Source organism: Nocardia sp. NBC_01503 (assembly GCF_036327755.1).
Lineage (GTDB): Bacteria > Actinomycetota > Actinomycetes > Mycobacteriales > Mycobacteriaceae > Nocardia.
This window is the reverse complement of the sequence record NZ_CP109597.1, coordinates 1-56,041: the sequence shown is the minus strand read 5'-3', so window position 1 is coordinate 56,041 and position 56,041 is coordinate 1. Positions and strand designations below refer to the sequence as shown.

Here is a 56,041-nt window from a genome sequence, read left to right as displayed (position 1 = left end):
CAGCGCCCCGGGCAACCGATGTTCCATACGAGAAATTACAGGCGCACCAGCTGTGAACCACCGAGCCACGTGTAGGACGCCAGATCGCCTGCGAACTGGGCATATTCGTGTCCCATGACACTCAGAGACGACGACAAATACTGCGGACGCGCTGGGGTTCATCCGCCACACCACCCCAAACAACAATAGGTTCATCGCCGTGGAGCTAGATGGGCGAGATCTCTGTTCGAGGTCTCCCTGGTTGGCATGCAGTCGAGCTTCAGGCGCGAGGTACTCCGTTGGCGTCGGACCCTCACATACGAGAGAAGAGCCCCGATCACTCCGAAGATCGGGGCTCTTCTCTCGTGCGCGTGTGATGCACCGTCGAGAGTTCATGCCCGACCCTTCATTACGAGTGAAAAGGTCGGCTCGACGCCCAGCGAAGCTATGAATCTGCTTGGGAAGCAGGAGTTCTACCATTGAACTACATCGGCGCAAGGTGGTTCGAGGGTGCGTAAGGTCCAGGACGTGCATGATCACCCGCTTGCCCGCATGGCCACCGTGGCCTGGCAGTGGGTTGTGGGATTGGCGGCGGCAGGCATCGGGCTTTTCCTGGCCGCGGGCATAGGTGCCCTGCTGGTCGCGCCCTCCAGTGCGGGCGCGTACGCGTTGGTCGCGGTGACCGTGGTGATGGCCACCGCATTCGCGGGCTGGGGCTGGGACAGGGTCACTGGATCGCGGTCGGGCCGTCGGCATCCGGCTCCTTCGGATCGCCCTCGGCGGTAGGGATTTCGCGGGCACTGCGGCCGGAGATCCTTCCCCTGACCCAGCTGGTTCCCACGACGCTGCCACCAGTGGCGACTACGCTCCACGCCGGCGATACGCCCAACACCCGCATGGCCACCGTGGCCCCGGCACCGATCAGGGCCACCGCGACGATCACGGCGAACAGCAATGCGATCGTCCGGAGCAGGACCACGGTGTTGCCGGTGATCCAGACCATCTGCCGCTCGAACAGATCCCACCCGTCCTGGGGTGCGTTGCCTGCCCGCAGGCTCTTCGGCACCGGGCGGGCGCGGTTGCGTCCTCGCCCGGATCCCACTGGATCCGATCGCGATGCCGCAGGGATAGGCCGCGTCCCGGAATCGCCGGGGCCGGTACCGGTGTGGGATTCGGGACCCGGCACTGGTTGCGGGGGTTCGGTCAGGCTCATCGGTGGCTCTTCGAGACGCGGGCGGTCTGCTTGGTCTTGCGCTTGCGCCCGTGGCCGACGGGCGCGGCGCCGAGGTCTTCCCAGACGCTCTGGCGCAGCCGGTATAGGCGCGCTTCGATAGCGCGTGTGCCGATGCCGAGTTCGTCGGCGATCTCGGCGTGGGTCTTGTCCGCGAGCAGCCCGGCGATGATGACCCGTTCCTCGAGGGTGGCGACCTTCAGGATCAGGCGCAGCCGAAAGCGGTCTACGACAACGGCATCGACCCCAGGCACGCGTACCTTGATGATCGCCTCCTGATAACCCGGCTCATGCAGCACGTCCTTGATCTGCTTGAGTCGCGTGCTGTGCCATGCGCGGTAGGCGTCGCGGAACTTCATCGCGCATGCGGTGATGAAGTAGGTGCCGAGCTTGGGGTCGGTGCTGCGGGACTTGCTCGGCTGCCACTTGCCCTTGCGCAGCTGGTCGATCATGAAAGGCACTGCCAGAGCGAGGGTGTCGACGACCAGATCGTTGCGGTGGTCGGCGCCGTCGTGCAGCGCGCGCGAGTCATCGAGACCGATATACATCTGGGGGAGCGCGGTGTGCACCCGCAGGATGCTGCGATCGCGCACCATGCCGCGCAGAACCCGCCACCCGTAGAGCCAGAGCTGGCGCTCGAACGCCTCGCACAACGGACCCGCGAAGCCCCGCATCCTCAGCTCGACGACGAGCTCAGCGTCGGTAGCGAACCCCAGGGCCGGCCCGAAAGTGACCGGCTCATCCCCATTTTGCATAAAAATCTCCAAGTCACGCGCGAGGATCCACGTCCCGCCCTGCGCGCCGCGTGCGGGCGTGGCCAGGTGAGGTTCCAACCCTCATCCCGGGTCTTACGCGACTTTCTATGGCAGTGCCCGGCAGAGACCCCACGAACTTTTTTCGAGCGAATCCGCGTCCGGTCTCCGCGGCGACTCCGGATCCATGGCAATCCGGTTTGCTACCGACCCGAGTGGTGGGTAGCTATCGGATTGCCTGCGTTGCTGAAAATGCCCTAGCCACCTTGCTGAACGCCATCGCCGAGATCTTTTCCCTACCTGCGTATTTCGGGTATTGACGGCGGATACCTGGATGATTAAGCTCTCACCCCAACGGGCACACCTATATCCCGAGATCTACCCCAGCTGATTCAGCTGGGGTTTTTTTGTGTCTGCACCCTGTTTGTAAGCCTCCCGCCACTGGCGGGGGGTTTTTGTCGTTGAAGGAGAACAACGAGCATGGAAATGCTGATCGCGCACGCTATCGAGGCGGGCGGGCCGTGGGTGATGCTGCTGGTACAGCTGCCGATCCTGGCGCTCATCGTCGGTGCGTTCGTGGTGACCATCTACGCGCTGAACAAGGCGCGCCAGCACGATCCTTAACGGCACCGAACTCCCTCGGCAGTACGTGAACGGCACTGCCGAGGCCAGAACTGTAAGCGGCTGAATCCCGTTGCCCCGCAATACTGGGCGCAAGCGGTGCGCTGGGAGGTTGGGCCGATCAGTAGTCGAAGTCCGGATCGGTGAGCAGCCGGACTGCGAACAGGACACCGGCACGGAAGTCCAGGGTGACCCCGTCCCCATCGTCGGTGTCGAAACGTGCGAGTGCAGCTTGGAGCTCGGGCACCTTCGCCAGTGCGGGATTGTTCGTGAGCTCTTCGAATAGGCAGTCCTCCGGAAGCCGCCCGCCGTAGACGGAGCGGTCCAAGCCTGGGCGTCCGAGGAAGCGGTCCGCGATCTCGCGGGCGAATTCGGTGCGGACTTCCTCGGCGGCGCGGCGGCGGATCTAATGGGCGAGATCGGACAGCTCATCAGCGAGTTCGGTAGCGCTCTTCCTACTCATCGCGGGGTATCTCTCCTCGACTTCCTGAAGTTCCGGTCGCGGTAGTGCCTTACGGACGACCGGCCGCGACATCAGATCATGTCCGGGTATTGCCGTAAACCGTGTGAAATCCTCTGGTACCCAATGGAATACATCCCGCCCAGGTGGCGGTGCGGGATGCCATCCTGGATCGATGGGCAGCGAGCAGGTGGTGTCGGCCAAGCAATCGGTACAGGTGGCCGAACAGTACGTGAAGGACACGATCGAGACCATGAACATCGGGCGCAGCAACCCCGAGGTCGCGCTGTTCATCGATCGACTGCGTGAGGGGTTCCTCGGTCGCGGTGCGCAGGATTCCCTGCGCAGCAGGACCTTCATCGCGCAGCTGGAAGCGATGGTCGGCGCTCAGCAGGCGACCCTGTTCGGGGTGACCGCGCAGACCGCCGAGGCTGCGCGGCTGTGGCGGCGCCATCGCGTGGTCTACCGGGTGCATCCTGGATTGGCAGACAGCCTGCTGAGCACCGAAACCACTGCGAAGGTGCCGTGCGAGGTCCTGGCGCGGCTGCCGCATCCAGATCCGTTCCTCGTCTTCCCCGAGCCGATCCCGGCCGACGCAGGGCCGATGGTCGAGCCAGAATTGGATCAGCTGGCCGAACCTCCGGTGTTCGTCGGCATGCTCGTCACCGGTATGACCGAGCACGAGCAGATCTGTTCCACCGCGGACCCCGATGTCCGGAATCTGCAAGTGGCGCTGGCCAGCCGGGTGCACTACGTCGGACGCCACCCCACCCACGAAGAAACAGTGGTCTTTCTGCCGCTATCGGGCACCTACAGCATCGACGAACTGGTCACCCGATTGCATGGTTTCGGCTCGCTCGGGCAGATTCCTCGCGAGAACATGCAGCGGGCCAGCAATCTGGCCATCAGTCTGCTGCTGTATCTATGCAGCGACCACCGTGACGCCCACGACCACCGGCCCGAGCCGGGCAAGCACGGCAAGAAGACCCGCCGCGGTGAGGACCCCACCATCATCGATCTGGGCTTCGACGTCGGTCCTGCGCTACACGCCGTCGGCCGCACCTCGGATGCCGAGTCCGCCGACACGGGTACCGGCGCAGGTGTGCGCGCACACCTGCGCCGCGCGCATTGGCATACCTATTGGACCGGTCCTCGGCAGTCGCAGACTCCGGTGGTGCGTTGGCTCCATCCGATCCTGGTCCACAAGGACGACCACCAGGGACGCCCGCTGGTGGTCGGTCTTCCCGAAACTGCGGAGCGAACCTAGTCCGTTCCCACCCGTTGTTTCGAAATCGTCGAACCACCCGCTTGGAATCGGTCGATTCCCCCGGCACCCAATCCGATGGCCGGAACTGTCGGAGGCGTTTGGAATTACAAGTGCAACAACAGTTTTCGAGTCCATGGCGATCGTCTGATTGTGTCGGGGGCCGGTGCGATGCTGGCGGAACAGCGCGCCGCAGGGGGCGCGGAAAGTTGGCGAGCAGGGAGGAACATCGTGACGGATATCGACGACGGAAACCCGTGGTCACGGCAGGGGGCGCGGTGGACGGCGTACCACTACCGGACCTTGATCACAGGGCTTGTGCAGGGCAGACCGTGGCGGGACATCGCCCGGAGTCTGGGCCGCACCGAGAAGGCCACCCGGGACCGGGCGAGCATGCTGATCGAGAACGGGGGCCGCGGCAAAGCATGTGATCGGCTGCGCGAGGCGATCGAAGCGGATCCGGGCTACGACTGGGACACCATCGCGCGCGGCAAGCATGCGGCGGCGGAGCTGCCCTACTGGGACGAAGAAGCCGAAGAGCTGCTGCGCACCATCTGGGAAGCCTCCACGCCGCCCCGGAACTGGTTGCGGCGCAACCGGACCGAACCCACCGGCATGGCCGAGCTGGTGGCCAGGCTGCCCGCGCCGGAGTTCGAGATCTGCGACCGCCTGGTCGAGCTCGGCTTGTCCCGCTCCTACGCCGAAATAGCCGACCGGCTCGGCTGCATCCCAGGCGGCGCGCTCGACCAACGTGCCCGCAAAGCCCGCGTGGACGCCCCGGTCGCCGAGTACATCCTGGTCGCCGCGGACGAACTCGGGAACATTGTGCACACCTCGCTGCACCCTCATCGCGACGACGCCGAGCACGCCCGCGGCATCGTCGAGGCCCGTGAAGCCCAGAAGGGGCCGGTCGGCAGCCGCATCACCCGCCGCGTGAACGGACGCATCTTCGACACCGACCTCGACGACGACTCACACACCCACGCCGCGGACCGACCCAGGAGGGACCTCGATCTCGCCGACGCTGACAGTGATGTCGAGGTGCCGGGGTTGGTGGATCTGGACGAGGCGATGCCCGAGCCACCGCGGCCCGACCCGGTCGTCGCCTCCCGTACCGAGATTCCGCGGATGCCAGAATCTCTACAACGCAGACTCCTGGGTTCCGGCGATGTGCCGCCCAAACTCCCGGACGAGGTGTAGCGCCGCCGACATACCAAATGCTGTGTCCGCCCGGTCGACTCCTCGGCCGGGCGGACTGCTGTCACGACCCCGGTGTGCCTCGCCAGCCGGGGCCGGGGCGACACGAAAGCGCGAAATGTTCGACACGCCCTATTTCTCCCAAGAGGTTTCGCGACTGCGTCACACAAGGGGGCAGGGCCGTCTCGGTGATGTCGGCGGACTAACCCTGCGGTGGTCCGATTCGCGGTGCCCTGATAGAGCTGCCAGTCCGCCTCCGCGCCTGGGCTTTTCGACCGATTTGCCTGTTCCCAGGCTTGGGGGTGATAACACGAGACCGGGCAGTTTGGTGGTAGGCGCGTCGGTGTGTCAGGTCGAAACGCCGGAAAAGTTTTGATCCAATAGTCCTGCCCTATCGGTGCCCGTATTGGTGCTGCCGAGAAGGGATTTCGATTCGGCAGGGTTCCGCGCCCGCGCAAATCGGAGACGGAGCGGCAATGGGAACCCTCGTGGCGGATCGGTAGTTATCCGTCGGGGAGTCGGGTCTAGACTGTCGCCTTGGATTCGACTCGCGCGTGCGTTCGATTTTTTGCCGAGTCCCTGACCTACACAGCCTCTTTCACGAGGGGCCCCAGGCCTGGCCGCCGCACCCGGCGGTGGCCATCGTAGGAAAGGGGCCCAGGTGGATTCCGATCCGTCTGAGCAGTCGGATCCCGAGACTCGGGACAGGCCTTCGGGTTTGGAACGAGTCAGGGCGGCAGTTGACCACTGGTGTCCGGTTATCGCTTCGGGATTCGATCTCGTGGCAGGGGTTCTCTACCTGTCCAACAGCGACAGCCTGGCCGAAGTGGCCAGGCTGTCGGCGGTGGCACTTCGCGCGATCAATGGTTTCGTAGGCCGTTCGCGCGGGTGACCAGCAGGCGCTCGGATCGTTGGGAATCCCGACGATCCGGGCGCTTTTCCTTTGTAGGACGCACATACGGTAACGCCGAGACTTCGGCGCAACTTCCGGCGGGACACCCATGTTGTGACCCGGGTTACAACGACTAATCGTGTAATCGTGTGCGCATCGCCCCGCGACAATACCCCCGTGATGGGGGTTAAGTTGACAGATAACGGGTCACAAGCTGGTGACATCTGCGATGCCATCCCGATGGGATCTGGTTGGCATCGCGATCCCATTCCGATGCCATCGCTGGCAGATCCCCAGCTCGGGGGCGGTGCGGGATGGGGCTCGCATCAGCCGAACCCCGGGCCTCGCACTGCTGCAAAGGATCCCGAAGGCAAGTCCGTAGGCCTTAACTGCGCCCCCAGATGTGGCTCGATCGCCCGGCGTGCCTGTCTCTCTGCGGACCTAGTGGGAACCCCGGACTCCTACACGCTGACCTTCGGTACCGGGCGCTCATCCCCCGCGGCGCCCGAAGCGATTACAACGCCATCGCTGCTGGTCCAGCCATATGTGTTGTGGCGATGCGGTTCGAGCTTTAGCGTGGATCCTGGCACCCGGTTTTTGACCCGGATGAGCTCGAATCACTGGCCGGAACGGTATTTCCGGTCGATCCCGGTGAGCAGCGCAATGACTTCGTCGGCGCCCGGCGCGGCGGACTCGTCCAGCTCGGCTTCGCCGGTCGGCATCACGAGGGCGAGTTCGGCGTTCTTCACTTCGGCGTGCACCACGGGGTCCCGGTAGTAATCGCCGAAAATCCAAATGATCCTGGTCTGCGTGGTGCTCGGGTGTCGGTGGTGGGCTATGGCGTGCGGCGGCTACGCACCATATGGGGGTCGATCAGTACTCGAACTGAGTAGGTGGACAAAGTTTGTCCACCTCACCTTGTCGATCGGGCGGCAGTCTTCATGCGCGGCCCGAAGTCGCCAACAATTCACATGTATGTATGTATGCATGTATGTGGTGTTGACCTGCAGTGAAGGCCAAAGTGATTACTCGGTCCGCTGTGTCCGCCACAGCAGGATGGACGCGGCGGCGCACAACACCGCCAACCCGATGAGCGCGGTGCCGGAGAAGAACTGCATCGGCATGGAGTCGGTGCTGATGACGGGGGAGGCGACCGCCAGAAGTACCGAGCCGATCGCGCACACCGGAAACGCAAAGCGCAAGACCGACGAGGAGCGGCGGAACCAGCGCGACACGAGCACCGCGATCACGCTGGGGAACCACAGAACCGCTCTCGCCCAAAACAGAATGACCATGAAGTCCGCCCTCGGCTACTTCGCCGCCGCGGTCGTCGGCGCGGACGATTTGACCGCCGCGCTGACGGTGACCTCGGGCGCGGGGGCATCCGGCGCGGGCGGCGTTTGGAGCTTGTCCACGACGGGAGCGACCGCGTCGTAGACGCTGCCCGCGAGGGACGGGTCGTGGGCGCTCATGCCGCCGTGCGCGTTGTAGTCCAGGATCTGGAGGTAGTCCACCATCTGCGGCCCGGTCAGCTCAATGGTCGCCATGCCTGTCGCCGGATCGTCGGTCAGGCTCTTCGGTTTGTCGACCTTCCTGCCGGAGTCACCAACGTGGTCGCTGTTCGTCCGAGACCAGAGGTCGTGCTCCATGTGTAGCTTGAACACCGGCACGCTGGCCGCCTTGTGTTCGCGATCGATCTGCTCCTTCGGCGAATCGGTCGCGCATCCCGCTACGGAGAGCATCGAAGCGCCGACCATGCCAATGGCGGCCAGCGTTCGGATGAGACCTGCACGGCGTGTGGTCATTCCTGGAATCCCCTTCCATCAGCGCATTTCGCGCACTTGCGCATCCAGGGTAGGGAGGGAGACCGACAGTCGTCTGCCGACGCGAGACTCGAAATACCCTGCAGCACAGTATTTTTCGCGCGAATGTGCAGATGTATCACCGAAATGCACATGCACTCCGCGCCGGAACGGTCTTACATGTAAAGAGCATGTAGTTCTACATGTGTGCCCTGAACTGGGGATATTCGTTTGTTTACCGCCGATGCGCTCCTGGTTATCGAAAGCCGCTCATGGGCGCAGCGTCGCGCCGGGGTCCAGCGGAAACGAGGACCGGACGGCGGATCTACCTGGATAGACGCGCTTTTCGTCGTCATCGCGGTGTCCTTCGCGGCGAAACCGATGACGGGCGACATGAGGGCTCGGTCGCGCACCTGTTTCCTGACGCGAAATCGCGCATTCGAGGGCGGCACGGGCGACGTGCAGTCCTTGTTCAGGACTGGGGAATTTTGGGGACCCAACACCAAGGTGTGACCGCGTATGGTGCTGAGGATGCGGAGTTCAGACGCGCACCTGGTGCTTCATCCGATGGCGTGGCGCGTCGTCGCGAGTGTCGCGAGCGCGGGGATCGGGATGCTGCTGGGTGCGGTGATCGGGGCACTCGCCTTCGGGCGCGGTACTGTCGGCGCCGAGTTCTCCGTCGTCGCAACGGTTTTGGCTACGACCGTGCTGTCCGGTGTAGCCATGAGGCAGAGCAATGCCTTTACGGCGCAGGGGTTTCCTCGGGTGCCGGACTCGGCGGATCATCGGGGAAGCTCTTCTCGTTGCGATCGGTGACGGATTTGAAGTGGCGCAGTGCCTTCAGTGCCCAACGGCCGACCGTGATCGACCCGAACACGGTGCTTGCGCTGCCACCCAAAACCCCCACGCCCACCGCTACATGCAACGGCATACCGGCGAGGTAGACGGCGGCGGCGATGCCCGCGGCGAAGATGACGAAGGCCGCCGCGCCCGCGATGATCAGCAGGATCAAGGTCGACTGCACGACCTTGAGCGTGTTCATGACGTAGTCGAGCAGTCCCTTGTAGTAGTTGTGGGTACCACGATTGGTTGCGCGCGTCAGCTGGCGATCGACCAGATCGATCACACTGTCCGGCGTCTGGCTGATCCGCGGCGTTATCGCGGACATGTCACCCTGCGGTTCGGGGGCATTCCGCAGGACGACATGGCGCTGGCGCGCTGCTCGCGGCGGTATGGCATGCCTGACGATCCGGGCAGGTGGAGGTGTCTCCCGAGTGGGAGGTGTACCGGACGCGGCAGGCGGAGGAACTGCTCCATGGCCACGGCGTCCACGACGTCGCCATCTGCGGGGCGACGGCGTCCCGGTATTGGAATCAGACATAAAAACCAGAAAGCCCTGATGCAGCAGCACCAGGGCTAGGACCCAATTTCCTGGAGGCTAGCACCTGGCATCGAATCGCACGTAATAGAAGAGCGGCGTTATGCATTACTTGATCCGGCGTCTCCGCAGTTCAGAGGGGTAGGAGTGTGACGACCTGGCAAAACGCCGTGACGTGTGATTTGTGTCACGCAATCAGGAGATGGGCTCTTCATAGCTCTGACCTGCATGTTTCTTGAGAGTGAGTTGACTCTGACTCTCGCTGAGTTCGGGTACATATTTGTAGATGGTGGATCGGGAAACTCCCAGCAGTCGGGCGACCGAGGACACGGTCTCCTCGGGGCGGGTGAGGATGGCACGGGCTTGGCGGATCTGCTCCTCGGTCATGGTGGGCGGGCGTCCGAGGCGCTGCCCGCGGGCGCGTGCGGCGGCCAGGCCCTCGTTGGTGCCCTGCACGATCAATTCGCGGATGAACTCGGCCAGCGCGGCGAAGACATGGAACACCAGGCGTCCGCCGGGGGTGGTGGTATCGATGGCCTCGTATAGGGAGCGGAATCCGATGCCGCGCTTGCGGAGTCCGGCCACGATCGAGATCAGGTCCTGCAGTGAGCGCCCGAGTCGATCGAGTGAAGGCACCACCAAGGTGTCACCGGCGCGCACGTACTCCAGGCACTTCCAGAGCTCTTCGCGTTCGGTGTCCTTGCCGGACTTCATGTCGGTGAAGATCTTCGCGCAGCCCGCCTGTTCGAGTGCGTGAATCAGGGCCGACGCGAATTGTTGGACACTCCGACTTTGCAACACGTTTTTCGACACCTTCCGGATTCGCCTCATTTTCGTGCGCGAAACCGGAATCCTTGCTGGTCACGAGACCGCGCCAGACGGTACGGCTCTCGCCGCCCATATGGCTTCGGCGTGCCTACTGCATCAGTGTTGAGAACCGATCGTTTTCCGAACATCTCGGATGGGCGTCATACCCCGAGCGCAACAGCGCCCGCCGACTTCTGTCGGCGAGCGCTGAGGATGATGCCGTAGGGCTATCAGGTCGTGAACGGTTGGGTCATGCCGGGGATGTAGATCTGGACCGGCTTGAACTCGTCGTCGCCGGGGAGTTTCACTCCGATGACGCCGCCCTTGGCGAGCACCGTCCACACGAAATGCAGGATGTCGATGCCGATGTTGAACAAGTCGCTCTTGGTGATGTGCGTCTTCTCGGCCATGTCTTCGACCAGCTTCTCGACCGTGGGCTTGGTCGTGATCGATGTCCTGCCCGCTGTTGCTCCCTTCACACCCATGTCGAACCTCCTTACTATGGGAAATAGGTCCGAGCCGGGGGTTGTAAAGGAACCCCCGGCTCGGTGGCCTATTCATTGAGTTGTCTATCTCCCGTCCGGACTCGCCCCGATTAGGGTTGATCCCGGCTGGAGTTACCGAGCAACTTCACAATCATGACCGTGACTCCGACGACCCCAATCAAGACCAGGACTGCCAGCAACACGATCAACAACACTGGCAAACCGGCGTACGTGCCGACGACAATCACTGCTACGGGCCCGAAGGCGATGAGCAGAAGCGCCAATCCAATTCCATGACCACCGATGGTGAGCTCGGTGCCCTTGAAGATCTTGAAGGTCGCGCCGCCGCCGCCGAGGAGTTCGTTGATCCTGATGTAGGCGCGCCCCGGGGGGAAGTGCATTCCCTCGATGCTGCCCGTGATCGGATCCGGCGGTACCGGCGGCGGGGTGGAATTCTCCACCGAGGTGTCCGGCACCGTGGCCGGCAAATTCTCCTCGTGTGCAGAGGTTCCTTCGACCTGCTCGATCTGGATATGTGTCCAGTCGTTGAGAAGCTCGGGTTCGCGTCTCGATGTCTGCTCCGGCGGGGCCGGTGCTTCGTCGGAAGAGTTCCCCGATGGTTCCGGGGTGTGGCCGGACGCTGCGGCCTGCTCGTCGGAGTCCGGACTCTCGGCCGGATCGGGCTCTGATGCCCAGGATGACGGGTTGGTCGACATTGCTGTCTTCCTTCCTCGCCCGGGGGAAGATCCACGTCACAGGGAGTCCGATACTCCTTGCTTCAGAAACGTGGCCCCGGAGTTTCTCCACCGATGTCCACTGGATCGGACTCGGTGTCCGATCGGCGGCGGGGGTAGAAGCCCCGCCATCGATCGAGGGACTCTGCACCGCGCGCATGGTGCGCACCGACAACATGCGCCGAAGCGCATGGGGCAGGTGCTGAAATTCCGGCACCGGGCGGGTGTGGTCCCAATTGAGAACGGAGAGGTCCGCCATCAAGGCGGCCTCTTTCGTGGATCGCGGGGTGTTCGGATGCACTCCGCGGAGATCCACCCGGTCGAGCAGCTGCCCATGTGTGCGCCGTCCGCTGGTAGTCAGCGGAGGGCGCACGGTGGACGATGCGGACCGGTGCGATGTCATTGGCGGTCTCGTCCTCCCTTCTCTTGGCGGTACGTCATATCCTACACGATACTGTGCGCGTCTGATTCTGTAGATGTTCAATCTGTGCACCAGAAATACTCACCGTAGTTCAAATACACCCTTTGAACTGCAGTTACTCGGGATTCACCCGGCATCTGATCCTGGGATCGATCAGCCACGCGTCTGCCAGGCAAGCGGCAACAACATCCCGGAAACCAAGTCGGCTCCGCCGCCGAGGTGGTGATGCCCGGCATGGTGACCGAAGTGGTCATGGTGCCGAGGTGGTGATGCCCGGCATGGTGACCGTGCGCAACCGCACCGCCTGAAGATGACCAGATTCTGCGCGAGAACATCCGGCGGTACGACCTGAATTCACCTGCAGGAGCATCGTATTCCGAACACCGTGGAGGTCGCCGCACAGCCGATACGTGATCAGTGCGGCGGCGACCTCCTGAGCCGAGTGGGTGCTACAAGGAATCCCACCAGTCCTGCACTTGCTCAGCGATCTCCTTCGCGGCGTCGGCGGCAATTCGGCCGAGAGCTGACCGGGCCACACCGGCACCGACAAACAGGGTCCGGTGAGCCAACACATTGCGGGAGAAAAGATGTGGGAAGTTCGAAGCCGTCCTCACCGCAGCAAATGGACATGTCCAAGAAGACCGAGGCGCTGTTCCGGGAGGCCATGCTCCGCGAGACCGACGCGGGGGATTGGATCGACGAAAATGCCATGGGTGGTATGGGTTTCCGGCAGCTGACGGCTGATGAGCGTGCCGTCACGGTCGCGAAAGCGGCTGCGGCACAGACAGATGCGGTCCTTCTGGAATTGCCCGACTTCTAAGTTCCATCATCGGGCAGTCGAGCTGTTCTGGCAGTTCGGCGACGGCGCTTGCTGTCAGCGAGAAGTGCGGTGAAACCAGAGTTTCAGGATCACTGCGACGAATCCTCCCGCTGCGGTGAGAACGGTCGCTGCGGAGGAACCGACTATCACTACCAGCGTCACTGCCGCGGACAGGATCACCGTCAGTGCGACGAAGTCGATCACTGTGGGCTTCATGATCTATCTCCCTTGTGCGCCGAAAGATCAAATACCTCACGAGCCTGGTGGTCGCGATGGTGTGGATCTCAATCTCGCCATGTTCTAGGCGAATCAGCGCGATAGTTGCCCAGGCGGAGGCCAGATGTTTTGGCGCACACCCGATCACGGTGTGGCGATCGGTGCCCCGGGCGCCTATAACGCCGTATCCGGACACGCGATGGGGCCGGGGAGCGGGGAGGACGAAGCCATCATGGTCAGTGAGGGAAGCGGAAGCAATGGCTGCGGCCCGGGGTGAGCAACTGCCGCCGGGCGCCGTCCCCATACTGCGGGTCGCCACCGACACCAGTGCCGTTGAGGGCCAACCGGCCGACCTGGAATACGCAGTGGGCCAAGAACTCGAACCCGATGCACCCGAACGCTTAGCGGCGGACCTCGCGCTGATCGCGACATTGCGCAGAGCGGAGTTCTCTGGGCCGCTGTGGGACACATACGCGTGTGAGCTCGCTCGGTATGCGTTCGGAGTGCTCTCGGCCTGGATGAGTACAGGACACATCTTCGCGATCGCACGCAGCAAAAGGATTCCGTGCACCCCATCGCCCGGTGAGCTCGAGCGGTTCATGTCCGACCCCGACCTCCGCACTGATATCGCCGATGTAGCGATCGTGGAGGCCCTGCAGAGCTTTCGGCGAAAGATGCTGTTGGGAACCGGGTGGCGGGCAGATGGGGGCGCCAGTGTGACAACGTATTTCATCGGCGCCTGCGTGATCGCGTTCGTCAACGAACTCAACCGCCATCGTCGAGCGCAGGCTCGCAACGCCAAAGCGGCGGAAGCAGCACTTCGGCACCAGGCCGGCCTGCCCATGCAGGACTGGTGGGCCGCAGACGAGCCGTCCCAGCGCACCGTTGAGCAGGACGTACTGCGTCATTACTTGGGTGCTCTGTCCCAGCGTGACCGCAACATCGTGTGGGGCAAGGCATCTGGGCTGACGAACAAACAGATCACGCACCTATTCCAGGAGCGCTCTACCCGCGCTGTCGAGCAACGCTGGTCAGCGCTGATGAAACAAGAGAATTGGATCCGACGCCTGGGGGACAGGGGCTCGCAATGAACAACCAAGACCGACGCAACACCGGTGAACCCGACCCGGAAACCGCCGCACAGTTCAAGGCATTGATCGAACAGTCCTCGCTGGGTGGCGAACTCGCGCAGGCGATGCGCAAGCGCATTTCGGCCGAAGACGGCCAGCGTCTCGCAGCCAGGGCCGAGGAAACGATCAACACCGACACTCCCGAACCCCCGATACCCGCAGATGGCGGAGGGCCTGCACAGTGGCGCCGGCGGAATCTGGTTTTCATTCAGTCCGCCGCGGCGGCGGTCGTGCTGATCCTCACGCTGGCGGTGGTGCTGTTGGGCGGCCATCAGCCCACTCACCCCGCAGACTTCGCCGGACCTGAGGGGCCGACGGTCGTGGTCTGGATCCCACCCGCCGCCAGTCGGCATACGATCGCCGATATCTTGCGGCAGCAAGGCGTCGTGGCCAGCAGCGCCGCCTTCGATCTGGCCGTGCAACATGACCCCGCCTTCGGCCCGCTCCCGGCAGGCTACTACGCGGTCCCCAGCCACAGTTCGGCCGATGCCGCAGCCGCGACGCTGGTAGGCGGGCACGCCCGTGTCGGCAACGTGGTGATCGATGAGGGCAGGGCATTACTGGATGAGATCGACGAGAACACCGATGACCTCAAGGAAGGCATCTACCACAAGATCGCTGAAGCCAGTTGCATCAGACTCGGTGCCCGCGCCAGTTGCCTTACCTACGAACAACTCATGGCGGCAGGCGCCACGGACCCGGAGGCGCTGGGTGTACCGGCCTGGGCTCTCGCGCAAGTGCGTGCCGCACCCGATCGCGGCCGTGCGCTCGAAGGCCTGATCGCTGCGGGCAGTTGGGATTTCGACCCCACAGCCAGTCCACAACAGGTCATCAAGGAGTTGGTCACCAAGAGCATCGCCAGCTATGAGGCGTCCGGGTTGCTGCGCGCCGGTGCCTCGAACGGTTTGACGCCCTACGAGACCTTGATCGCCGCATCCTTGGTTGAGCGCGAGTCGCTACCGCTGGACATGTCCAAGGTGGCACGGGTGATCCTGAACCGGATCAAGGTCGATCAGCCGCTGAATTTCGATTCCACCGTCAACTACGGCCTTGCCAGAACCGAGGTAGCCACGACCGGCGACGAGCGCACACACCGAACCCCGTGGAACACCTACGCAATGACCGGACTGCCGGTGACCCCTATCGCCGCCTTCTCTCCACAAGCGTTGCATGCCATGGAGAATCCCACCCCTGGCGACTGGCTGTACTTCGTGACCATCGACAAGCAGGGCACCACGCTGTTCACCGATACCTACGCCGAGTATCTGCACGATGTGGACATCGCGCGCCAGAGCGGCATGCTTCCGAGTAACTGATGCGGAAAGTCCGGCGAATTCCGTAAGCCCCTAGAACGGACCCGGCGGGGATTCTTCTCGATAAGCCCCGCAGATCCGCCCCTCCCGCAGACCGCGGATCCGACCGCCGAATAGGGTCCGCGTTCCAACGCGATCAGCTGGATTTCAGCCATATCCCGAAGCACGTCAACAGCTCGTGGATTCGTCGTTGCTGCTCCCACACTTCGGGGTCGTCGGGATCGAGACCGGCATCGATCAACGCTTGACGGTCAATGGAGTCACCCATAACTGCTCTGACGCAGGCGGCGCGGCCGTGGTTCCCTCGATGCCGAATTCGATTGGCACGCAGGTTTTCACGCGTTTTCGGCGAAGATCACGAAGATGACGAACAGCAACACCCCCACGCCGATCCACCACCACACGTTCACGGTCACGGTCACGGCGAGCACACCGCACACGACCGCCAGGACCAACAAGAACGCAGCCAGCCCGCAACCGGGCGGGAATTGTTCGCGCGCCGGTGCTGGTCGTGGACGTGCTGGAGCGGGATGTCGAGGTGAGTTCGTAATGCTGGACGGATACGCCGGGACCGGTTCCGCGGGGATCGGGTCGGCCACCGGGTTGCTGGGCGCAGGTTCTGGAAGTGGTGGTGGGGCAGCGGGTTCGGGTTCCGGGCCGACCGTTTCGAGAATCGGTTCGCGGCGGTGCACGATCAGATAGGTCACGTGGGTCGGCCCCTTCGAGATCAGGGTATGAGCGCCGGAGCGAACCCACTCACGTCGCTCACCGCGGCCGCCGTGATATTCGCCCAGGCACGAGCACACGCACTCGCTGACGTCATTGACCGCGTTCTGGCAGCTGCGGTTGCATCGCTCGGTCTTGTTGAACTCCAGCGTGAGCTCCACTTCGCCGAACTTCTCGGCCATCGCCTCGGCCAGAGTCCACAGGTGCGTGCGCGCGATCTCCCAGCGCTGCTCGGGCTTGTTCCAGTGCGGCCGGATGTGGCCCAGTTCGCTCTTGAGCCACGCGCGGTTCTTGCCGTTCTCGAAGGGCATGTAGGCCCACAACCGGGTGCGATTGGCCTTGCGCACGATCCGGGGTCGTTGCGGCGCCATACGGGTTACCTGCCCGCCGGGGAGTCGAGCAGCACGGCGCGTTCATCGGTGGTGAGGTTGCGCCACCACATCACCTGCCAGGGGTTATCGCGGTTGTCGAGCCATGCGCCCGCGCTGATCTCGCGCAGCGGCACCTCCCGATATCGGGTGCGGGCGTCGGGGTCGGGCACGTCGGCCGCCTCGAACTCCCGCATCTTCGTGTCGCGGACGGTGCGCGCCCAGCCCAGCTGCGCGTCGGTCCCGGTCAGCTCCGGCCAGCCGGCGGCGCGGGCGCGCTGGATGCTGGCGGCATTGATGGCGTCGAACTCACCCATAACCCGATGGTGCGCCCGTGCACCGACACACTGGCGCACCACCGAACGCCGCGGGCTTCCATGAAATACGTTGCGAGTCTTCAAGATTGAAGGCTCGACAAGGAATATGCGAGGAGAAGCTTGCGGCTATCGGTGATGTCGTTCATTCCGTGGCGGCCGGATCTTGCTGTGCATGTCGCTCACACAGGGTTACTCGAACCACATGCGGGTCATCGGGTCCATGCCGTCACGGAAATCGTCTGTGCCGGAATCGGGTTCGGGGTCCGTGGCGGCCGCGGCACCAGCGGCGGCGCGGCGGGCCTGCTCCTGGCGCTCGGAGGCGATCACCGCGCGACGCTCACTCATGGCCCGCGCGGGCGAGTCGCCTGCGGCCAGGGCCTTGGTCAGCGCGAGCGCGTCCTCGATGGCCTCGCGGGCACCCCGCACCGCGGCGGGGGTGATGGCGTGGTCGGCGTCGCCGCACAGGATGAGCGGGGTGGCGGGCGGGCGGGCGTTGTTCAGGGGCACGATGCGGGTGTTGGAGACATGGATGGTGTCGGTGGCCGCCAGAATGGTCTCGATCAGCGTGGTGGCGGTGGGATCGGCAGCACCGATGGCGTTGGCCCATTCGCTGGTGGGGTGAAATCCGATGTCGTCCACGGGAACCGGCGTGCGGGTCAGACGCGTGAACCAGAACAGCGCGGTTTCGGTCCACAGATATCCGAAGGTGCTCACCGGCAGCGGGCCTTCGCCGAGTTGGCCGTGGAAATGCATCACCGCAGGGTCGACGGGCAGGTCCATCGCGCGGGTGGTCTGACCGTAGATGACCACCTGCCTGGCGTAGAGGGCGGTGCGGTCGGGCTCGAGACGGGCACGGGCGAGGGAATCGATACCGTCCGCGGCGATGACCACCCCGGGGCCGGTGAGCTCCTCGTCCGCAGCACGCAGCGCCCCGGTCGCGGGATCGATATCGCTCACGCCGACCCCGTACCGGATGTCGGTGCCCGCGCTGTGCGCGAAGTCGGTGAGCACCCGCATCAACGCGCTGCGTTCGTACAGGCGCTGTCCGCGTGCGGGTCCGGTGTCCGAACCTTCGGGGCGGTAGTGGAAGCGGAAGCTGGCCAAGGGATGTGACGCGGCGTGCAAGGCAGCCAAGGGCACCCCGAGTTCGGTGAGCGAGCGGTGCGCGTGCGCGTCCAGGACAAGGAAGGCACCGGTGCCGGGGGCGGGCTGGCGTTCGTAGACGGTGACCGGGTATCGGCGCAGCGCGAGTGCGCCACCCAGAACGGTTCCGGCGATACCGCCGCCGAGGATGGAAACCACGAAGAACTTCCCTTCCGATCAGTGAGCGAGCTGGGCGTAAGCGCGGGCGAGTTCGATCAGTTCATCGGTGCCGGTGCCGCCGGTGGTGAGGATGGCCACCGGTTTGACCGGGCGCGCACTCTGGGCGGTGCCGCGCCGGTGCAGGTGCGCGAGAACCTGGGCCACCCTGTCCGGGCGCTGGCAGTCCGCGGGATCGAGTTCGTCGCTGATCGCGGGGCTGATGGTGACCAGGCGGTCGCGGCATTCGATGCGGGTTCGCAACAGCCCCGCGTGCGGGCGCAGCATGAGCGGGGTGCGTCCGGTACGGGGGTAGGTCAGTGCCGGTGGTGACATGGCCTCGAGATCGCGTAGCAGCCGGTGCAGCAGCTGGTTCTCCCGCACCGCGCGCCACATCGCAGTCAACTGCCGTGAGCGATGCGCGGCGGCCACCGCGGCGAAGCTGGCCACCCAGCCGAGGGTGCCGAGCAGGTACACCAGCCGCTCCCCGGTGGCCAGGACCGCCGGTGGTTGCTGACCCGCGTGCTGGATCCACATATCGGCGATGAACATGATTCCGGCGGCCGCCAGCGCCCACAGGCTCACCGACGCCAGCGTCATGGCCGCGCGCAGCGATCCGGAGGCGCGGCGCGCGGTGCGCATCGCCAGATAGGCGCAGATCGCTTGCGCGAGTGGGAAGAACGCGAACACCACCGAGTAGTAGATCGCAACCCTGGAGATCTCGAAGTCGGTCAGCCGGGCCGAGGCGGGCACCTGCGCGGCGGCGGTGACCAACCCGACGGCGGTGAGCGCGGCGAAGCCGATCAGCGCCACCGAGATCCGCCAGGCCCGAGTGGAGCCATCGCAGTGGGCGTAATAGGCGCCTGTGGCACACCAGGCGATCAACAGGGCCAGGGCCTGGATCGCGGCCAGGACGAATGGGCGCCCGTCGTCCTGATTGTTGGCGGTGTGCGCCATGGATTCGAGCACCAGATTGGCCGCGGTACCCAGGAGCGCGGTGGTGATCAGCGCGGACGCCAGCGAGGGCCGGCGTCCGGTCTGATAGATCCGCCATACCGCGACGGCAACGAAAATTGTTGTGCGAGTCCACCATTGGGCGTTCGTGAGACCGTTCACCGTAGGCTCCTCTCGGGCGTCATGACCATGAAATCCGGTCTTCGAGGCTGCGCGCGATCGCGGCCGCGCGGTCGTCGGGCTGCGCCGGCAGGCGCGCGTCCAGGTCCGAGCGCACCCAGGTGGTGATGGTGCGCGCCACGAATTCGGCGTCCCGTTCCTCTGGGTTGGAGTAGTCCCCGGTGCGGTGGGTGCCGTCGTACATCGCTTGCGCGGCGGAATCGGTTGTCCCCAGCAGGATGTGGGCGATCTCGTGCATGGCGATATGGGTTTGATGCTCACCGCTGGTCTCGGACTGGACCAGGATCTGATATCCGTCGCTGGTGCAGATGGTGCCGCCGAAGAACCCGGGCACTTTGAACGGGTGCGAGTCCACATCGATGGCGCAGCCCAGGCGCTGCGCCAGGGCGCTGATGAGAGTGTCGGCGCTGTCGCTGGGCTGCACCCCCAACTCCCGCAATACCCGCGCGGTGCGGTGACGCAGCAATAGATATCGCGCGGGCAGGCGGGCGGGCGGGGCGAGCACCAAGGGATGAGGTTGCACGATCTTCTCCTCTCGCGCGGGCACGCCCCAGCCGAGGGTCAGGAGGTGAGGCCTTGTCCGGCAGGGGGTTTGCGCCGCTGGGCCATCTTGGTGAAAATCTCGGCCAGCTCACTCAGGTCCACCGAGTCACCGCGCAGCGCCAGCCCGGAGACTCCGGCATCACGCGCGGCGGCGATCAGCCGCAGATTCGTGTCGATCGCCGCGACACGTTCACCGTCGGGATCGGTGAGGTAGGCGGGCGGGACACCGAAATGGTGGGCAATCGCCTCGAGCAGGCCGGTGTCGACCACCGCGGAGCCGTCGAAGTCTCCAGCGCGCATACGGTCGATATCGGTGGCGGACACCGTTTTTCCCAATGTGGCGGTCACCGAGTCCGCGACCGAGTCAGTGCTCTGGGCGGATGTGTCGCGGAGGTGGAAGGCGGCGAACAGCCGGTGCAGGCGTGCAGACAGAGTCAGTGTCTCTGATGTCTGGTCGGTCATCCCTTTCGCCTCCTTCGTCTGTCCGCAAACAATATCCCCAACTGGTATATCAAGGTCGTTTCACGTCGAAAGCTGGCACGCTGGAGCGGTCATTGTGGCGCCCCGCGTGATTGGTGGCGGTGCTCGAACCGCGCCACGGTCTGCTCATCGAGCCCTTCCTCGCGCCCGGTGAGCCAGCGTCGATACAGCCGTTCCTCGCGGTGCGGGTCATCGGGGGCCACCGGTGCGGAAAGCGCTTCCCCGAAAGCGATTTCGATCAGGGGGACCTTGCGGCCCCGGTGCCGCTCGAGCAGATCGGTCACGAACGGGCCGACCAAGGCCGACACGGCGGCATCGAGGCGGGTCATCGCCTCGGGCAGATCGGTCACCGAGGCGGTGTGCAGAGCGCGCTGGGCTTCCAGCAGGGGGAGCAGTTCGTCCAGGCTCAGCGTGATAGCGGTTGTGCCGGGCTCGAATTCGCCGTTGTCCGAGAGCGGGATCGGGGTGCGGCCCTCGCGGTACGCGGCCGCCGCCGAGCCGGGCACCCACCGCATCGCGACGTCGAACTTCTCGAACGTGCTCACGCGGACGTTCGCGCGCAGCCGCTCGAGTTCGGCGTCGATCTGCGTCGGTGCTGCCGGTCCGCCTTGCGCGTGTACCTGCTGCATCGACAGATTCAGTTGCTGGCGGCGGTCCTGTACCACACGCGCGAAGAACTCGCTGTGTGCTCCCATGCGACAACCTTACGACAGAAACGGTCAGAAACCCGCAACTATCCAGGCGTTTTTTATCATTACGACCGTGCATCACTCAGAATTCGCGAGTTTTCTTATTGAAATTTGACCATCATGGTCATAATCTTCGTGTGAAAGGGATCACGGCGAGCGGGCGGGAGGTGCGGGAGATGGCAATACGGGGCCGCGGCGAACACGCCCCCCGTATCTCTTCAACCGCTGCCCGGCGCTTGCCTTCGATCTTCGAATGTTGGTATCCGACAACGAATTTCGTGAGAACGGTGATCATGTCCCGCCTGTTGCCCGGAAAGGATGGCATCCCCATGGCCGCTACCCGCAAGGCCGCTCTGTCTCTGACCGCGCTGCCGCTGGCTTTCGCGCTCGGCGCCGGGGTCGCTCATGCCGCACCCGCAGGTCAGCCTGGCCTGGCCGCGCCGCAACCCGGAAGCCCCGGCCTGAGCGTGGCGCCCGCGCCCGTGGTTCCGGCCGCTCCGGCGGCCACCGATCCGGTGCAATGGATACCCGACTCCGAACAGGTGATCCCCGCCCCGTCGCGTCCCCGACCGCAGCACCAGCAGCCCCAGACCCAAGCACCTCAGATCCAGACCGTCATCTCCCCGCAGTCTTCCCCGGAGGCGGAAACCACCGAGCCGGAACCCGCCGCTCCGGTGGTGCCCGCGCTGTGGCAGCAGAACCGTTTCCAGTTCGGGGACACCATCGTGGATGTGCCCGAAGGCACCGACCCGCAGCTGGTGCGCAAAGCCCAGGACTGGATCTACATGGCCGAATGGCAGACGGCCGCCGCCTACGACGGAATGGGATTCTCCCGCGAGGAATCGGACCGCCGCGCGGCCTCGGCCATCGCCGGAGTGGTCACCGGCGCGGCCGTCGGCGCCGCCGGTGCCGGAATCCCCGCCACCGTGGTCGGGGGGATCGGTGGCGCGCTGATCGGTGGCACCGTCGGCGGTATCGCCGGTGCGGTGATCGGCACCGTGATCCCGGTTCCGGTTCTGGGCACGATCACCTCCGGGGTGGTGGGCACCGCCATCGGCGCGGTGGCCGGTGCGGCGGTCGGCGCGGCCGTGGTCGGCATTCCCGCCACCGTGGTGGGCGGCGCGGCCGCCGGCACCGCCGGAGGCCTGATCGGTGACGCGGTCGGCTCCGGCCCCCACTCTGCCCAGGCGCCCGCGGTCGAACCGTTGATCGATCCCGTCGCCGCGCCCGCTCCGATGCCTGCCCCGGTCATCGATGAGGTGGCCGCCCCGGTGATCCCCGCGCCGATCGTGACCCAGGTCGCCGCGACCGTGGACCAGGTGGCCGCCACCAGTGACGAAGCCGCACAAGCTATTTCCTCGCTCAGCGACGCGGTGGACGCCATGCCGCCGATGCCGTCCGGTCCCTTGTCCGACCTGCTGGGCGCCGCGCAGGCCGCACTCGACGGGCACTGACCGCCAGGGCCTCAGAACCATCGGGAGGAGGTGGAGCACATGACCACAACGACCACCAGTCAGGACGACCCGCACGCCGAGCGGCCCGAATCGCCCGAGACGGGCGCAGCCCCTGGATGGCGGAACTGGCTCGGTGCCCCACCACCGGACACCGAACCGCTTCCGGATTCCGATCCGGGTACCGAAACCACCACGGCTGCCACGGTGTTCGTCGATGACGACCCCATGGCACCGATCACTGCCACGATGCGTGAGCGCTCCCAGGCGGCACGGCGACGCCGCCTGATCAAGCGCAGCGCATTGGCCGCATGCTCGGCAGCTGCGTGCGGCGCGGTGGTGGTCGGGGGATGGCTGGCGCTTTCCGACGGCGCCAGCAGCGCGGGCGTGGCCCCGGCCGCACGACCGTCAACGGTGACGGTGGCCGGGACCACGCCCGCCGCTCCCTGGTGCGCGCCCACCATTTCCCCCAGCCTGGTCATCGGCAACGGGCCGGGCGACGTCACCAGCGCCACCGGGGTGATCCTGCTCCAGCAACACGCCATGTACACCCTGCGCGATCCGGCTCTGGTGCGCAGCGTCCTGGCCCCCGATGCGATGGCCGCCTCCCCGGAGGCCACCCGCGCGGCCGTCGACGCCATCCCTGCCGGCACCGAATACTGCGTCACCATCACCCCGGTGGGACCTGACCACTGGAATGTGCAAGTCGCGCAACGTGATCCGGCTGCGCAGTGGCAGCAGACGGTGGTCACCGCGCGGGGGAGCGATGGCCGCTACCTCATCACGTCCATTACGGCTGGAGGTTCGTAATGCTGCACACCATCGACCCCGACACCGCCGGTATGGATCCGGCCGTACTCACCGCCCCGGCCCCACCCGGCGCGCCCACCGATCTGGTGCCGGTGCGCGGGATGGCCGCCAAGACGCTGATGCGCGCCGAAACCCCGGCCGTGCTGGTGCTCGGTGTCTGCGGGGGCGCGGGAACCACCGTCACCACCCTGGGCCTGGCCGCCGCGGCGGCCACCCGCACCGACGCCGAGCAGGATCCGGTGTGCGTGGACGCCACCGCGTTCGGTGGTGACCTGGCCCTCCGCGGCGCCGACGCGCACACCCCCATCTCCACCCTGCAATCGTGGCTGACCAGCCCGAACCCCGAATTGCCCTCGGCGGTCGCCGAATGCAGTGGGATGAGCTCCACCGGTGCCCGGGTGATGCCCCGTACCGCCGATCCGCTGCCGCGCCGCGAAACCATGTCCTCGGTGCACCTGCACCTCACCCAGGCCGGGGCGTTGCCGCTCTACGACGCCGGCGCCCCGGTCGCCAATCGTGGGATCGCGCCCCTGCTGGCCGATCCGCGTGTCGCCCTGCTGCTGGTCACCACCGCCCGCCCCGACGCCATCAACAAACTGAAACCGGCGCTGAGCTGGCTCGATGACCACTACGGCGAATTCCTGGTCTCCCGGGTGGTGCTCGCGATCACCGAACAAATCCCCGGCACCGGCGCCGCCGCGCGCACCCACGTGCAGACCTGGGTCGGGTCCTGGGTGCGCACCGTCTCCGCCATCCCGTTCGACCCGCACCTGGCCGCCGGGCAGCTCGTCGCCTGGGACAAGCTCGCCGGCGCGACCCGCCAGGCGTTCCGCCTCTTGTTGGGAGACCTGCAATGAGCACCCTGCGCCGCCAGCTGCGCGCCGGTGCCGTCGCGACCATCGCGGCCGCCACCATCGCGGTGCTGCTCACCATGCCCGCCACCACCGCCGGCGCCCAATCCTCGGACTGCCCGGCGCTGTTCACCCTCGGCGTGCAGGGCACCGGCCAGTCCTCACCGAACGCCAGCCCCACCGACGACACCGGGTTTCTCTCCAATGTCTTCACTCCGCTGCTGGCCAAGGCCGACGCCGAAGGCGCGAAGGTGCAGCGCGAATACCTGCCCTATGACGCATCATTCGGTGGTTTCGTGGCCGGGGGCACGAACGCCACCTACGCCCAGTCGGTCACCAAGGCCGTGGACAAGGCCCGTACCCGGCTGTCGGAGCTCGTCTCCAGCTGCAAGGACTCGGCCGTGGCGCTGGTCGGCTACAGCCAAGGCGCGCACGTGATTTCGCTGCTGGCCCAGGACATCGGCGCGGGCAACGGACCGGTACCGGTCGACAAGATCGCCGGAGTGGCCCTGTTCGGTGATCCCACCCGCACCGCGGGCGCCACCACCTTCCCCGGCGACACCAACGCCACCCGCCCCAACGCGATGCCCGGCACCTCCGGTCAGGTCCTGGGCGAGATCGCCCAAGTGAACCCCCTCCCGCCCAGCGGCGCCGGCATCGGCGAATCCACCGAGAAGCCCGCGGATTTCGGCAAGCTGGTCGGGCGCGTGGTGTCGTTCTGCACCGGCGGGGACCTGTCCTGCGATGCCCCGGACAACGCGCCGTTGCTGCGCGCGGTCGCGCAGGTCGCGGCCAGCGTCCAGAATCCAGGCGACCCGATCCAGGCCCTGGCCAACATCGCCACATCCCTGGCGCAGACCGGCATCAAGACCGTCACATCGGTGGCGAACAACGACCTGAGCGGCACCAGCTTGTCCGCGCTGAGCTATTCGCCGAAGAAGTCGATCAGCCAGCGCATCGCCGAGGCGTCGGACCCGAACACTCCCGTGGACATCTCCGGTGCGCTCAAAGCCGTCATGAAAATCGGCACCATCGCGCTCAATGCCGTTGGCACCGTGGCCAAGTCGATGCTGACCGCGACCAATATCGCCGAGATCGGCACCGCCGGACTGGCCAATCCCATCGCGGGCCTGGCCCTGTTCGGTGCCAAGCTGGCCGGCGCCCTGAGCGAGCTGGTGCCGATATCGACCGGAATCCGTTGGGTCACCGAGGCTTTCCAGGCCTTCATCACCAACATCTCCGATAACCAGGATCTGCTCTCGGCCACCACCTGGGTCAAATACAGCGACGTGATCACCCGCCACGGGTCGTATCAAACCGACCCGATCACCCCCACCGGCCAGACCGCCACCACCTGGGTGGCGGACTGGTTCGCCGCGGCCGCCGCCGATATCGCCGGAGTCCAGGCCGCACCCGCCAGCAGCACCTCGGCACCCTCCACCACCCCCGAGGCCGCCGTCCCACTGCCCGCCACCAGTGCGGCCCCCGCCACCACAGTCCCGGTGACCACCGCCCCAATGACCTCGGCGCCCAGCGCGGCCCCGTCCAGCGCGGCCCCGGTCACCACCACCCCCAAGCCCTACTGACGGCCCGGCCCCCGGACCCCTGACCCCGAGGAGGTGACAACCCAATGTTGGTAACCCCCAGCAACACCGAACCCGAAACCGTGACCCCGGACCCGACATCCCCGGTTGTCCGCCCCGCCCACCGCTTCGGCCGCCGCCGGCGCACACTCGACGCCGCGCGGGCACAGGCAGTGAAATTCACCGCCGTCCCACCGGACCCCGAGCGCCGCGCCCAGCTGTGGGCACGCGCGGTCACCCACACCCAGACGGTGCCGCCGCTGGTGTGGCTGCTCGGCGCCCACGGCGGCGCCGGAGTCTCGACACTGGCCCACGCCCTGGCCCCCGCAGGGGACTGCGCGCGGTTCTGGCCCGCCGTGCTGGAGGACGAATCCCCGTTCGTGGTCGTGGTCGCCAAAGAAACCATCGAAGGCCTCACCCGCGCCCACGATCTGCTGCGGCAATGGCACTGCGGGATGGCCGGCACACGCGCGCATCTGCTCGGCCTGATCACCGTGGCCCACGCACCCGGCGACGCGCCCTCGGCGGTGCGCCGCTACCTCGATGTCATCGACGTGGCCGCCCCCGCCCGCTGGCGCGTGGACTGGCAAAAAGACTGGCCCACCACCCGCATCGCCGACCTGCCCGTCTGGACCCCCGACGACGAACCCCCGGCCAAGGGCAAAGACCCGCACGCGGCGGTCCGAGAACTCGGCGAGGCCCTGATCGTCGCCGCCCGTACCGCCGTGTTCGGTCCGGACTCCGCCGAGGACAAGTCATGACGCCCGCGTCGGTCACTGTGGTGGCCATCGGCTGCATCTGCCCGGAATCGCCGCCACAGGAATCCTTCGGCTGGCTCCTCGGCCCCGCCGGAGTCCTGCTCCTGCTCATCACCACTGCGCTCTCGGTCGGCTACGCCTACTACGCGATGACCCGGCCCGGAATGGACGAAAACCGTTCCGACATCACCGATTCCGATACCCGCGAAAGGTCAGAGCAATGATTGCCTTGATGCTGCACGACCACGTCAGCGCATGGCTGGCCGTCGACACCCTCAACCCGGAAAACCCGCCCTTCGCCGAGCGGCTCTACCGCATCGGCCGCTACTGCATGTGGGCCTTCCTGGGCAGCGCCGCGCTGTGCGTGGCCTATGCCGGTGGCCGGTTCGGGTGGGAGAAATGGAACGGCGGCGCCATGGAATCGCCCAAGCAGATCGTGGGCGCCATGATCGGCGCGGTGTTCTGCGTCTCGGCCAGCCAGATCATCAACGCCGTCACGCAATAGTGGTGGCGGCCATGCTCGTGCTCGCGCAGAAGCAGCTGCCCGACGACGTGAAACAGCCCATCGAACAGATCCTGAGCTGGTTCCTCGGTGGCGCGCTGATCGTGTGCCTGATCTGGTTCCTGATCGCTGCGTCCCGGTTCTTCCTGTACTGGCGTGGCGGGGAGGACCGGCTCCTTGAGGCCACCGGCTCGATCACCCTCAACGTCCTGGGCGCGGCCATCGCCTCGAGTTGCATGGGCATCGCCTACGCGATTCTCGGCTGACTGCACCGACCCGATCCACGAACAACCAGAAAGGGGTCCGCGGTGACACGACACCTCACCCGCGGCGGCCGCGTCCTCGCGGTGGCGGCCACGCTGCTGATCGCCGTCGGCTGCGGCGGCCACGACGACCACACCAGCACCGCTACCACCTCGGCCCCACCACCGGATCCGGCCCGCCCGCCCGCCTTGGTGCGCTGGGAGCCCTGGCAAGGCGTACGGCTGCCGATCTCCTCGGTCGACGGCCCGGCCAGGACCAGCACCGACGCCGCCGCCGGCTACAGCCACACCCCGCAAGGCGCCGCGTTGGCCGCCATCCAGAACACCGTGCGGATCTCCATCGCCCCGGACAACTCCTGGGCGCTGGTCGCGCACACGCTGCTGGGCGACGGCCCCGGCAAGGACGACTTCGTGCTCAACCGCGTGCAGTACTCGATCACCGGCCCCGCCGCACCCGACTACACGCCCACCCTGCGCGGCTACACGATCACCCGCTACGGCGCCGACCGCAGCGAAATCACCGTCTACAGCAGCTATCCCGACAACTCGCTGATGGCCAATGCGACCGTCATGGCCTGGCAGTACGGCGATTGGCGCCTGATCCTGCCCGACCCGGCCGGCAAAACCACCGTGGTGAGCGCGATCGCGGACCTTCCGGCCGATCTCGTGCGATTGGAGCCACCGCGATGAGCGAGAACCCCACCCCCACAAGCGAACCCGAATCCGAATCCTCCCGCCGAGGTCAGGTGTCGCTGATCCTGGCGGTCATGATGGTGGCCCTGGTGCTCATCACCGGCGCCATCGTGGTGTTCACCCGCCACAAGTCCGACACCTCCACCGCCGGCGGGACGCCGACCTCCCAGCCCAGCACGGCGCCCTCGGCCGATCCGCAGGCCTCCGGCTTCGACACCCCCGCCGTGGACGACTTCGGGCGCCGCGTAGACATCCCGAAAAACGGTGTCGGGCAAGCACTTCCGCAGACCTCCGGGCACCGCACCCCGGCCGACGGGGATTGGCTGACCGCCGCCCCGGCCGGTACCCAGGGCAAAGGCGGCTGGCAGCGGGTCTACGGCGCCTCGGTGCCCTTCTCCACCTCCGACGGCCCCACCCGGATCGTGGACGGGCTGGCCACCGGCTGGTCACACACCCCACAGGGGTGCGCCCTCGCAGCGGTGTACGTGATGTATCAAGAGCTCGCGCGCCCGGACAACCGGCAGCTGCGCGAACGGCTCATGGCGCTGACCCCGGCGCAATGGGCCGCCTACGACCAGGCGAAGGCCTCCGGGAAACTGCCCGCCACCGCGCCGGAGACCGTCACCCGCTGGATGGTCGCCTTCGATGCCTTCAAGATCTCCGGATATGCCGATGACCTGTGCACCGTGCGCCTGGCCACCCGCGCCCGCGCGGACAAGGTCGGCGGATCCCAGTGGCTGTCCTCGGAGGTGGCGATGGTGTGGGACGGCACCTGGCGCCGCCGCCCGCCGCCCGGTGAGGGCGATCTGCCACAAGAGAAAGTGCCGTCGCTGACCGGGTGGACACCATGGTGAACACGACCGCCGGTGCCCGCACCTGGCACGGCGGCCGCGGCGCGGCACTGCTGGCGCTGCTGCTCGCGCTGGTGCTCATCGCCGCCCCCTCGGCCGTCGCGCAGAACCCCGACAACAACGGCGGCAACTACGGATTCGGCAACGCCTGCGACGAACTCCAGTCCGGTCTGGACGGCATCGGACTGCCGTTCGCGCCGAGCCTGGGCGACGTCCTGGGCACCGGCTGCGATCTCGCCAACGCCGGCACCCATCCCGGGGACGCGGTCCAGGCCGTGAAAGACAAGATGTGGGACAGCACATTCGGCAAGGCGGTGGACTCGATCCTGTCGGGCCTGGGCCAAGTGCTGGTGCTGTCGATGACGTTCTGGATGAAGATCCCCAACTCCAAAATCGCCGACAGCCCAACACTGTTCGCCAAGATCCGGGACTACACGTTCTATATCCAGATCTATCTGCTGATGGCCAGCGTCATCTACTGCGCCACCAAACTGGCCATCGCCCGCCGCAGCGCGACCGCCCAGCACGCGGAAGAGTCGTTCTGGGTGCTGTTTCGCACCGTGGTAGCCGCCGGTGGATTCTCGGCGGTGATCGTCGCCGCCACCAAGGCCTCGGATGGATTCTCGTCCTGGGTGGTATCGGAAGCCACCGACGGTAGCAAGAAGAACATCGGCCAACTGATGGTGAATACCTCTGCGATGCAAGCATTTTCACCCGGCCTGGTGCTGATCATCGCCATTCTGGGCATCCTCGGCGCCTTCGCCCAGGTGGTGTTCGCGATCATCCGCCAGGGCTTTCTGATCATCGTGGTGGGCATCATGCCCATGGCCGCCGCCGGATCCGGTTTCGAGATGGGCAAAGCGTTCTACCGCAGGTTTATGGCCTGGACCATCGCATTCGTGCTCTGGAAGCCAGTGGCCGCGATCGTGTACCTGATCGCCTTCACCGTCGCCGACGACGCCGGCGCGTCCACCGACATCGGAACGCTGCCCGATTCCGACACCGCCCAGCGCGCCCTGGTCGGACTGGTGCTGCTGTGCAGCGTCGCGGCGGTGCTGCCAGCGGTGATGCGTCTGGCCTCCCCGGTCGCGCTGGCCGCCTCCAATGCCGGCGGCGGCATGGCCGGGGTGATGACCGGTGCGATGATGGCCCGCGGCCGCCGACCCTCCGGCGCGACGGATTCCCGTGGCGGTGGCCGGGTGAGAAACCCTGCGGCACAGGGTGGTTCGGGTGGTGGCGCCAACCCGCCCACCGGCGCCAGCTCCGCGCCCCGGCAAGGCCCGACCGGTCCCCGCGGTCCCGCCGGAACTCCCGGACGGCCCGGAGCCGCCGGTGCCCCCGGCCGTGCCGGAGCAGCCGGACGCAATGGCGGGCGCACGGTCGGTCCGGCCGGTGTCACCCTCGGTGCGGGCATGGTCGCCGCTCAGACCATCGGCAAAGGGGTGCGCGCCGCCCACTCGCAGGTCGACGCGGCCGCCTCCCCGCAAGGCAATGCCCGTACTCCGGCCCCGCGCCCCACCGGTGCCCGCCGAGGGGTGGTCCCGCGATGACCGCGCCGGCGCCCATCGAAGACCGCACCTACGGGATGTGGGTGCGGCCGCGCCGTGAAGGCATGTTCGGCATGACCTGGTGGTCCACCATCGCCGTGTTCACCGCCGTGGTGCTGGCGCTGGTGGTGATCGTGGTCGCGGGCACCACGGCCGGTCTGGTCGTGGCCGGGCTCGCGGGACTGATGTTGATACCGGCGGTCTGGCAGACCGGCGGCCAGAGCGGATACGAGAGAGGACTCATCGTGGCGCAATGGTGGCGCGCTGTCTGGAAGCGCGAAAACGTCTACAAGGCAGGGGTGTACAGCTACCTCGGGTCGTGCCGCCTGCCGGGCCTCATGGCCGCCGCCAAACTGGAGGAGTTCATCTCCGCCGACGGCCAGCCCTTCGGCATGGTCCACTTCAAGGACTTCGACCTCTACACCGTGGTGCTGCGGGCCTGGCCCCAGGGCGCCCGCGCCGTCGACCAGGACATGATCAACATGTGGGTCGGCTCGTGGGGCCAGCTGCTCGCGAGCCTGGGCGGGCAACCCGATATCGAGGCCATCTGGGCGGTCAACGATTCGATGCCCGAAACCGGCAACAGCCTGGCCGCCGAGGTGGCCTACCTGACACATCCGGACGCGCCGGAGATGGCGCGCACCGTGATGGCCGAGCTGGTGGAGGAACTGCCCAGCGACACCGTGCGCCAAGAATCCTGGTGCAGCATCACTTTCCGGGCCTCCACCCCGGCTCGCCGTAAGGACCCACAGGAGCAGGCGGTGGAGATCGGGCGCCGACTGCCCGGCATCATCACCGCACTGAGTGAGGCCGGGGTCAAGTCCCGCCCGATGACCGGCGACGAAGTGATCGCGTTGGTGCGCCGCGCCTGGGATCCGGCCGCGGAGTCCGATCTGGAGGAGGCCGCCGAATCCGGTGCGCCGCACGGAGTTCCGTGGGCCGACGCGGGCCCGGTGTCCTATGAGGAACATCGCGGGGACCTGTGGCACGACGGGGTCACCAGCGTGACCTGGGAAATGGATCTTGCCCCCGAGGGCAACGTGCGCGAACGGGTGTTGCAGCGTCTGCTGGAACCGTCACTGGACCTGCCGCGCAAGCGCGTGGCGCTGGTGTACCGGCCGCACTCGGCCGGGGACGCTACCGCCATCGTCAACGACGACTATCGCGACGCGCTGACCGCCCAGAACGCCTCACGCGGCAACCTCGGTAGCGCCCACACCACCGTGCGCATCGAATCCGCCGAGCAAGCGCGTGAGGAGCAGGCCCGCGGGCACGGCGTGACCCGCTTCCATCTGCTGATCACCGTCACCGAACCCGACAACGGCAAGGACGTACCCAGCCTGGAAGCGATCACCAAGGATCTGGGTCTGCAATCGCGGCTGAAGATCCGCCGCTGCTACCGATTCCAGGCCGCCGCGTTCGCCTCGGCCCTCGGGCTGGGGGTGCTGCTGCCGGAGATGGCCACCATTCCCCGGGCAGTGTCGGCATGACCACCACGCCCACCCGCCGCCGGCCCCTGAGCAGCGGCGGGAAACCACAGCCGAAACCAACTCGCCAGGACCGCAAGCACAAGCGCGACAAGTTCGGCACCGCGCTGCTGAGCGAAACCGAGCGCGAACGGCTCGAAGCCCGCGCCGCGCACGGCCACCCGATCGCCGCCATGCTGGCGCGTTTCCAACTCCAAACCGACGACAACCGCCGTCGCGCCCAACACCGCCGCACCGGCACCGCTCCCGCCGCTGCTACCAAAACCGGTGCGGCACAGAAGAAGACGCACACGCCCGCGCTGACCGCCGCCGGATATACCGGCCCCGGCGGCGGCCGCGGAGTCGCGGCCCGCCCCGTCGAATACCGAGGCACCACCGCTCAGGTCGCGGGATTGTGGCCCTGGGCGGTCGGCGCCGGCGCCCCCGTGCTCGGCACCCCGCTGGGCTGGCATCTCGACACCGGTGAACCGGTGTGCTTCGACCCCATGAACTGGTTCAAGCGCGGCACGTTCATCACCGCTCCGAGCCTGTTCGTGCTGGGGCTCAACGGATTCGGTAAATCCACATTCGTGCGGCGGCTGGTCCTGGGCGGTATCGCCCAGGGCATCAAGCCGTTGGTGCTCGCGGACGTGAAACCGGACTACCGGGGTGTGATCGAACGCTGCGGCGGGCAGGTCATCGACCTGGGATACGGGCACGGCAAGCTCAACCCGCTGGACTCCGGGGTCATGGGTCGTTCCCTGGCGCGCCTGGAAGCCGACGGATTCGCCACCGAGGCCGAGATTCTGCGCACCGAGATCCGGGCACGGCAAACCAATCTGATCGGCGGTCTGATCGAACTCTCACGGGGGGAACGGATCCGGGACTTCGAGAACACGCTGATCTCCACCGCGCTGCGCATCCTGTATCAGCCGGTGCCCGAGGGTGGGCGCGGGTTCACCATCACCGCGCCGCCGATCTTCGATGACCTGGCCGAGGTCATCGCCGGCGGTGGGGAAGCCCTGCGCTTGGACGCGGCCGCGCACGATGACACCAAGTACCAGGCCGCGATCGTGGATCTGCTGCGCAGCCTGCGCGCCCTGACCCAGGGCAATTTCGGCACCGTGTTCAACGGGCAGACCACCCACCAGTTCGACCTGGACCGCATCGGGGTGTGCGTGGATGTCTCGCACATCGCCAATTCCGACAAGAAGCTGAAGGCCGCGGTGATGTTGGCCAGCTGGTCGCAGGGATTCGGCGCCATCGATGCGCTGAACCTGCTCGCCGATGTGGGCCTGGCGCGTCAGCAGTATTTCCAGGTGGTCATGGACGAACTGTGGCAAGTCCTGGCCTTGGGAGACTTCATGATCGACCGGGTCGATGAACTGACTCGGCTCCAGCGAGGCATCGCCACATCGCTGATCATGATCAGTCACACCATCAAGGACCTGCAATCGCTCGGCTCGGAGGCCACCATCTCCAAGGCCCTGGGCTTCCTCGAACGCGCCCGCGCCAAGGTCTTCGGCGCCCTGCCCGCCGAGGAGCTGCGCCGCCTGGACTCCATCTGCCCGTTCACCGCCGCCGAACAGGCGATGGTCACCGGCTGGTCCGCACCCCAATCGCTCACCGGCGAACCCGTGCGCCGCCGCATCCTCGATGCCGAAGCCGAAGCCGATGCGGCGCAGGAGGACTCACACGACAAGGCGATAGCGCCGGGCACCGGCAAATTCCTGCTGAAGATCGGCGAAGATCGCCAGCCCGGCCTGCCCTTCTACCTGAAGCAAACACCGACCGAGGAATCCAGCGGCATCAACGCCACTTCGGCCAGGTTCGACACATTCGGTGTCCGGACCACCGCAGACAGGAGGACATCGTGACATCGCAGCGCCGCTACCGCGTGGTCAATGCCGAGGTGCGCAAAGACGCGGTGGGGCGAGTTCTGAAGTTGTGCAGCGGCGGGATGTCACGGTCGAAAGCTGCCCGCGCCGTCGCCGATGACATTGGGGTACATCCGAATTCGGTGATGAACTGGGTCACCGACGCGGCCGGACCGGTCACCGGCAGCGCGGCCGCCGACCTGCATCGCCAGATCGCCGAACTACAGCAGCAACTCACCGACTCGCGCAGCTACAACCGCACGCTGGTGGAACGGCTGCACGAGACCGACCCCGGTCTGGAGGCCAGCGGGTGATCACCACCGCCCGCACCGGCGCGCTGGCTGCGGTCATCGCGCTGGTGCTGGCGGTGCCGCTGCTGCTGGTCATGATGCTCGACGACGACCAAAGCAGCTGCGCGCCAACCACATCAGCGCCCCACAGCGGCGGGGAATCGCCCGCCGGATCGAGTACCACCAAGGTCTGGCCGGTCCGCAGCGGCGAATACACCCTCAGCGACACCTTCGACGCCAGCGGCGGAGATGGGCACCGCCGCCATCTCGGCGTGGACCTGGCCGCCCCCGAAGGCACCGCGATCTACGCCGCCGCCGACGGGACCGTGGTCGACGCCGGCCCCGCGACCGGCTTCGGGCAATGGATAGTCATCGACCACAACCTGGACGGCCAGACCCTCAGCACCGTCTACGGACACATGTACGAATCCGGGGTGCTCGTGCACACCGGCGACCAAGTCCGTGCCGGACAGCAGATCGCCAAGGTCGGCAGCAACGGCGAATCCTCCGGCGCGCACCTGCATTTCGAAGTAGTGCCCGGTGGACGCCTCAGCGGCGGCTCCCAGGTAGACCCACTGCCGTGGCTGGCCGACGCCGGCCAACCCGGCGCCGATCCCGCCGCCCCCACCCAGACCCCGGCCACCACCACACCCGGCCCGGCCCAGCAAGCCGGTGCCACCGGCACCACGACCACCACCGGCTCGGCGCAGGCCACCGAAACCACCACGCCCACAACGACTACCGGCGCGTGCGGCGCCTCGACCCCCTCCGGCGGTGGGGTGGACAACTTGGCCGACGGCGCGGTGCCCGAGGAGTACGCGCCCTGGTACCGCAAGGCCGGAACGCTCTGTCCGCAAATCAGTTCCGCGCTGCTGGCCGCGCAAGGCCAGTCCGAATCCGGATTCAACCCCTCGGCGCTCTCACCCGACGGCGCCATGGGTATCGCGCAATTCATGCCCGGCACCTGGCCCGGCTACGCCGCCGACGACGACGGCACCGGCAATGTCAACGCCTGGAATCCCGCCGACGCGATCATGGCCCAGGGCCGCTACATGTGCCACATCGCCGCCGCCGTGGACGGATGGATCACCGCGGGCAGTGTCAGCGACGTCCCCGACCGGCGCGAACTCTATCTGGCCGCGTACAACGCGGGGGAGGGGGCAGTGTTGTCCTCGGGCGGATTCCCCACCGGCAGCCCACGCTACGAAACCGAGACCCGGCCCTACGCCGAGAGAATCATCGCCAACATTCCGGCATTCACCCGGACGCTGAGCTGAACGACAGGAAGGGATCCGATGGCTACGACCCCGCGCCAGCGCATCGCCCTGGCCGCCGTTGCCGCAGTGGTGATCGCAGCCGGACTGGCACTGGTGCTGACCAACAGCCACCACGGCGAGAGCGGCGACACCCGTGGTGGCGACGCGGCCGCCACCAGCCTGGGACCACAGCCCGACGGCGCGGACCCCGCCACCGCCGCGAAATACGCACTGGCCGCGATGTTCTCCTGGCAACCAGCACACGACAGCGACCCCGGGCAAGGTCTGACACGGGCCACACCGTGGCTGACCGGGGAACTGGCCGCCGAGGCCACCGCCACCGCCCCGGCCACCGGCGTACGGCCCCTGCGGGACTGGGCGGGCTGGGCCACCGCCGCCGATGTGGTGACCGCGCTGGTCACCATCACCGGCACCGGCGCCCCCGAACATGGCCAATGCCTGGTCACCGCCCAGGTGCAACAGATCGTGCTGCACCGCAACGGCACCCGCGACCCGACACCGTGGCGCCTGATGACCATCGCCGCCTCGGTCAGCGATACCCCCGCGGGCTGGAGGCTGGCCAACTACCGGGTGACCGGCTGACAGGAGGAAAACATGGCACTCGACGTAGGACCGCTCTGGCTCTGGATCGCGGCCCCGATCGTGGTCACCCTGCTGTGGCAGATCCACCAGTTCGGATACGGGCCGGGCTACTGGCGCACCCGAGACCCACAGCAGCGCACCGCCTTGCGCGCGGCTGCCCGCATCCGCCGCACCTGGCCCCGCACCGCACGCAAACTGCGCATGGTCGAACACGACCCGCAGAACCCCAACCGCAAACGCATTCCCCCCATCGTCGCGACCACCATCGGCCCGGAGGGCATCGTGCTGGAGTTCGGGACCGTAGTCGGCATCGGCCTCGCCGAATTCGAGAAGCACGCCAGCCACCTGATCAACGCCTGGCGCACCCCGAAAGTCGATGTGTGGCAAGCCGAAGCGGGCCGGATCCAGGTCCGCATCCCGCACGGCCGCGCCACCAAGCCCACCGTTTACCGCCCGGCCAGCGATCTAGGCCGTTGATTCGCCTGGTGCCGATCATGTTGACCGGGCGTGCCAATCACTGCGGCGCCCAACCGATTTCGATCACTACCGCGTAGCCTCGCCTGCGAGTCGCACACCCCTTCGACTCGTTTGCACCCCTCCACTACGCCGACCGGACCCCACGTCCGGTCGGCGCAGTCGTGATACCGGTGGACCTCCGCCGCTAGGAGTTTGCGCGAGAGGTGGAGATTCGATATCTGGCCGACGTTCTTTAACGTGACGGTCGATTTCGAAAGGTTTGGGATGCTGTTCTGGTTCTTCATCGGTTATGTCGTATTCGTTGCGGTGCTTGTGGCGTATTCCGCCCACGTCGCCATTTCGTGCAACGATGCCGGAAAGCGCGCTGATGCCTACAAAGTGCTGCGGCTGATCTGGGCCACTGGGACCGGGGCAGGCGGACTCACCCTGCTGATAATCAATACGGTGATCAAGCTCCGGGAAATCGGTGCCATCTAGATATTGGAAAAGGCGGGCACCGTCCCGACGGTGCCCGCCTTTTCTTATCCATCCGCGTCGGTGGGTAATGCGCGAAACTGTTGCGCATTACCCACCGACAATCACCCTAAGCGATCAGCTCCGCAGTGCTCCTTCCCATGTCAACCCTGCCAACCCTGTGATGACCAACAACAGCAGTAGAAACCTGTCTACCTTGCTGGCGTACAACTCCATACGGCTGCCGCGTCGACGGCCTCGGCCTTTACGATCTTTCGTCATATTCCGGATACCCTCCAGTAGTGAATTTCAAATTCGGGAAGCGTGGGCTACGCTCCCGATCCCCTTGTTCCGGTTCCGTCTGAGTCGGATAGATATTTGTAATCCATTGGGTGAATGTATGCGTCCATTCATCCGCTAGGATTCTTCTCCTCCTGGTTACCCCGGCTTACGAAGCCGCTCTTTCTCACTCGATTCGCCTCCGGGCTGGGGAGCTCAAACACTCACCAGCCCCAGGAGGCGGGTGCGGCCGGTATTACCTACCCGGCCGCGCCCGATCCTGGTTGGAGGTCGGGTCATTGGAGTTGTCGAGGGCATCAGCGGCTGCCATGATTCGGGCGTACAGATGATCGAAATTCACCTTCGACATCTGTGCGTCGACAACACGGGCAGCCGTTGCGAGGCGCTTTTCAACGTCCACGGTTCCCTTCCTACCCAAACTAGAGCGCGGGGCCTTCATTGCCATCCGCAGCCTCACGATTTATCTCGTTCAGCCGGTGGCGCAACTTCGACTTTGCGCGATGGAGATATCTGCTGACCTGATCCGGGCGAAGATCCATTTCCTTGGCGATCTCCGCCGGTTTCATGTCCTGGTCATGACGCAGGAACAGAATCGTCTGCATATCATCCGGGAGTTCGCCGAACGCGGCGAGCAGTTGCTCATGCCGTTCGGCTTCCTCCGGACTCAGCTCGCTGGTCGGCCGGTCGATATCGAACTCATCTACCAGATTTTCCAGCGGACGACACTTCGTCCTCCTCAGGTAGTCGTACCACGACGACCTGAGCGCGCTGTACATGTAGGGCATAGTCAGCGGCCCCTGGCTTTTCAGCACCCTTTCGAATGCGTCCTGCACCAGATCCTGGGCCAGATCGGAGTTGTTGCAAAGATAGAGTGCGCGCCGGGTGAGCACTTGCATGCTGTCCCGAACGAATTCGCTCACTTCATCATCGCGGCTCATCAGGGGCGGCCCTTACGCATCTGGGTCGCCCAATTACTGGTTGCACACCGGAAATGGTTGAAAACCATCATCGCGATGTCTACCTCCCAACTCACTACGGTTTCCGGACGACCCGCAGCCACGCCCACAGACGAGGTGCGGCACGTCACGGGCCGCGAGACCGAGGGGACGGCCTCAACAGAGAAGAACGTCCGACGCGCCCAGAATCTCCACCCTTCACCGCGAACTTTTTCCACCTCGGTCGCGATGGTCGCCGAGCTGCCCGGAGTCCTCGCTGATCGTGCTGGGTGGCGTGCGGTGCCGAGAAGGCGCTCACACCGCAGTTCGTACGCCTCTGATCTCCGAGCAGTGTCATAGTGCCGTAGTACTATGAAATCTGACGGACGCGGAAGGAGCGAACCAATGACCCAGGTCATCCCGGGCACTATGCCCGAAGGCATCGCGCTGGTTCGGCGTGCGCACAACCTCGAAGGCTCGGGTATTCCTTGAGCGGGCCGCCGAGCTGTACGGGCAGGCGGTCGACGCGCTGCCCTGCGGCCCGCTGGGCTGGGCTGCCTACAAGAGGGAGCGCGCGCTGCGCGCGCGGCTCGGGGAGGAGTGAACACCATGGCGGATTCGCCGTCGATCGTGCTGGTGGCGTGCGGTGCCGACAAGGCCCCCGCACCCCGCCCAGCTCTACACCGGCCAGTACTTCCAGCTGTGCCTGGCGGCCGCGCGCACACTCACCGGCGGCGATGACACCCGCATTCACATCGTGTCCGCCCTGCACGGACTGCTCTCCCTCACCGAACAGGTGGAGCCCTACGACGTGCAGCTGCCCCGCGCCAGCGCAGCCGCCATCGAGCGCTTGGCCGCCGTAGTGCGCGCGCAGGCGCATGATGCCGGCCTGCTGGAGCGCCCCGTGGCGGTGCTCGGGGGCCGCGCTTACGTCCAGGTGGTGCGGGAGGTCTGGCCGCACGCGACGGCGCCCCTGGCGGGACTGGAGGCATGGGATTTCACCGCCGGGAGCTCACGCGCATCATCGGCACACGCCGGGGCGCCGCGGCACCCCGCACCTCCGAACTTGCACCGTATCTCGATGGCCAGGGAGATATGGCAATGGCGGACAACGCATTCGGCGCCGCGCACGGTCTCGTGACTGCGGCCCATCGCCGCAGTGTCGCAGTACTATGGCCCGGTCAGGATAAAACCGGGAGCGCGGAGGAGGCCTCGATGGCGAAGGACGACGCCGCAGGGTCGGGCAAGGTCGGCAACAAGGGCCGGATCGGCGCCTACTTCGACCAGGAGACCGCCGACCGGGTGCGCGGCGCCTATGCCTACGGCTGGCTCGGGCAGGGCAACAAAGGCTCCCTGAGCGACATGGTGAAAGCTGCCGTGATGGGCCTGGTGGAGCAGTTGGAGCAGGAGCGCAACGACGGCCGGCCATGGCCGGGGCTGAACCCCGGGGCGGTGCGGGTCTGGTCGCATCAGGAGATCGCGGACAAGAAGGCCGAGCGCGCCGAGCAGGCCGAACAACCCGAGTAGTCATTTCCCCCACGAACCCGATGGGGGAAATTGTCGAATCCCCCACCGTTGTCGTAGTGTCGTAGTACTATGATATTAAGTGGGATCGGAAGTCTGGACATCTCATCCATGCCCGGCCCCGGCCCCCTCCGTCAACGGGAAAGGATGAAAATGTCCACTCAGAGCAAGGATCTCAGCCAGCTCATCGCCACCGCCACCACCGATCTGACCACAGCGGTGCTCTCGATGGCGCTCGGCGCCACCGCCTCCGGTATGGCCGACTTCTGGACGATGTTCGACACCGCGGACCTGGTCAGGCATCGCGCCGACGCACTGTTCGAGCTGCTCGAGATCCAGACCCAGGGCGGGGAAGGCCCGGCCGCCGAGGGATACCAGGCCGCCGACCCCCTGGCGGTCGGCAAAGCGGTCCGGGAGGCCGTGCTGCGAAACCTGATGGAGCGCCTGGCCTTCCGTGACACCGTCACCGGAACGCTGCATGTCCTCGGTGAGCAGTACGTGGACGCCGCCTGAACTCGGAGGGCGTCCCGGAATCCCTGAGGGCTCCGGGGCGCTGCCCGAAATTTCGCAGCAGCGCGGGCTGCGACCAGCAGCCCTGACGGGGCGCGGACAGGCACAACGACGTGCCCAGTGGCGAACAGCGGAGTTCCCGCGACCCGCGCCCCACCTACCAAGGCCCCGAAGGACACGTGCTCCGCCATCCTGGGTGGATGTGAATGCTAGACCTGCCATGTAAGCCAGCGAAAATCGTTGTGGCCGAGTTTATTTGGCGGGACCGACCGATCGGATGGCGTCGATTCATGATTTATTGTCGTTGATGACAAATAAAACATGCTACCGTCGTGACAATAATACGTTCGTTCGGCTCTTGAATAAGAGTCGGGATGATGGGATGCGGATGACTGCGACCGAAGCGAACACCGACGGGTTGAATCTCATTCACGCGCGGTGTGTCGAGGAGGGCGGGCTCACCATCGCCACGCTGAAAGAGCTGCGTGAAGCACTGGGGTACGGCCGTCTCGGGAAATGGGTACTGGGAGAGATCGCCGAGGCTCTGGACCAGGAGCAGCTCGGCTATTTCCCGATCGGGATGCTCATGCCTGAGACCAATCCGGAACCGCGCCAGTGGGATGAGGTGTGGGTGTACCGCAAGGATTCCAGTCCGCTGGCGCGGGTCCTTGAGGCAGCGCTGAATCCTGGCCGCGCGGAGGATGTTCGAGCCACGCTGACCGCTGTGCGGTTGGACGATGAGGCCGGGCTGACCGCCGAACAGAAGATCGAACGAATTCGCGCGATCGTGCGCTGAGAGGCAGTGGTGATGGCAGGACGTTCGGCCGCCGATGATCGTGCGGTGATGTGCAGCTGGGCGGGCACGTTCACCCCGTTCGGCACCCAGATCGGCCCGGCCGTGGACAGCGCGGACCGTCTCGCCCGCATGCTGACCTACGTGGCCGATTCAGGCGGGTTGCGCACCGACGGCACGCTGGCTCAGGTCTGGATTGTGGGCGCCGAAGCCTTGGAGCTGCTGGGCTGGCGGGTGGATGAGGGCGACGCGGACGACGACACCCCGATGGATGTGCTGCGTACCGAGTGCCGCGACCGGATCACCGAGGCCGTGGCGCGCGATCAGACCGCGCTCGAGCGTGGCGGCTGGCGGTTGCGGGAGGGCTGGGAGACCGGCGGGGCGTGGGTGCGGCTGGAGCGCATCGACGTCAACGAGAAGCGCGGCCGCGCCCGCAACGCCTCGAAAGGCAAGCCCACCAGCAAGTTTCGCGTGGACGTGATCCTGGAGCCGTACGCCTGGACCACCCCGTCCCCCTCGGGGGAGGAGAACCTCGGCATCCTGGGCGACGACGCGGCCGGTTGGGGCCTGGTAGAGATCCCCGACGACGTCACCGATGAGCAGATGCGCGAGCTCGAGGATGCCGCGCGGGCCGAGCTCGGCCGCCGGTTGTGCGCGGCGGTGGAGCAGCTGGGCGTGCTGCCTGCGCTGACCGCCACCCGAACCGGCGCCGCGATCGCCGGGAAGATCTGGCGCCAGGGCACCCGCCGCAACGCCGAGATCGAGGCCAACGACTTCGACGTGGCGCGCTCGCACGTGCTGTCCGGACCGGTGCCGGTGCCACCGCTGACGTATCCGCCGCGCGGGGAGCTCGAGCCCGCGGCAGTGTGGTCGGTCGAGGCCATCGACCCCGCGGAGCTGGCCGAGTCCGATCGCCTGGTGATCGTGGACCAGTTCGGTTCATTCCTCGGCAGCTTCAGCGTGGAGCTGCCGATCGGGCAGCCCGATGTGCTGAGCATGGCGGATCTGGACAAGGCCCTGTGGTTTTCGGATCTGCCGCCGGAGAAGTGGCCGGTGGGCCTGTGGGCGATCATGGGGCCCCCGCTGCACGAACTTCCCGACTTCGGGCTGCTGCCGCCCCCACATCCGGAATGGGGACACCAGGCGCGGCTGAATCCCGAGATCAATCCGGTGTTCACGGTGACCACCGAGACCTTGAAGGCCTTGGCGCAGACCTGGACCAGCGGGTACGGCCTGCAGTGGTGCATCGAGAATATCGCGTTGGTCGAGGGCTGGGTGTGGCCGGCCTCGGCACCGGCGTTGGCGAAGTTCCAGACCCAGGTGGGGGAGGGCTACAAGCATTTCGTGGCGACCGGGGACCGAGCCATGCGCAAGTTCACCAACAAGGTCTATCAGGGCTACCAGGGCGCACTGGCCAACTCTCCCGAACAGTGGGGCCAGTTCCGGGCGCAGAACTCGAATCCTGTGGCGCAGGCCAACATTCACGCACATGCCCGCTGGCGCATCCGCCGCCAAGACGCCAACGCCCACGCCCGCACCGGCCGCCGCGCCGCGATGGTGCGCACCGACGCGCTGACCTTTCTGGTGCCCCCCGGCATGGATGTGGCGACGTTCGCCGATCCGATGCCCAAGAAGGGGCCAGCGCTGGGGCAGCTGATGGTGGAACGCTGGTGCGTGCTCACCGATGAGTCCCGCGAGGCCCTGGCCGCCGCGCGCGGGCAGGAGAGGGTGGCCGCCGCCATCGCGGCCGCGTTCGCCAATTCCCCCCACGTGGAGGTGTGCAAGTAATGCCGCAGCTGCGACCTCGCAAGCGTCCCCCGGCCTCCGGCTCCGCCTCGGGCGCCGGTGACAGTGCGGGACAGCAGGTGACGGTGGGCGGCTGGCACTACACCGTGGACCCGCATGCCGTGCACACGCTCAAAGCCGCTGCCGACCAATCCGATTCGGTGGGCCTGGACGCGGTGCGCGGCGTGTCCGACACCGTGGCGGTGGCCGAGGCCCGCGCCACCATCGGCCGCGAAGGCATCCAGCGCGCCGCCAAGGACGCCGGCGCTCCGCGGTCGGCATCGACGGCCAACCGGTGGGCACGCGAGAACCGTATCCCCGATCCGCGGGTAGCCGAGCTGGTGCAGCGGCGTGCTTTCGTGCAGCGCCGGGGCGGTGTTCAGTCGCTGGCGCACGATCTCGGGGTGTCGGTGACCGTGGTGCGCCGGTGGCAGTCCGGCCGCACCGACTCCATGCGCGGCGCCTCGGGGGAGGCTCTGCGTAAGGCTCGTCTGGACGATGCCCGCGAACGGGCCGGGGTTCGCGATATCGTCGGCGCCCGGCTGCGGGTGCGTGCCCAAGTCCAATATCGTGCTCACGGGTCCACCAGCGACGAATATCGTGGCGCCCGCGACATCGACATCGACATGTCCAACGACGAAGCTCACGCCCTGTTCGACGCTCTGGCCGCCGATGACTACGCCACCGCCAACGCTTTGTGCGAGGCATCCTGGTCCGCGTGGTTCGGCCATGCCTATAGCGACAACTCGGGCGTGCACATGCTCGATGTCGAGGACTTCGGCATCGACTGGTATTGAGACCGAGTGCGAGCCGGTAGGCACTTCGGGGGGATTGTCCGGCTGAGGGGGAAATTATTGCAGTTACGGATATTTCGGCGGGCGCTTGCGTTGTCTGTGGTCAGGTGCGTGCTGAAGGTGGAACCTGTTGCAATCTGGGCGTTTTGGCCGATTTCCGAGGGTAGAAGGCTCGTGGGCTGGATGTGACACTAGTAGGGCCATCGGTGCACCGACGGCCGCGCGCAGATAGCTGATCGGTTGCATGCCGGAGGAGTTCCGAAGTCGGGGCTCATGAGGCAGGTGAGCGAGTTGGCCCTGAACTCCACGTGAAGACGTCCGGTGAGGGCCGGACCAGGGAGTGTCGAGTTGGGAGCCGACCTTCTGCGGTCCGCGAATCCTGAGTTCGCCGTGGAGGAATGAGAACGTGCCCGGCCCCGCATTCGTGATGGTTCCTGCGCTGTCGTGGGAAAATCGCCGAAGCCTTCGCTCACGAGCCCTGCTCGAAGGACTGACCCGTGGTGGTCGGATTCGCAGCCGCAACAGGGCGAACCGGTAATGCCCGGCGACCGCGTCGCGCGCCCTGATCCGGTGCGGCGAAACGCTGCGGTGAACCGTGTGCCGCCGACAGCCGCAGAGATCGGATCCCGGCTCACGCTGGACGTACAGACCGATAACCCCGCCGCGGTGCGTGATGAACTCTTGGCCCTCAATGCCTGGTTGCTGAAGTCGGCGGGGTTCTCCGTCCGCCAGGCGTCCGCCAAGGCCAACATCACCAAGAGCGCAGTTTCGAACTACCGCGGGGCCGCAAGTTATAAGAACCTGCCCGAGTCGGAGCCGTATGCGAGGTTTCTGCAGATCTTTCTGATCGACCCGGGTCATGTTTCGCTTCTGGTCCGCCGCTGCGAAATACTCAAACCGCGATGGGATGCCTACCGGAAGAACGAACCACCGCCACCGCCACCGCCACCGCCACCGCCACTACCGCAGGTTGTGACGGTCGTGTGGCACCCGGTCGAGGTGGGAATCACGGTTCCAACACCAGGGCAGTTGGCGCTGAAGGCCGCTACCACGCTGCGACACGGCGGCAGCAAGCCGCTGGGCAAATACATCGGCGCGGAGGTCGTCTGCTGGGCGTACCAGACCGGCTGTGGTATTGATCTGCCCAGCTCCAGCCACAAACAGTGCGAACTCGGTGCGTTGATACACGTCAGCGACCTGCGGCCCGGCGATATCGTCATGCTGCACAGCGGGCAGGACACTGGCCTGTACGACGGCGAGGGCAGCATCCTGACCGCCAGCGTGCTCGGCAACGAGGTCCTGCCAGTACCGGTGATGCAGATCCAGCGCTTCAGTGACGAGCACTTTCCACATTGCGGACAGCGCGTCGAGTGGCCCTCGGAACCGCTGAACCCCCTCGATCGTGAGCTCGAAACACGTGACCGGGCTCGAGACGAACTGGCCGAGCAGTTTCTCGACTCCGCTGCTGACACCACAACCCACTCGCCCGGGCGGTTCGCGCTCGCAAAGATCGAGCAGATGTCGCCCTACGCGACCTTCGACGGCTCGCAGATAGACCTCGTTCGCGCGGCATTCGAGGCTGCGGGATACACCCTGCCCGACCTCGCCTTCGCGACACCATTGCTCGGCGGCCAACTTGCCGATCTTGCCGTGCAAGTGGGCGATATCGTGTTCACCCACGGCAGCGGGGAAGTGGGGCTCTACGCCGGCGGCGGCGATGTCATGTTCCGCCGGATCGATGGCCGATTGGCGATGGCCGTGCTGAAAGGCAACAGCGATGTCGCTGTCCGTCGCGCACTGCGGCCTCGTGACGACTCGTCGACCCTGGAGATCGCCGATCTGAAGGGCGATACCGGCGAGAGGATCGTTATCCCCGAGCTGCGCAACGCTCGCCAGCGCGGCGCCGCCACGAAGTTCCCGGTGCTGGACGTGGATCCCGTGACAGCCGCCAAGACGGTTGCGATGGTGGAACACACCGTCAAGCAAGTCAACGACAAGATCACGGCACCGCGCCCCGCCGCCCGTGACACCGACTCGGTGCAGGCCACCGCCGCCGGCGCGGCGTCCGCGGCGAACTCCGAGCCCATCTCGACCTCCAGGCGGGACAGTCCCCCTGCGGCGGGGACAGCGGTTCTGGCACCGGAGGCTCTGGAAGAGATGATGGTCGAGGGTCGAGTGATCGCCTGGTCCAAGAAGGTCGGCGACAAAGTGTCCATCAACGAGATGCTGTTGGTGATCCGCACACCCAACATCGACCTTCCCGTCCGGGCACTCATCGCGGGTACGGTCACCGCGATCGCCACGACTCCCGGACAGAGCGTGGCCGTTGGTGACGTGCTGTGCTGGATCGACGAGACCCGCCCGCCGGCCCGGCTGTTCAAACGGCTCTTCTCTCGCTGACCGCCCGCTGCGGCGCGATTTCCGCCGCACCCGCAGTGGGCTGTAGTGGACTTCCACCCGCGAAGCTGCGTGAGTCCGCGATCCGGCAGCGGCCGCAGTTACGGAAGTGCCGACTATCCCTCTTCGGAGAAGCCAGGCGATCACCTGCCACATAACCGTCAACAAGGCATCGATACTGAAAATAAGCCGATGTGAGTAGAACGGGAATTTCGTAATTTTCGACGTCCTCATCGATGGCTGAATAGGTCGGTTCGGCGCCTTCTACGCCTGGGCCTGCGGGCTATCAAATGTCGTGGGTGGACTCACCGTTTGCCGTCGGGAGTCCACCGTTGCGCCCCGAGTCTTGGTCACACTTCCCAATTTGCGATGAGTCCGGGGATGAGCGAAGTGACTGCGTCATGCGCAGTCGCAATCGCTCGAATGGATTTAAGCACGTCTGCGGAATGGTGGACAACCCCTGTCCATTTCGCGTTGCCTGTCCCGAAGGCGTGTTCTTTTGCTGTCCAACTGTCCATCTCTGCAGATGGCTGGCCATATTGGACAGGAGGGTAACGATCCGGATGGACGATGAGTGGCTGAAATTGGACAGGAAAATGCGTCCATTTGGACGAGGGGATCCACTGCTCTGCTGTCAAGTGTCCAATCTGTTGATTGGACACCGCGCGGTAAATGGACACCAGAGGGACTGTCCAAGTGGAGTGAAAGCCGGTTCTGCTCGATGGTGATGCTCAATTTTGATCGATATTTACGTGGGTGAAAGGGGCTTGACCGCGCAAGCACTGATGTGGTCGTCTTTAGGGAAGAAAGCCGCTGGAGAACTTGCCACTCTCCGTTTAGCGGCACCCCGACATGCTCACAGAAATACCCCTACGCGAAAGCGTCGGTCACACTTCCCCTGAGCGGTGCCACGTTCCGATATTCGAATATCGGAACGTGGCACCGCCGCGATCAAGGAGTCCGCGATTCGTATGAGCAATAGCTACTGTGATCTCCTCGCGCAGCATCCCGTCCTCGATGCACCCGGCGGCCCCTATCGGCTCGCTCCTCCTGGATGCCTCGGCGGCGAAACGGACGGGCCCGTGTCTTCGGCGGGTTTCGAGCCGAGCCTGAGGGCGTCGGCCTCCCGGGACCTGGATCATTGGGCGCCGCACGAGCCTCCTGGCATGCACTGAGCGCTGACGTGTTTCTTCCCTCGTCGAACCAGGCTTCCGTAGGTCATGTATGCCGAGGCCCGGAAGCCCGAAGCATGGAGAACCCAGTAGTGATGCTCACCCATTTGTCCTACCGGTACGGTCCGCGCCGCCAGATCAGGCTCCACCTGCAAACCGCAGCGGGCACGATCATGACGTCCGCCGTAAGCACCGAGCACTGGTGCACGACCGCTCCACATCAACCAGTCCACTGGGCGCTGACCGGGGGCGCCGCAGTCTTCGCCGCCTGTAAAGCGGGACAAGTGGCGCAGGAATGCTGGCGCCGCCGCCCGAAGTCGATCACCTTGCGCTACGAGCGCTCATGACCAGCAGTGCGACCCCTGGGCCGCGCAGGCCGGCCTCCGGTGAGGCCCCAGCGACTCGTCCCGAGGATGGCGGCGGCCTGCTGCGCGGCCGGATGGCGACGAAGGAGTTCACCATGGTCAGTAACAGGTTGGCGCGCGACGAGAAGCTCAGCAACAGCGCGAAGGGCCTGTTCGTGCAGATGGCCTCCCACACCGAAGGGTTCCGTATCACCCTCGAAGGCATGGCGCTCAACTGCGCAGACGGGATCACCGCAGTGCGCAGCGCCCTGAAGGAGCTCGAACTGCACGGCTACGTCCGAAGATTGCCCCGCGTCCGGGACATGAAGGGACATCTCGGCCCCTATGGGTACGAGATCACGGACGTGCCCGAATCGCCTCGTCTCTCGGTGGTGCTCGCCTCCCCGGCAGCTCTGGATGCTGAGAAGGCGGGAACACCCAGGTCGCGCCCTGTGTCAGATTTTCCTACGTTGGTCGAACCTGTCGAGGTGGACCTGACCACAAAGAAGACCAAGGTGAAGAAAACAGATCAGGTGCCGCGCGTCCCGCCGCCCGATACTGCTGGCGCGCGGCTGCTGCGCAGGCTCCAGCTGCGGCACCCGATCACGGAATCCACCGTGGCCCGATACGCGGCGTTGGTCGACGATCTGCTGGTCACCTGGCCCGCCGAGGCGCTGCTGGAGTACCTGGAACTTGAGTGCAACGCGCCCGGGGTCCGCAAACCGATCGGCCGCCTCGTTGACGTTCTGCGCGACATACGGCCGCGCGCGACCCGAGGGAGGGGCGACAGGGATGCCGTCAATTCGCCTCAGCCGTGCGGCACGTGCCTCGATCCCACCCCCGGATGGATCGAGGTTGGCTCCAAAGATCACATCCAAGTCCTGCGCTGTCCGGGATGCAACCCAGGTCCGCGAGCCGGCTGAATCGAAGACGAAGGCGCCAGGCGGATCGGGTCAAGCGTCGCGGAAACTGTTGACAGTGTGGCAGTTCGATGCTGCGCTGCGTAATCAGCTGATTCCGCGCGCGGATACTGGTGGTGGCCAGTGGGGTGCTCGTGGCGGTGCGCCTGGACGATATTGTGGCGCGCTTGCCCGAAGGGCCGCCGATCGGCGCATCGCGTGCGGGCGAACGGATTTCCGAGGTAGCGCCGCGCCTTCGTGGAGCGTCGGGGCGGTGTCCAGTCGGCTGGCGCACGATCTGGGGGTGTCGGTGACCGTGGTGCGCCGGGTGGCAGTCCGGCCGCACCGACTCCATGCGCGGCGCTTCCGGGGAGGCTCTGCGTAAGGCTCGTCTGGACGATGCCCGCGAACGAGCCGGGGTTCGCGATATCGCTGGTGCCCGGCTGCGGGTGCGCGCCCAGGTGCAGTATCGTGCTCACGGGTCCACCAGCGACGAATATCGTGGCGCCCGCGATATCGATATCGACATGTCCCAGGCCGAGGCGCAGGAGCTGTTAGATGCCCTGGCCGCCGACGACTACGCCACCGCCAACGCGCTGTGTGAAGCATCCGGGTCCGCGTGGTTCGGCCACGCCTACAGCGACAACTCAGGTGTGCGCATGCTCGATGTCCAGGACTTCGGAATCGCCTGGTACTGAACCGAACCACCGCGCTGAGAGGCGCCCCGCCACTTGCCTTCTCTATCACCATTCGTCACGAATTGAGTTGGGTGGAAGATCCCGGCATACCCTGTAATACCGGCTCTAGCAGGGGTTTTGACTCCAGTAGGGTGTGTGGCTACCATTTTCATCCATCGGGCACGAGTGTGCCCATTACAGCTCCGGCCAGGCGGTCGGAGCTTTTTTCATGCCCAAATGGCCCCCGGCGGATACCTGCCGGGGGCCATCCTCGTTCCTGGAAGGTGTCTATGTCGGTCGTTTCCACGCTCGCCGCAGCGAGCAACGGGTGGACGGTGTTCTGGGTGCAGTTGCCGGTGCTTGTGCTGGCCGTTGCGGTCATCATTGTGGCTACGACCGCGTTGCGGCGGGCGCGCCCGGAAGATGTGCCGCGAGTGTTCGAGGCCTTCGCCACCGCTTTCGGTCGGCGGGCAAAGGGCACGAGACGTCGGCGAACGGCCCGCAAGGCTGCGATACAACCATGTTCGGAGGAGATGTGAGCCGTCGTCGTACACGGCGAGTCGATGCTCTGGCCGACCGCGTGGCCGACAGTTTCCTGGCGGCCGACCTCACCGCTGCGCAACTGGAGGTGCTGTCAGAATTCCGGCGGCGTCACCTAGAAAATGGGCTTAGCCGGGCCCCTGAAGACTTGGCATGGTGGTGTGAGAAGCCGCTTCGAAAGCTCTACCAAGACCTTGAAGCCCGCGCGGCGCTTGCGCCGTACTTCTACAGCGGTGACGAAGTGCCCCCACAGTCGAAGTGTCTATGTTGCGGGAGAGAGCTCCGCTCGCATCAGCGTGGGCGCCGCCCAAAATACTGCGATGGTGCATGCAGACAGCAGGCGCTACGCGACCGGAAACGTGCCGACATCGGGTAACTGATTGCTTCGCAAGCTATTTCGGCATCCGTATGCCTCCCCTCCACTGGCTTGAAACACCAAAGGGCGGTGGCAGGCTCGAGGGCGCAGGGTTCTCAGGTCGGATTTCAGTTCTTGGCCCGTGATCGGGGGGATAAGCGTGTGCTGTTGCTGAGACTGCACGTGCCGGATGACTTGGTCGATGTGAGCGCCGAGGAGATGCGGAAGGTCGCCGTGGCGCTGAGGACATCGTGCGCGCGGATCCGCGCGCGTAGGGATCTGACGCCGTGCCGCCGCGATATCGTGCTGTGCCCGTTCGTTCACCGGATGATTGCTCGGGTGACCTGTGCCTTCTGCGCGCTCGGCCTGTCGGTGCATCTCTGGGTTATGACTACGCCGAATTGCCTTCGCGCAGACCAGGTCCCTGCCACCGTCACGGAGACGCTCGAGTCATGGGTTACCAGGGTGGCGCATCGGGTCCAGCTCACTGCCGGTGGGTTCATGACCACCGGCGTGGGCACCCACTTGTTCTTGGACGGGCACTTCATCGAGATCGGCTCCAACTGGGCGCTGTTGGGTGGCGCCGCCGTATTCGCCGGTACCACGGTCGCACACGCTGCGTACGGCCTGCGGGTCTGCCGGATCGACGCGGAGTTCACGTTGAAGTTCACCAAGAAGTCCAACGACGACAGCGGTAAGCGTCGATAGATCAACACCGCCCGGTCCGGATCGTCGTTCTCGTTTTCGGGCGGCGGTCTGGGCTGTCGTCATGTCCGACACGCCCGTGGAGGCGAGCTGTACCTGAGGTTTCTGCGCAAGCCGGTAGCGGGCGCATCTCTCGGATATGACGACCCATCGCCCTACGACCGGGCGCGGCCCGGCTCTCATGCCCGAGCGGAGAGCGCCGCGCGCCGCGCTCGACGCCTTGGACCGTTCCGGATCGGGGTCCGAGCGCATCGGAATTGTCATTGACGGCACTACTTGTGTCTTCGGAATCCGGTGTGTCCGCTCTGGTTTCGCGCTTAGCGTCGGTGTCATCCCGGCGGCCCTGGATCTGTGTGCCGGTGTGGTGCTGGCTCCGGAGGCGCGCTGACTATGACCTACCCCCACGACCCTGGCCGCGGTGCGACCACAACCGAGGACACAGCGGAGGAGGTCGCGTCCTCCGGGAAGGAGGCGACGACGCTCCGTCCGGAGGAGCCAGAGGTTCTGTCTCCGGAAGAAGTGGAGTTGATGGAGATGGTGTTCCGCCAACACTACAAACCACTGCGCAAGACCATGACGTGGTGGACTAACGACGCTCCTCGCGTCGAGGATTGGATCGTGGATGCCACGGTCAAGGTCGTCCGCCACTATGGGCTGGAACTGTTGGAAAAGTCGGAAGTGCAGGTGCGTGACCTGCTGAGGACGGCGGTGAAGAACGAGGCCAGGATGTTCTGGCGCAGCTCGGCCGGCCGGGAGATTCTGCGCTCGGAGTTCGCCCATGACAACACTGTGGCCGTGGATGGCTCAGGGTTGCTGTTCTCGGCCGATGTTGCCGAGGAGGTTCTCGATCTGGTTGTGCGGGAACAGTTCTGGCGGTTGCTGAAGGAACGGACGCAGTCCGGGGAATTGGACTCCAGGTACTACGACCGTGCGGTGTTGCTGTTCGGCAGCGTTCTGACGCGCCAGGAGGTGGCCGACATCTTGACTAACGGGTCACTGCACAGGTTGCGGAGCATGCAGGGCCACCTGATCACCAAACTCACCCAGTCGGGAATCCTGCCGTTGCTGCGGTTCACCGATCCGGTGCCGGCCGACGCCACCGCCTCGGCCGATTCTCGAGGAGACGAACAGAAATGACTGAGAAGGAGAACAACACTTACAACGAGATCGAGGCGCAGGATCACGGTGCCGCCGAAGTTCAGCAAGTCCACCTCGACCGAGCCGCTGTCCTCAAGCTTGAGCTGCTCGTGTTTGACGATATCGCTGATATCGGTTGTTTCCGCTTCGGGCGATCCTCGTGGATGGGGGCAGAATTCGCCCTGGAGGACATCGCCATCGGTATCGATTCCGAGGCGCAGGATCATGATGGCGCCGGACCCTTCTTCGCCGAGGAGTTCGGCCGATTTGATGAGCACGTCGACGGAGAAGACGACCAGGCCGCCGAGGATGCTGCCTGGGCGAGAGTGCGGGCCATCCTGATCAAGGATTCCGAGGGTGCCGTCGTTGCCGAGGATTCCGTCACCACGCTCGCTGAAGGCACCGCTACCTCACGGCCGCCGCATGCGGAGCGAGACCGGCCAACACGTCCGGAAGCCTCAGCACAGAGTCCCGAAAGCCGGTCGCGATTTGGTCGAGGCCGAGTCGGCAAGGGACTCAGGTTGTTGGAACTGGTGGGTGAGGGCGTACTTGTCGTCGCGGCAACGGCGGTTGTGGGGGTGGGCATCCTGTTGGTTGCGATGGTTGGGCTGGTGCAAGTCGCCGCAGGGGGAATGGCCCTGAGTGATGGACTTTCCCACCCCGCCACCTGGGTGACGGTGTCGACGGCGATTCCTGCTCTCGTGAAGCTCGTGGCTTTGGTGCGTGAGCATTCGGCGGTAGACCGAAAAGGTCAGCCGAGGAAACGATCCAGGGACGACGACAGCTTGTAGCAGCGTATATGCGAGCAGCAGCAAGCTATGGAAATCCGGCCGAGCGGCACCGTGCTCGCGATTGCCCGTTGGGAATCGCGAGCGCGCCGGCTCAGTGGGTAGAACCCCGAGGGGTTAGGACGGTGTGCCTCCTGGGGTATTCGTGGAGTTGTTCTCCGGGGCAGGGGATTTGGGAGCGGCCGACAGGCTGTTGATGGTGGCCAGGGCGGCGGTGTAGAGGGCGATGAAGGCTCCGCCGCCGGCGCCCGCGGCGGCGATCCATGGTGTGTGTGCGAGTAGGCATACACCGGTGATCGCGATGCCGATGATGAAGCAGATGAGTCCCGCGATGGCGATTATGTAGCCCTTGTTCGATTTCATGAGGCTGTTGGTTTCCGGTTCTTTCGGTTGTGGTGCCCGGTCCGAGTTGGCTTGTGTGGCTGTCGATGTCGGGTCGGGCGTTGTGGACTCGGTGACTGTATGAACCGGGTTCTCCACATGTTTCAGTCGAAGGCGAGCACCGTATTGCTGTAGCGGGCAGGGGGTTTCGCGGTGCGGTTGCGGTCGCGCGGTGTGTAACAGTGGAGAATCGGTGTGCTAGTGGGTGATTGGTCGTTGCTCCCGTTCGGGTGGAGGTGGGGCCGGAGGGCATCCGGTCGCTCTCGTGCTGGTTGCAGGGAGGCGACGACGATTGAACACCGCGGGTTCGGGTTTACCGGTACGGTTTCTGGTGCAGGTCAGAGCAACGACAAGAGGCCGGTTTATGACGTGGGGGGTGGGTCGGTATCAGCTCCGGTTGTTGCGGCAGCTGGTGGATCTGGAGACCGAGAGTGGGGAAGGGGTCGCTGGCGGCGGCCCTGCCGATGAGGCGAGGTGGCGTGCGGTCACTGCCGAGCTGGGGTGGCGTATCGCGGCGAGTTTGGCCGAACGCCGAGGGCAGGAAGCCGCGGCGCGGCGCGCGGCGCATGCTCTGGCGGATCGGGGCCTGGTCGAGGTCCGGGTGGAGTGCGAGCAGGTGGGAGAGCAGCGCCCATCGATGCGGGAGACGCTGCAACTGCGGCTCACCTCTGCGGGGTGGGATTACCTCGATGACCGTGGGCTGATCTACGTCATGGACGAGTTCCCTCGGTGGCTACAGCCTCGCGGGGTTCTGGACATGTGGGGCGGTCTGTAGCTGCTTCTCCCCGGTGACGTTCTTCCAGTTCTATGTCGCCAATCGATCCGGCGGAGCGCCTGGTCAGCCTAGAGATGATCACCTCGACGGAGCGCGCCCAGGGATTGCTGGCGGGATGATGGGAGAGAGCACTTTCCGGAAGTTCGGCGCGCTGTGTCGGGCGGGTATGGGCTGGTGCGGAGTGTGCTGGGCGCGTGTGGTGGGGATCACAGTGGGTCTGTTGCTGTTTTTGGCCTCTGAGTCGCCTAGAAGGTAGGGCCCGTGGTGGGTCTGCCGGATGAAGCGAAAGAGGTAAGTGGGTTCATGACCGAGATTTCTACCGAGCTGGCTCTGATCCCCGGTCCCGCGACGAAGCGGGTGGCCGTGCGCCAGGTCCCTGAGGAGGCCGCGCCGCCGGTCGATGCCGATGACCCGGAGGGCGGTGAGACCGCTGCGGTTTCGGTTGGCGCGCGGCCGGTCCGGAAGAAGAAGGGTGTTCGGCGGCTGCCGGGCGATCTGAGCGATTTCGTTGGTATCGACCGGCTCGCGGGTCTGGCGGGTATCACCGATGCGGCGTTCGAGCCGGTGATGCAGGCGGTGACGAGTTCGCCGGTGCTGGAGATGATGCGCGCGTCGACCGATCAGCTGTACAAGGTGCCGACGGTGGATGTGGCCGCGCGCTGGAAGGCGTTGGCGGGGTCTACCGCGGATTTTGTGGTGCCGTCGTCGGTGTCCGCGGCGTTTGATATGACGGCGGTGACGGCGAAGCTCGATATTTCGCCGATGGTGGCGAAGTTCGATGTGCTGGAGTCGGCGGGTGTGGCGAAGATGGCGGCGGCGGAGCAGCTGCGTGCGCCGGACTGGGCGGTGCAGATGTTCTGTGCCCCGATGGTCGATGTCGCGAAGATCGCTACGGCGTCCGCGGTGGCGGCCAAATACGCTGGGACGCTGGATGATCTGCTGCCGCGGATCGATGTGGGCGCGATGTGGCAGGTGGCTGATGTCGCGCGGTCGTTGATGCCGATCGCGGAGTTCACCGAGCTGTGGCGGGCTGATCTGTCGCGGATGTCGGCGATGTCGACGATGGTGTCGGATCTGCTCGGCAATTGGGAGTTTCTGCGGCGGGCGGGTCACCGGCGTGCTGGTCGGGGTGTACGGGCGGCGCTGGTGGCGCGGATGGCGGTGTTGAACGAGCTGGGTAGCAAGAGCGCCGATTCGGCGGTGGCCGCGTTCGCGTCGCGGTGGTTGGGGTTCAAGCCGGTGCGGGCGGTGATCGATGCGGTATCGACGGCGCTGCTGGAGGATCAGTGGCTGGCTGGTGAGGATCCGGATGCGGTGCTGGCCCAGCTCAAGAAGCTGACGACTGCTCACCGGGGGGCGCAGAAGCCACTGACCGAGCAGGTGCTGCGGGGCAAGCGGGTCTGTTTGCTGAGTGAGCCGCTGGGCGGCGACCTCACCGTGGCCGATCGTCTGGTCGCCCCGGATGTTCTTGTGCCGGGGCTGGACGATCCTCGGGTGGTGCGGGTACTGGCCGAGTTGTCGCCCGAGGACCGGGCCATCGCCCTGGCACACAGCCACCACGGGCGCACCTGGGCCGAGGCCGCGCAGGACTGCGGATTCGCGCCCGAGCGGGGGGAATCGGTGCGTAAGAAGCTGAAGTACGCCGGGACCAAGCTCATGAGCGAGCGCCAGGCCCTGGTCGGGAGCGTGCGATGACCGCCGAGCCCGTCGACGGGATGCAGAAGCCCTATGACCGTGCTGGGCGCGGTCGCGCCCGCTGGGTTGCCTGGGCACGGACCACTGCGGTGGGGGCGATGGGGGCGTTCATCGTGAGCGCTGCGGGTCAAGCCGGCCTGCGGGTGATTGACTGGCTGTTCAGCTGAGCGCGGCCGCCCCGGGACGCGGCCGCGGGTAGGGAAATCTCCGAATTGGGGGGAATGTGATTCCCCCCAACTACCCGAAGATCAGGAATTACGGCATCACTTTGGCGTAATGCCTTCGGCCGCAGGGTATTCGGCGCAAGTAAAGGTATAAGTGGCCGTATAAGGCAGTGGCTCAACAAGATTCAGCCTGCGATATGCAGACGTAGTCTAAAATTGTTATGGCACAACTGATATGAACGCCAAAGTAGATACGATGTGTTGGTGCACAACATATTTCGATCGAAGATCGAAATCTATTCTTGCGTGAAACGATAGCGACAGGCTATGCTGGAGACATGACCAGCACCGCGATCCGCGTCCATCTCACTGTAGACGCGGCCGCTGTCGAGGTGCCGAGCCCGGAGGGATCGGCTGGAGCCGCGGAGAGGATCCCAGCAAACACGCTGGTAGACGCCACCGCGAAGCGGGGGCAGGCCGGGGCCCCGAAAACCCAGCCCCGCGCAGCCGCCGCGGAGCGGTGGCGATATCCCCCAGCCGGGCCGGAGGCCCGGCGCTCCCGCCAAGCCGCGCCGAAGGCGC

At 65.8% G+C, this 56,041-nt stretch carries 61 protein-coding genes; 39 read left to right on the top strand and 22 right to left on the bottom strand.

What is annotated here, in order from left to right; genetic code table 11:
* Window positions 1-515: 515 nt before the first annotated feature.
* The 3 genes from OHB26_RS38970 to OHB26_RS38960 form a co-directional block, all read right to left on the bottom strand.
* Window positions 516-710: a hypothetical protein gene (locus OHB26_RS38970; RefSeq protein ID WP_330185981.1), complete on the bottom strand. Its 195-nt coding sequence runs from the start codon at window positions 708-710 to the stop codon at window positions 516-518.
* Window positions 707-1,045, bottom strand: a complete 339-nt coding sequence (locus OHB26_RS38965; RefSeq protein WP_330185980.1) for a hypothetical protein — start codon at window positions 1,043-1,045, stop codon at window positions 707-709. Before OHB26_RS38965 ends, OHB26_RS38970 begins: the two co-directional genes overlap by 4 nt.
* 143 nt (window positions 1,046-1,188) lie before the next feature.
* Complete coding sequence (locus OHB26_RS38960; protein WP_330185979.1) at window positions 1,189-2,043, bottom strand: RNA polymerase sigma factor; 855 nt, start codon at window positions 2,041-2,043, stop codon at window positions 1,189-1,191.
* A gap of 399 nt (window positions 2,044-2,442) precedes the next feature.
* On the opposite strand from OHB26_RS38960, the gene OHB26_RS38955 reads away from it, so the two are divergent.
* On the top strand, window positions 2,443-2,586 hold the full coding sequence (locus tag OHB26_RS38955) for a hypothetical protein (protein WP_330185978.1): 144 nt from the start codon (window positions 2,443-2,445) through the stop codon (window positions 2,584-2,586).
* A 118-nt stretch (window positions 2,587-2,704) separates the two neighbouring features.
* Here OHB26_RS38955 and OHB26_RS38950 read toward each other — a convergent pair whose 3' ends face one another.
* On the bottom strand, window positions 2,705-2,911 hold the full coding sequence (locus OHB26_RS38950) for a hypothetical protein (protein WP_330185977.1): 207 nt from the start codon (window positions 2,909-2,911) through the stop codon (window positions 2,705-2,707).
* 307 nt (window positions 2,912-3,218) lie between these two features.
* Here OHB26_RS38950 and OHB26_RS38945 point away from each other — a divergent pair, with 307 nt between their 5' ends.
* Window positions 3,219-4,310 (top strand): hypothetical protein, encoded by a 1,092-nt coding sequence (locus tag OHB26_RS38945; protein WP_330185976.1) that lies wholly within the window; start codon window positions 3,219-3,221, stop codon window positions 4,308-4,310.
* Between the two features lie 228 nt (window positions 4,311-4,538).
* Window positions 4,539-5,507 carry a hypothetical protein gene (locus OHB26_RS38940; RefSeq protein ID WP_330185975.1) on the top strand — a complete coding sequence of 323 codons (969 nt, stop codon included), beginning with the start codon at window positions 4,539-4,541 and terminating at the stop codon, window positions 5,505-5,507.
* 1,506 nt (window positions 5,508-7,013) lie between these two features.
* Here OHB26_RS38940 and OHB26_RS38935 read toward each other — a convergent pair.
* The 7 genes from OHB26_RS38935 to OHB26_RS38905 all read right to left on the bottom strand — a co-directional run bounded on the left by OHB26_RS38935 (window position 7,014) and on the right by OHB26_RS38905 (window position 11,584).
* Complete coding sequence (locus tag OHB26_RS38935) at window positions 7,014-7,160, bottom strand: hypothetical protein (RefSeq protein ID WP_330185974.1); 147 nt, start codon at window positions 7,158-7,160, stop codon at window positions 7,014-7,016.
* 261 nt (window positions 7,161-7,421) lie between these two features.
* Window positions 7,422-7,646 carry a hypothetical protein gene (locus tag OHB26_RS38930; protein WP_330185973.1) on the bottom strand — a complete coding sequence of 75 codons (225 nt, stop codon included), beginning with the start codon at window positions 7,644-7,646 and terminating at the stop codon, window positions 7,422-7,424.
* Window positions 7,647-7,706: 60 nt separating this feature from the next.
* A complete protein-coding gene (locus OHB26_RS38925; RefSeq protein WP_330185972.1) occupies window positions 7,707-8,201 on the bottom strand; it encodes a hypothetical protein in 495 nt (164 codons plus the stop codon).
* A gap of 739 nt (window positions 8,202-8,940) precedes the next feature.
* Window positions 8,941-9,366 carry a hypothetical protein gene (locus tag OHB26_RS38920; protein ID WP_330185971.1) on the bottom strand — a complete coding sequence of 142 codons (426 nt, stop codon included), beginning with the start codon at window positions 9,364-9,366 and terminating at the stop codon, window positions 8,941-8,943.
* Window positions 9,367-9,771: 405 nt separating this feature from the next.
* Window positions 9,772-10,377 carry a recombinase family protein gene (locus tag OHB26_RS38915; protein WP_330185970.1) on the bottom strand — a complete coding sequence of 202 codons (606 nt, stop codon included), beginning with the start codon at window positions 10,375-10,377 and terminating at the stop codon, window positions 9,772-9,774.
* A 236-nt stretch (window positions 10,378-10,613) separates the two neighbouring features.
* The gene (locus tag OHB26_RS38910; RefSeq protein ID WP_330185969.1) at window positions 10,614-10,868 is read right to left on the bottom strand and encodes a hypothetical protein; all 255 of its coding nucleotides are present in this window, start codon (window positions 10,866-10,868) and stop codon (window positions 10,614-10,616) included.
* A 110-nt stretch (window positions 10,869-10,978) separates the two neighbouring features.
* Window positions 10,979-11,584 carry a hypothetical protein gene (locus tag OHB26_RS38905; RefSeq protein ID WP_330185968.1) on the bottom strand — a complete coding sequence of 202 codons (606 nt, stop codon included), beginning with the start codon at window positions 11,582-11,584 and terminating at the stop codon, window positions 10,979-10,981.
* A gap of 1,028 nt (window positions 11,585-12,612) precedes the next feature.
* On the opposite strand from OHB26_RS38905, the gene OHB26_RS38900 reads away from it, so the two are divergent.
* Window positions 12,613-12,843, top strand: a complete 231-nt coding sequence (locus OHB26_RS38900; RefSeq protein WP_330185967.1) for a hypothetical protein — start codon at window positions 12,613-12,615, stop codon at window positions 12,841-12,843.
* 54 nt (window positions 12,844-12,897) lie between these two features.
* Here the strand turns inward: OHB26_RS38900 and OHB26_RS38895 are convergent, their stop codons facing one another.
* Window positions 12,898-13,059: a hypothetical protein gene (locus OHB26_RS38895; RefSeq protein ID WP_330185966.1), complete on the bottom strand. Its 162-nt coding sequence runs from the start codon at window positions 13,057-13,059 to the stop codon at window positions 12,898-12,900.
* 257 nt (window positions 13,060-13,316) lie between these two features.
* On the opposite strand from OHB26_RS38895, the gene OHB26_RS38890 reads away from it, so the two are divergent.
* Together OHB26_RS38890 and OHB26_RS38885 are read left to right on the top strand one after the other, a co-directional pair.
* The gene (locus tag OHB26_RS38890) at window positions 13,317-14,150 is read left to right on the top strand and encodes a hypothetical protein (RefSeq protein ID WP_330185965.1); all 834 of its coding nucleotides are present in this window, start codon (window positions 13,317-13,319) and stop codon (window positions 14,148-14,150) included.
* Window positions 14,147-15,505 (top strand): endolytic transglycosylase MltG, encoded by a 1,359-nt coding sequence (locus tag OHB26_RS38885; protein ID WP_330185964.1) that lies wholly within the window; start codon window positions 14,147-14,149, stop codon window positions 15,503-15,505. Before OHB26_RS38890 ends, OHB26_RS38885 begins: the two co-directional genes overlap by 4 nt.
* A gap of 332 nt (window positions 15,506-15,837) precedes the next feature.
* Here the strand turns inward: OHB26_RS38885 and OHB26_RS38880 are convergent, their stop codons facing one another.
* The 7 genes from OHB26_RS38880 to OHB26_RS38850 form a co-directional block, all read right to left on the bottom strand.
* Complete coding sequence (locus OHB26_RS38880; RefSeq protein ID WP_330185963.1) at window positions 15,838-16,599, bottom strand: hypothetical protein; 762 nt, start codon at window positions 16,597-16,599, stop codon at window positions 15,838-15,840.
* 5 nt (window positions 16,600-16,604) lie between these two features.
* The gene (locus OHB26_RS38875; protein ID WP_330185962.1) at window positions 16,605-16,913 is read right to left on the bottom strand and encodes a hypothetical protein; all 309 of its coding nucleotides are present in this window, start codon (window positions 16,911-16,913) and stop codon (window positions 16,605-16,607) included.
* Between the two features lie 189 nt (window positions 16,914-17,102).
* On the bottom strand, window positions 17,103-18,215 hold the full coding sequence (locus tag OHB26_RS38870; RefSeq protein ID WP_330185961.1) for an FAD-dependent oxidoreductase: 1,113 nt from the start codon (window positions 18,213-18,215) through the stop codon (window positions 17,103-17,105).
* 18 nt (window positions 18,216-18,233) lie between these two features.
* Window positions 18,234-19,328 (bottom strand): hypothetical protein, encoded by a 1,095-nt coding sequence (locus OHB26_RS38865; RefSeq protein ID WP_330185960.1) that lies wholly within the window; start codon window positions 19,326-19,328, stop codon window positions 18,234-18,236.
* 19 nt (window positions 19,329-19,347) lie between these two features.
* Entirely contained in the window at window positions 19,348-19,869 is a 522-nt protein-coding gene (locus OHB26_RS38860) for a hypothetical protein (protein WP_330185959.1), read from the bottom strand.
* Between the two features lie 38 nt (window positions 19,870-19,907).
* On the bottom strand, window positions 19,908-20,351 hold the full coding sequence (locus tag OHB26_RS38855) for a hypothetical protein (RefSeq protein WP_330185958.1): 444 nt from the start codon (window positions 20,349-20,351) through the stop codon (window positions 19,908-19,910).
* A gap of 89 nt (window positions 20,352-20,440) precedes the next feature.
* Window positions 20,441-21,064 (bottom strand): hypothetical protein, encoded by a 624-nt coding sequence (locus tag OHB26_RS38850; RefSeq protein ID WP_330185957.1) that lies wholly within the window; start codon window positions 21,062-21,064, stop codon window positions 20,441-20,443.
* A gap of 323 nt (window positions 21,065-21,387) precedes the next feature.
* Between OHB26_RS38850 and OHB26_RS38845 the strand changes: the two genes are divergently transcribed.
* From OHB26_RS38845 to OHB26_RS38760, 18 genes are all read left to right on the top strand, one after another.
* Window positions 21,388-22,512 (top strand): hypothetical protein, encoded by a 1,125-nt coding sequence (locus OHB26_RS38845; RefSeq protein WP_330185956.1) that lies wholly within the window; start codon window positions 21,388-21,390, stop codon window positions 22,510-22,512.
* A gap of 39 nt (window positions 22,513-22,551) precedes the next feature.
* Window positions 22,552-23,319 carry a hypothetical protein gene (locus OHB26_RS38840; protein ID WP_330185955.1) on the top strand — a complete coding sequence of 256 codons (768 nt, stop codon included), beginning with the start codon at window positions 22,552-22,554 and terminating at the stop codon, window positions 23,317-23,319.
* Window positions 23,319-24,176, top strand: coding sequence for a hypothetical protein (locus OHB26_RS38835; RefSeq protein ID WP_330185954.1), 858 nt, complete (start codon window positions 23,319-23,321; stop codon window positions 24,174-24,176). Before OHB26_RS38840 ends, OHB26_RS38835 begins: the two co-directional genes overlap by 1 nt.
* A complete protein-coding gene (locus tag OHB26_RS38830) occupies window positions 24,173-25,756 on the top strand; it encodes a cutinase family protein (protein ID WP_330185953.1) in 1,584 nt (527 codons plus the stop codon). The genes OHB26_RS38835 and OHB26_RS38830 overlap by 4 nt, the downstream gene beginning before the upstream one ends.
* A gap of 44 nt (window positions 25,757-25,800) precedes the next feature.
* Entirely contained in the window at window positions 25,801-26,514 is a 714-nt protein-coding gene (locus OHB26_RS38825) for a hypothetical protein (protein WP_330185952.1), read from the top strand.
* On the top strand, window positions 26,511-26,735 hold the full coding sequence (locus OHB26_RS38820; RefSeq protein WP_330185951.1) for a hypothetical protein: 225 nt from the start codon (window positions 26,511-26,513) through the stop codon (window positions 26,733-26,735). Before OHB26_RS38825 ends, OHB26_RS38820 begins: the two co-directional genes overlap by 4 nt.
* Window positions 26,732-27,016: a hypothetical protein gene (locus OHB26_RS38815; RefSeq protein ID WP_330185950.1), complete on the top strand. Its 285-nt coding sequence runs from the start codon at window positions 26,732-26,734 to the stop codon at window positions 27,014-27,016. The genes OHB26_RS38820 and OHB26_RS38815 overlap by 4 nt, the downstream gene beginning before the upstream one ends.
* Before the next feature lie 11 nt (window positions 27,017-27,027).
* Window positions 27,028-27,279: a hypothetical protein gene (locus OHB26_RS38810; protein WP_330185949.1), complete on the top strand. Its 252-nt coding sequence runs from the start codon at window positions 27,028-27,030 to the stop codon at window positions 27,277-27,279.
* A gap of 42 nt (window positions 27,280-27,321) precedes the next feature.
* Window positions 27,322-27,966 carry a hypothetical protein gene (locus OHB26_RS38805; RefSeq protein ID WP_330185948.1) on the top strand — a complete coding sequence of 215 codons (645 nt, stop codon included), beginning with the start codon at window positions 27,322-27,324 and terminating at the stop codon, window positions 27,964-27,966.
* Window positions 27,963-28,823: a hypothetical protein gene (locus OHB26_RS38800; protein WP_330185947.1), complete on the top strand. Its 861-nt coding sequence runs from the start codon at window positions 27,963-27,965 to the stop codon at window positions 28,821-28,823. The genes OHB26_RS38805 and OHB26_RS38800 overlap by 4 nt, the downstream gene beginning before the upstream one ends.
* Window positions 28,817-30,370, top strand: a complete 1,554-nt coding sequence (locus tag OHB26_RS38795) for a hypothetical protein (protein WP_330185946.1) — start codon at window positions 28,817-28,819, stop codon at window positions 30,368-30,370. Before OHB26_RS38800 ends, OHB26_RS38795 begins: the two co-directional genes overlap by 7 nt.
* On the top strand, window positions 30,367-31,857 hold the full coding sequence (locus OHB26_RS38790; protein ID WP_330185945.1) for an SCO6880 family protein: 1,491 nt from the start codon (window positions 30,367-30,369) through the stop codon (window positions 31,855-31,857). The genes OHB26_RS38795 and OHB26_RS38790 overlap by 4 nt, the downstream gene beginning before the upstream one ends.
* Window positions 31,854-33,710, top strand: coding sequence for a hypothetical protein (locus OHB26_RS38785; protein WP_330185944.1), 1,857 nt, complete (start codon window positions 31,854-31,856; stop codon window positions 33,708-33,710). The genes OHB26_RS38790 and OHB26_RS38785 overlap by 4 nt, the downstream gene beginning before the upstream one ends.
* The gene (locus tag OHB26_RS38780; RefSeq protein ID WP_330185943.1) at window positions 33,707-34,024 is read left to right on the top strand and encodes a transposase; all 318 of its coding nucleotides are present in this window, start codon (window positions 33,707-33,709) and stop codon (window positions 34,022-34,024) included. Before OHB26_RS38785 ends, OHB26_RS38780 begins: the two co-directional genes overlap by 4 nt.
* Window positions 34,021-35,277: a M23 family metallopeptidase gene (locus OHB26_RS38775; RefSeq protein ID WP_330185942.1), complete on the top strand. Its 1,257-nt coding sequence runs from the start codon at window positions 34,021-34,023 to the stop codon at window positions 35,275-35,277. Before OHB26_RS38780 ends, OHB26_RS38775 begins: the two co-directional genes overlap by 4 nt.
* Window positions 35,278-35,295: 18 nt before the next feature.
* Window positions 35,296-35,859 carry a hypothetical protein gene (locus OHB26_RS38770; protein WP_330185941.1) on the top strand — a complete coding sequence of 188 codons (564 nt, stop codon included), beginning with the start codon at window positions 35,296-35,298 and terminating at the stop codon, window positions 35,857-35,859.
* Between the two features lie 12 nt (window positions 35,860-35,871).
* The gene (locus OHB26_RS38765) at window positions 35,872-36,336 is read left to right on the top strand and encodes a hypothetical protein (protein WP_330185940.1); all 465 of its coding nucleotides are present in this window, start codon (window positions 35,872-35,874) and stop codon (window positions 36,334-36,336) included.
* A 237-nt stretch (window positions 36,337-36,573) separates the two neighbouring features.
* On the top strand, window positions 36,574-36,813 hold the full coding sequence (locus tag OHB26_RS38760; protein ID WP_330185939.1) for a hypothetical protein: 240 nt from the start codon (window positions 36,574-36,576) through the stop codon (window positions 36,811-36,813).
* 511 nt (window positions 36,814-37,324) lie between these two features.
* On the opposite strand, the gene OHB26_RS38755 is transcribed toward OHB26_RS38760, so the two are convergent.
* Complete coding sequence (locus OHB26_RS38755) at window positions 37,325-37,489, bottom strand: hypothetical protein (protein ID WP_330185938.1); 165 nt, start codon at window positions 37,487-37,489, stop codon at window positions 37,325-37,327.
* Between the two features lie 19 nt (window positions 37,490-37,508).
* Window positions 37,509-38,027, bottom strand: a complete 519-nt coding sequence (locus OHB26_RS38750; protein ID WP_330185937.1) for an RNA polymerase sigma factor — start codon at window positions 38,025-38,027, stop codon at window positions 37,509-37,511.
* 643 nt (window positions 38,028-38,670) lie between these two features.
* Here OHB26_RS38750 and OHB26_RS38745 point away from each other — a divergent pair.
* The 12 genes from OHB26_RS38745 to OHB26_RS38690 all read left to right on the top strand — a co-directional run bounded on the left by OHB26_RS38745 (window position 38,671) and on the right by OHB26_RS38690 (window position 52,447).
* A complete protein-coding gene (locus OHB26_RS38745; protein ID WP_330185936.1) occupies window positions 38,671-39,165 on the top strand; it encodes a DUF6884 domain-containing protein in 495 nt (164 codons plus the stop codon).
* A 74-nt stretch (window positions 39,166-39,239) separates the two neighbouring features.
* On the top strand, window positions 39,240-39,551 hold the full coding sequence (locus OHB26_RS38740) for a ParB family protein (RefSeq protein ID WP_330185935.1): 312 nt from the start codon (window positions 39,240-39,242) through the stop codon (window positions 39,549-39,551).
* A gap of 150 nt (window positions 39,552-39,701) precedes the next feature.
* A complete protein-coding gene (locus OHB26_RS38735; protein ID WP_330185934.1) occupies window positions 39,702-40,061 on the top strand; it encodes a hypothetical protein in 360 nt (119 codons plus the stop codon).
* A 274-nt stretch (window positions 40,062-40,335) separates the two neighbouring features.
* Entirely contained in the window at window positions 40,336-40,854 is a 519-nt protein-coding gene (locus tag OHB26_RS38730; RefSeq protein ID WP_330185933.1) for a hypothetical protein, read from the top strand.
* Between the two features lie 12 nt (window positions 40,855-40,866).
* Complete coding sequence (locus OHB26_RS38725; RefSeq protein ID WP_330185932.1) at window positions 40,867-42,639, top strand: hypothetical protein; 1,773 nt, start codon at window positions 40,867-40,869, stop codon at window positions 42,637-42,639.
* Window positions 42,639-43,433, top strand: a complete 795-nt coding sequence (locus OHB26_RS38720) for a hypothetical protein (protein WP_330185931.1) — start codon at window positions 42,639-42,641, stop codon at window positions 43,431-43,433. Before OHB26_RS38725 ends, OHB26_RS38720 begins: the two co-directional genes overlap by 1 nt.
* 534 nt (window positions 43,434-43,967) lie before the next feature.
* A complete protein-coding gene (locus OHB26_RS38715) occupies window positions 43,968-45,830 on the top strand; it encodes an NlpC/P60 family protein (protein ID WP_330185930.1) in 1,863 nt (620 codons plus the stop codon).
* Between the two features lie 1,512 nt (window positions 45,831-47,342).
* Window positions 47,343-48,266, top strand: coding sequence for a hypothetical protein (locus OHB26_RS38710; protein ID WP_330185929.1), 924 nt, complete (start codon window positions 47,343-47,345; stop codon window positions 48,264-48,266).
* Window positions 48,267-48,595: 329 nt separating this feature from the next.
* Window positions 48,596-48,940 (top strand): hypothetical protein, encoded by a 345-nt coding sequence (locus OHB26_RS38705; protein WP_330185928.1) that lies wholly within the window; start codon window positions 48,596-48,598, stop codon window positions 48,938-48,940.
* Between the two features lie 1,375 nt (window positions 48,941-50,315).
* Complete coding sequence (locus OHB26_RS38700; RefSeq protein ID WP_330185927.1) at window positions 50,316-50,522, top strand: hypothetical protein; 207 nt, start codon at window positions 50,316-50,318, stop codon at window positions 50,520-50,522.
* Between the two features lie 387 nt (window positions 50,523-50,909).
* Entirely contained in the window at window positions 50,910-51,656 is a 747-nt protein-coding gene (locus tag OHB26_RS38695) for a hypothetical protein (protein WP_330185926.1), read from the top strand.
* Window positions 51,653-52,447 (top strand): hypothetical protein, encoded by a 795-nt coding sequence (locus OHB26_RS38690; RefSeq protein WP_330185925.1) that lies wholly within the window; start codon window positions 51,653-51,655, stop codon window positions 52,445-52,447. The genes OHB26_RS38695 and OHB26_RS38690 overlap by 4 nt, the downstream gene beginning before the upstream one ends.
* Before the next feature lie 114 nt (window positions 52,448-52,561).
* Here the strand turns inward: OHB26_RS38690 and OHB26_RS38685 are convergent, their stop codons facing one another.
* Window positions 52,562-52,807: a hypothetical protein gene (locus OHB26_RS38685; protein ID WP_330185924.1), complete on the bottom strand. Its 246-nt coding sequence runs from the start codon at window positions 52,805-52,807 to the stop codon at window positions 52,562-52,564.
* A gap of 382 nt (window positions 52,808-53,189) precedes the next feature.
* Here OHB26_RS38685 and OHB26_RS38680 point away from each other — a divergent pair, with 382 nt between their 5' ends.
* The 3 genes from OHB26_RS38680 (at window position 53,190) to OHB26_RS38670 (ending at window position 55,462) form a co-directional block, all read left to right on the top strand.
* The gene (locus OHB26_RS38680; RefSeq protein ID WP_330185923.1) at window positions 53,190-53,600 is read left to right on the top strand and encodes a hypothetical protein; all 411 of its coding nucleotides are present in this window, start codon (window positions 53,190-53,192) and stop codon (window positions 53,598-53,600) included.
* Between the two features lie 303 nt (window positions 53,601-53,903).
* Complete coding sequence (locus OHB26_RS38675) at window positions 53,904-55,295, top strand: hypothetical protein (RefSeq protein WP_330185922.1); 1,392 nt, start codon at window positions 53,904-53,906, stop codon at window positions 55,293-55,295.
* Window positions 55,292-55,462 carry a hypothetical protein gene (locus OHB26_RS38670; RefSeq protein ID WP_330185921.1) on the top strand — a complete coding sequence of 57 codons (171 nt, stop codon included), beginning with the start codon at window positions 55,292-55,294 and terminating at the stop codon, window positions 55,460-55,462. The genes OHB26_RS38675 and OHB26_RS38670 overlap by 4 nt, the downstream gene beginning before the upstream one ends.
* Window positions 55,463-56,041: the final 579 nt, after the last annotated feature.

Bases quoted from the DNA above. Each gene is read 5' to 3' on its own strand.
- OHB26_RS38955 (WP_330185978.1), top strand. From the start codon at position 2,443: ATGGAAATGCTGATCGCGCACGCTATCGAGGCGGGCGGGCCGTGGGTG.
- OHB26_RS38945 (WP_330185976.1), top strand. From the start codon at position 3,219: ATGGGCAGCGAGCAGGTGGTGTCGGCCAAGCAATCGGTACAGGTGGCC.
- OHB26_RS38925 (WP_330185972.1), bottom strand. From the start codon at position 8,201: ATGACCACACGCCGTGCAGGTCTCATCCGAACGCTGGCCGCCATTGGC.
- OHB26_RS38920 (WP_330185971.1), bottom strand. From the start codon at position 9,366: ATGTCCGCGATAACGCCGCGGATCAGCCAGACGCCGGACAGTGTGATC.
- OHB26_RS38910 (WP_330185969.1), bottom strand. From the start codon at position 10,868: ATGGGTGTGAAGGGAGCAACAGCGGGCAGGACATCGATCACGACCAAG.
- OHB26_RS38905 (WP_330185968.1), bottom strand. From the start codon at position 11,584: ATGTCGACCAACCCGTCATCCTGGGCATCAGAGCCCGATCCGGCCGAG.
- OHB26_RS38895 (WP_330185966.1), bottom strand. From the start codon at position 13,059: ATGAAGCCCACAGTGATCGACTTCGTCGCACTGACGGTGATCCTGTCC.
- OHB26_RS38890 (WP_330185965.1), top strand. From the start codon at position 13,317: ATGGCTGCGGCCCGGGGTGAGCAACTGCCGCCGGGCGCCGTCCCCATA.
- OHB26_RS38885 (WP_330185964.1), top strand. From the start codon at position 14,147: ATGAACAACCAAGACCGACGCAACACCGGTGAACCCGACCCGGAAACC.
- OHB26_RS38880 (WP_330185963.1), bottom strand. From the start codon at position 16,599: ATGGCGCCGCAACGACCCCGGATCGTGCGCAAGGCCAATCGCACCCGG.
- OHB26_RS38875 (WP_330185962.1), bottom strand. From the start codon at position 16,913: ATGGGTGAGTTCGACGCCATCAATGCCGCCAGCATCCAGCGCGCCCGC.
- OHB26_RS38855 (WP_330185958.1), bottom strand. From the start codon at position 20,351: ATGACCGACCAGACATCAGAGACACTGACTCTGTCTGCACGCCTGCAC.
- OHB26_RS38850 (WP_330185957.1), bottom strand. From the start codon at position 21,064: ATGGGAGCACACAGCGAGTTCTTCGCGCGTGTGGTACAGGACCGCCGC.
- OHB26_RS38845 (WP_330185956.1), top strand. From the start codon at position 21,388: ATGGCCGCTACCCGCAAGGCCGCTCTGTCTCTGACCGCGCTGCCGCTG.
- OHB26_RS38840 (WP_330185955.1), top strand. From the start codon at position 22,552: ATGACCACAACGACCACCAGTCAGGACGACCCGCACGCCGAGCGGCCC.
- OHB26_RS38835 (WP_330185954.1), top strand. From the start codon at position 23,319: ATGCTGCACACCATCGACCCCGACACCGCCGGTATGGATCCGGCCGTA.
- OHB26_RS38830 (WP_330185953.1), top strand. From the start codon at position 24,173: ATGAGCACCCTGCGCCGCCAGCTGCGCGCCGGTGCCGTCGCGACCATC.
- OHB26_RS38825 (WP_330185952.1), top strand. From the start codon at position 25,801: ATGTTGGTAACCCCCAGCAACACCGAACCCGAAACCGTGACCCCGGAC.
- OHB26_RS38820 (WP_330185951.1), top strand. From the start codon at position 26,511: ATGACGCCCGCGTCGGTCACTGTGGTGGCCATCGGCTGCATCTGCCCG.
- OHB26_RS38815 (WP_330185950.1), top strand. From the start codon at position 26,732: ATGATTGCCTTGATGCTGCACGACCACGTCAGCGCATGGCTGGCCGTC.
- OHB26_RS38810 (WP_330185949.1), top strand. From the start codon at position 27,028: ATGCTCGTGCTCGCGCAGAAGCAGCTGCCCGACGACGTGAAACAGCCC.
- OHB26_RS38800 (WP_330185947.1), top strand. From the start codon at position 27,963: ATGAGCGAGAACCCCACCCCCACAAGCGAACCCGAATCCGAATCCTCC.
- OHB26_RS38795 (WP_330185946.1), top strand. From the start codon at position 28,817: ATGGTGAACACGACCGCCGGTGCCCGCACCTGGCACGGCGGCCGCGGC.
- OHB26_RS38790 (WP_330185945.1), top strand. From the start codon at position 30,367: ATGACCGCGCCGGCGCCCATCGAAGACCGCACCTACGGGATGTGGGTG.
- OHB26_RS38785 (WP_330185944.1), top strand. From the start codon at position 31,854: ATGACCACCACGCCCACCCGCCGCCGGCCCCTGAGCAGCGGCGGGAAA.
- OHB26_RS38770 (WP_330185941.1), top strand. From the start codon at position 35,296: ATGGCTACGACCCCGCGCCAGCGCATCGCCCTGGCCGCCGTTGCCGCA.
- OHB26_RS38765 (WP_330185940.1), top strand. From the start codon at position 35,872: ATGGCACTCGACGTAGGACCGCTCTGGCTCTGGATCGCGGCCCCGATC.
- OHB26_RS38750 (WP_330185937.1), bottom strand. From the start codon at position 38,027: ATGAGCCGCGATGATGAAGTGAGCGAATTCGTTCGGGACAGCATGCAA.
- OHB26_RS38740 (WP_330185935.1), top strand. From the start codon at position 39,240: ATGGCGAAGGACGACGCCGCAGGGTCGGGCAAGGTCGGCAACAAGGGC.
- OHB26_RS38735 (WP_330185934.1), top strand. From the start codon at position 39,702: ATGTCCACTCAGAGCAAGGATCTCAGCCAGCTCATCGCCACCGCCACC.
- OHB26_RS38730 (WP_330185933.1), top strand. From the start codon at position 40,336: ATGGCGTCGATTCATGATTTATTGTCGTTGATGACAAATAAAACATGC.
- OHB26_RS38725 (WP_330185932.1), top strand. From the start codon at position 40,867: ATGGCAGGACGTTCGGCCGCCGATGATCGTGCGGTGATGTGCAGCTGG.
- OHB26_RS38720 (WP_330185931.1), top strand. From the start codon at position 42,639: ATGCCGCAGCTGCGACCTCGCAAGCGTCCCCCGGCCTCCGGCTCCGCC.
- OHB26_RS38715 (WP_330185930.1), top strand. From the start codon at position 43,968: ATGCCCGGCGACCGCGTCGCGCGCCCTGATCCGGTGCGGCGAAACGCT.
- OHB26_RS38710 (WP_330185929.1), top strand. From the start codon at position 47,343: ATGACCAGCAGTGCGACCCCTGGGCCGCGCAGGCCGGCCTCCGGTGAG.
- OHB26_RS38705 (WP_330185928.1), top strand. From the start codon at position 48,596: ATGCGCGGCGCTTCCGGGGAGGCTCTGCGTAAGGCTCGTCTGGACGAT.
- OHB26_RS38700 (WP_330185927.1), top strand. From the start codon at position 50,316: ATGACCACCGGCGTGGGCACCCACTTGTTCTTGGACGGGCACTTCATC.
- OHB26_RS38695 (WP_330185926.1), top strand. From the start codon at position 50,910: ATGACCTACCCCCACGACCCTGGCCGCGGTGCGACCACAACCGAGGAC.
- OHB26_RS38690 (WP_330185925.1), top strand. From the start codon at position 51,653: ATGACTGAGAAGGAGAACAACACTTACAACGAGATCGAGGCGCAGGAT.
- OHB26_RS38685 (WP_330185924.1), bottom strand. From the start codon at position 52,807: ATGAAATCGAACAAGGGCTACATAATCGCCATCGCGGGACTCATCTGC.
- OHB26_RS38680 (WP_330185923.1), top strand. From the start codon at position 53,190: ATGACGTGGGGGGTGGGTCGGTATCAGCTCCGGTTGTTGCGGCAGCTG.
- OHB26_RS38675 (WP_330185922.1), top strand. From the start codon at position 53,904: ATGACCGAGATTTCTACCGAGCTGGCTCTGATCCCCGGTCCCGCGACG.
- OHB26_RS38670 (WP_330185921.1), top strand. From the start codon at position 55,292: ATGACCGCCGAGCCCGTCGACGGGATGCAGAAGCCCTATGACCGTGCT.